This window comes from Planococcus sp. 1R117A (assembly GCF_051417975.1).
Classification (GTDB): domain Bacteria; phylum Bacillota; class Bacilli; order Bacillales_A; family Planococcaceae; genus Planococcus; species Planococcus shenhongbingii.
The window spans coordinates 1-50,894 of sequence record NZ_JBPRLO010000010.1 but is presented as its reverse complement, the minus strand read 5'-3'; the positions used below and the strand labels follow the sequence as shown (position 1 = coordinate 50,894).

Genomic DNA, 50,894 nt, shown 5'->3' with positions numbered 1-50,894 from the left:
GATGATGGCAAAGAGGCCACACCCGTTCCCATCCCGAACACGGCAGTTAAGCTCTTTTGCGCCAATGGTAGTTGGGGGTCTCCCCCTGCGAGAGTAGGACATTGCTGGGCCCTGTAAGAAGAAAAAGCCGTTGCCGGTATTCCCGGCAACGGCTTTTTTGTGTTTTCGTTAAATAAGTTTTTGATTGACGCTCATCAGATGCACAGCGTAACTTATTGCTTTCATATATACTAAACATAACGAAAAAAAACGTAAGGATGAAAATCATGACGCATCGAAAACCTTTAGTAGAAGCTTTAACTGCATTTCAGCAGCCACTGCCGATTTCATTTCATGTGCCAGGCCATAAGAACGGCGAGTTATCTGGCTTGCCACAAGCAATCCGTACAGCCCTCTCTTATGACTTAACAGAAGTTACCGGTTTAGATGATCTTCATTATCCCGAAGAAGCTATTCGTGAAGCACAGAGCCTGCTGGCAGCCACTTACGGAGCGGATGAAAGCTTTTTCCTCGTTAATGGGTCGACAGTAGGCAATTTGGCAATGATACATGCCGTCTGCAAAGAAGGCGATACAGTAATTGTTCAGCGAAATTCCCATAAATCAGTTTTTCATGCACTTGAATTAGCAAAAATACGACCGGTTTATGTAGCACCTGAATGGGACGATGAATCGTTGACTGCTGTTGGAGTAGCCTTTGCAGATATTGCAGCAGCGGTGACAGCGTATCCGGAAGCAAAGGCAGTGGTTCTGACTTATCCTAATTATTACGGTATGGCAACAGCAGGATTAAAAGAAACTATCGCTCTTTGCCATTCCAAAGGCATCGCGGTATTAGTGGATGAAGCGCATGGTGCCCATTTTCAAATCGGCGAACCCTATCCTGCTTCAGCGTTGGCTTTTGGAGCGGATGTAGTGGTGCATTCAGCGCATAAAACTTTGCCAGCTATGACAATGGGGTCATTCTTACATATAAAAGGGAATTTAGTAAATGCAGAAAAAATCAAGAAGTATTTAAGAATGCTGCAATCCAGCAGCCCCTCTTATCTTATTATGGCTTCGCTGGACGATGCACGGGCATTTGTTCAAAATTATACGCAGCCGGACATGCGGCATTTTGAAGATAAAAGAGAACAGTTTGTGAAGGGGTTAAAGAGCATTCCAAAACTTGAGGTTTTTGAATCGGATGATCCTTTAAAATTGATGCTTAGAACCGAATATAATAGTGGCTTTCAACTAAAAAAAGAATTGGAAAAGGTGGGAATCCATGCAGAACTGGCAGATCCTTACCAGGTTCTGATGATTTTGCCTTTATTAAAACAGCCGCATAGCTATCCTTTTGCAGAGGTCCGCAGCCGTATAAAAGAAGCGGTGCAAGCTTTAACACAAGCACCTCGTGAAGCGGTTATAGTGAAAATGCCCATCCAACAGAATATCAGCGTTCCTGAAATCTCTTATGCGCAACTCGATATGGAAGCAAGGGAGTGGATCTCTTATACAAAAGCGTTTGGCCGGATTTCGGCTGGCATGGTGATTCCTTATCCGCCTGGCGTGCCTTTGATTGTTCCTGGTGAAAAATGGACCATGGATAAACTGGAAGGATTGATGGATTATCTGTCGACAGGGGCTCAGATTCAAGGAGACCTTCGCTTAGAAGAAAAATTAATCTGCGTACTGCCTGCAACAAATTAGTCATAATTTCTGAAAAATGGGTATGATATAGTATACGAAATTTTACAGGGGCGGGATGTGGAAATTATGTTGGATCAGGAAAAGTATGCAATTGTAGATATCGGCTCAAATACGATGCGGCTTGTCATTTACACACGCGACAAAAGTGGAAAACTGACAGAAAGTGAAAACGTCAAAGCTGTTGCCCGTTTGCGCAATTATTTGTCGGAGAATGGACATCTGGAAACTGAAGGAATCAATGTATTGATACATACTCTTCAAGGTTTCCAGGAAGTAACGAGACATCATAAATTGAAGGAAATTAGATGTGTAGCTACTGCAGCGATTCGGCAAGCTACTAATCAAGAGGAAATTTTAGAGCGTGTTGAAAAAGAAACGGATTTCTCGATGCGGATTTTGTCTGAATATGAGGAAGCAAATTACGGCTTTCTGGCAGTCGTAAATTCTACGCCTTTTGAAAATGGCATTACAGTGGATATTGGTGGAGGAAGCACGGAAATCACTTATTTTCAAAATCGGAAATTAATCTTTTTCTATAGTTTTCCGTTTGGAGCATTGTCTTTGAAACAGCAATTTATCAAAGAGGATCTTCCCACTTCGCAAGAACTAAAGACGCTTCGCAAATTTTTAAAAGAACAGTTCCAAACCTTGCCATGGCTTGCTAATAAAAAGCTGCCGCTGATTGGAATAGGGGGAAGTGCACGGAACTTAGCCCAGATCCATCAGGAATATATCGGCTACCCGGTTGCAGGTATTCACCAATATATGATGACGGCTAAAAACGTTAAAGGTGTGCAAAATCTGCTGTTGAGCATGGATTTTCCTGAAATCCAGCGCTTGGAAGGCCTGACAAGAGACCGCGCAGACATCATTATACCGGCTATTGAGGTTTTTTCTTATTTGATGGATTATATTGAAACAAATAAATTTGCTTTAAGCAGAAAAGGGCTTAGAGACGGCGTATTTTATGAAGAAATGACGAAAGAATTTGAGCTTTCCATTTTCCCGAACGTTTTGGAAGAAAGTTTTTATGAATTGGCAAGTGATTTTGACATCAATTTGAATCATGCTTCTCATGTCAGCAAGAATGCCCTGATGATTTTCAATGAACTGGAAAAGTGCAAAGTCTTTGTTCTGGATTCTAAAGACATGAAATACCTTCGTTTGGGCAGCGCGCTTTATAATCTTGGCTCCTATATTGATGCAGAAGCGAGCCATCAACATACATTTTATTTATTGGCAAACCGTACAATTGATGGGTTATTGCATAAAGATCGCATGACGGTGGCATTAATTGCCTCTTTTAAAAACCGGGAAGTTTTCAAGCGGAATACCGCGCTTTATGAAGATTGGTTTACGAAAGATGAACTGGCAAAATACAGTCTGTTCGGGGCCATTGTCAAACTTGCTTACAGTTTGAATGCAACCAAACGGAATATTATTGAAGCCATTCGAATTGAAGAGCCGACAGCAGGACAACTTGTGTTTGAAATAGAGTGCAATAGTGACTGGATGCCAGAACAATACCAGGCAGAAAAACAGAAAAAACATCTTGAAAAGCACTTGAAAAAGTCCATTGAACTGCAATTCCATGAAGAATTAGCACGGCAGCCACAGTAATCAGGTATAGAAGTGGCCGAGAATTTGAAGACAAAGGATGGCGGAGAATGTGATTACGACGAAAAAAAATACCGTTGATCTGGATAATCCTTCTTATTACAACAATAGAGAACTCAGCTGGCTTGCTTTTAACGAAAGGGTGCTGAGAGAAGCAATAGATGAACGCAATCCATTGCTGGAGCGTTTCAAATTTTTGTCGATTTTCAGTTCGAACCTCGACGAATTTTTCATGGTGCGAGTAGCGGGTCTCCAAGATCAAGTAAAAGTAGGTTTTGCAGGGCCAGAAAATAAAGCCGGCATGACTCCGAGGCAGCAATTGAAAGAAATCGGCAGTAAAACCCATCAATTAGTAGAATTGCAATATCAGACATTGCGCAATTTATTGATTCCAAAAATGAGGCATGAAGGAGTCCGGATTTTCAAAATGGCGGAATTGGCGGACCGAGAGCTTAAAGAAATAGAAACTTATTTCGATGAGCAGATTTTCCCTGTCCTTACGCCATTAGCAATTGATGCGTATCGGCCATTTCCCATGCTTTTGAATAGAAGCATCAATTTGGCAGTCCTGCTTAAAGATCAAGATGAAGAAGCAAAAAATCAATTTAAAACAGCGATTGTTCAAGTGCCGGCTGTACTCGATCGTTTTGTTTATTTGGACGCCAAGGCAGGCAAGGAGCGCTTTGTTTTATTAGAAGATGTCATTAGGCATTTTATTGGCAAGCTGTTTCAAGGCTTTACAGTGGCTTCTACATCGATTTTCCGTATCACCCGCAATGCCGACATGACAATTCATGAGGAAGGCGCCCGGGACTTATTGAAAGAGATTGAAGAAGAGCTGAGGAAGCGGAAATGGGGAGCAGCAGTCCGTCTTGAAGTGCAAAAAGAAGGCATAGATTCCGAAATGCTGGCTTATTTAACAGAAGCCTTGGAAATTAGCAAAAAAGATGTGTATGAAATTGAAGGTCCATTGGATTTAACGCTGTTTTTCAATTTTTATAAAAAAATGTCTAAAACGCATAAGAAACTTGTCTACGAAAGCCGGATTTCTCAACCGCCTCGCGACTTGTCTTCTCATGAAGACATTTTTGATAAAGTGCTTGCACAAGACGTATTTCTGCATCATCCATACGAATCCTTTGAACCGGTCGTGGATTTTATGTCAAAAGCGGCTGATGATCCGGATGTATTGGCGATTAAACAAACCCTGTACCGGGTTAGTGGGGATTCGCCGATTATTAAAGCATTAAAAAGAGCGGCTGAAAATGGCAAGCAAGTCACTGTTTTGGTGGAACTCAAAGCGCGTTTCGATGAAGAGAACAATGTCCAATGGGCAAAAGAGCTGGAGCAAGCTGGGTGCCATGTGATTTATGGGATGACCCATCTTAAAACTCATAGCAAAATTACCTTGGTTGTACGCAAAAAGGATGGAGAAATAGCTCGTTTTGTACATCTGGGGACAGGCAATTACAACGATCAGACAGCGAAGATTTACACGGACATGAGCCTATTCACTTCTGTACGGGAATTCGGTGTAGATGCGACCAACTTTTTCAATTTTTTGAGCGGCTATACCGAAAAGCCGGAATTTCATCATTTATCCGTAGCACCGTTCAGCATCCGAAAAGACTTTCTTGAATTGATCGAAGCGGAAATCAAATCCCATAAGAAGTTTGGCAATGGCCGCATTATCGCTAAAATGAATTCTTTGACCGATAAAGAACTCATCAAGAAATTATACGAAGCGTCGATCGAGGGAGTAAAAGTTGACTTGATCGTCCGGGGAATTTGCTGCCTGCGCCCAGGGATTAAAGGCGTGAGTGAAAACATCCGTGTCAGAAGCATTGTCGGCCGCCTTTTGGAACATAGCCGAATTTATTATTTCTACCATAACGGAGAAGAAAAGACATTTTTGTCTTCAGCGGATATGATGACACGAAATATGGAAAACCGCATTGAAATTTTATTCCCTGTTTACAGCAATCGAATCAAAGCTCAAATAGAGCATGTTTTGGAGATTGCTTTAAAAGATAATATGAAGGCGCGGGAACAAGATGCAACAGGGCAGTACCGTTATGTCAAAAAGAAAGATGGAGAACCGGAAATCAATAGCCAGCTTGTGTTGTACGAAGAAGCATATCAAGTGGCAGAAGATGAGGAATAAGCTCGTCCTGCTGCCTCTTTGAGATGCTCGAAGCCGGGCTGCGTCTACCATGTTCTAAGAGGTTCATTTCCTGTATAGTTAAAGGGATTAAACATGAAGAAATCAGGTGAAGAAAAGAATGGGTTATTTGATTACGCTGGAAGGCGGAGAAGGATCCGGAAAAACCAGTATTTTAAAACGTCTGGCTTCTGCATTGGAGCAGCGGGGTCATTCAGTTGTCTGTACAAGAGAACCGGGCGGGATTGAGATTGCAGAACAAATCCGGAAAGTCATATTGGATCGTGACAATGTCAAAATGGATGCACGGACAGAAGCTTTGCTATATGCCGCAGCAAGAAGGCAGCATTTAGTCGAGAAAGTTATTCCAGCCATTGAAGCTGGAAAAGTGGTTTTGTGTGATCGGTACATAGATAGCAGTTTGGCGTATCAAGGACATGCGAGAGGCCTTGGCATAAAAGAAATCTATGCCATCAATAAGTTTGCCATAGATGAATACATGCCGGATTTAACGCTTTATTTTGATGTAGAACCCAAAGTAGGGCTTGCCCGCATTGAAAAAGATGCAGGCCGGGAAGTAAACCGTTTGGATGTGGAATCGTTAAAATTCCATGAAGCGGTGCGTGAAGGCTATCAATTGCTTGTTGGACAGTATCCAGACCGGATTCAAGTGATTGATGCTGGAAGGGATATCGAGACGGTGTTCCAGCACGCTTTCCATACAGTCACTAATTTTATAAATCCACCCAGAATTTGATAAACGCTGGGAAGATATGCAGTGTAAGCTTTTCTTCATGGTATACTTATATAGAAGAAATACAGAAAAGGAGTGAGTGCTGATGAAACTCGTCGTTGCAGTCGTGCAGGATCAAGATAGTAATCGCTTATCCAACGCGTTAACAAAAAATGATTTTCGGGCTACCAAACTTGCCAGTACTGGAGGGTTCTTGCGCTCAGGGAATACCACTTTTTTGATTGGTGTCGAGGATGGCCTCGTGCCGAAGTTGATGGATTTAATCCGGGATAATTGCCGTTCACGTGAACAAATGGTTGCCCCTGTCTCACCAATGGGCGGCAATGCAGATTCTTATATTCCATATCCAGTTGAAGTGGAAGTAGGAGGCGCGACAATTTTTGTCTTGCCAATTGAACAGTTCCATCATTTTTAAACATCCCTTAAGACGCAAAACGCGTTAAGTAATATATGTTAGATGAGATACCCGTGCTCCCACTGGAACACGGGGTTTTTTACAAAGGCTGAATGAAGGTGAAAATATGCAAAAGACAATCGAAGAGTTTCAGGAAATGCAGCCGGTTGTGATGAAAAGACTGCAAGGTGCCTATGCAAAAGATCGGTTGGCACATGCTTATTTATTTGAAGGGCCAGCCGGTTCCGGATTAACGGAAGTGACCCATTTTTTTGTAAAGCTTCTGCTTTGCGAAGCTCCTATAGAAAATGTTCCATGTGAAACATGCCATAGCTGCCATCTCTATAATACAGGCAACCACCCAAGCATCGTCTTTATTGAGCCGGATGGACAAAACATCAAAATCGATCAGATTCGTGAATTGATTTTCAATATGAATAAAACGGGCTTTAGTACCGGCCGTAAAATATATGTAATTCAAGATGCAGACCGAATGAATAATGCCTCGGCTAATGCGTTATTGAAATTTTTAGAGGAACCCGAAATGAACGTTACCGCCATTTTGTTGACGGAACGACTCAATGCCATCATGACGACAATCCGGTCGCGTTGCCAGATTGTATCGTTTCAGCCGCTGTCGCGGCCGAAAATGATGGAGCAGTTGCTTAGCGGTGGCATGACTGCTTCAATGGCTTCGACTGTTAGCATGGTGACGCAAAATACCGAAGAGGCGGTGCGCTTAAGTTCGGATGAAGCTTTTATCCAACAGCGCAAAATTGTGTTAAAATTAATGGAAGCCATTAACAGCAATGTCCACGAGGCTCTTTTATTGCTGCAATCTGAATGGCTTCCAGTATTTAAAGAAAAAGAGGATACCGAAAGAGGGCTCGACATGTTATTATTTGCATATCGGGACATCGCTTCGGTAAAAGCGGGTCTTGAAACTGCGCGAACATATCCAGATATGGAAGAAACATGGAAGCAGTTGGCGCTTCAGCGTTCGTTTCCAGTATTATCTAAGCAATTGCAGGCGATTTTACAAGCCAAACAGCAATTGCCGCGCAATATGAATCGAACGCTGCTCATGGAGCAGTTAATGCTGAACCTGCGGGAGGGATAAGCAATTGTATAATGTCATTGGTGTCCGCTTTAAAAAGGCGGGTAAAATATATTATTTTGACCCAGGAGAATTTGCGATTGAAAAAGACGATTATGTCATCGTAGAAACTGCAAGGGGTATAGAATACGGCAAAGTTGTTGTGCCGGTAAAAACGGTTGAGGAAAATGATGTTGTGCTGCCATTGAAACAAGTGGTACGCGTAGCGACTGACCGGGACCGCCAGCAAGTAGAAGAAAATCGCTTGGAAGCAGGACGTGCTTTCGAAATGGGCACGCAAAAAATCGAAGAGCATCGCTTGGAGATGAAATTAGTGGATGTGGAATATACATTTGACCGCAATAAAGTCATCTTTTATTTCACAGCGGAAGGGCGCGTCGATTTCCGCAATTTGGTTAAGGATTTGGCTTCTATTTTCCGGACTCGCATTGAACTTCGGCAAATTGGAGTAAGAGATGAAGCGAAAATGCTGGGCGGTATTGGCCCTTGCGGCCGGATGCTTTGTTGCTCAACATTCCTGGGCGACTTTGAGCCGGTATCGATTAAAATGGCAAAAGATCAAAATCTGTCTCTGAATCCATCGAAAATTTCCGGGTTATGCGGACGTTTGATGTGCTGCCTGAAATACGAGAACGACGAATATGAAACTGCTAAAAAAGAAATGCCGGATGTTGGTGCCCGTGTAACAACTCCAGACGGGGAAGGCCGCGTTGTTGGCATGAATATTTTAGAGCGTGTGTTAAAAATTCGCTTAGCTGAGCAAGAACAGACATTAGAATACTCATTAAGTGAGATAATGGGCCAAGGAACGAGAGCGTGAGGTGGTTTTTAAGTGAAAGAGAAGAACTTTTTAGACACGGTCATGGATTTTGAACAGCAATTGGAGTCGATGCAAGAGCAGTTTCGTGAATTGAAAGCGGTAGTGGCCCATACGATGGAAGAACATCATGCCCTGCAGCTTGAAAATCATCATTTGCGGGCACGTTTGGATGAACTTCATAAAGCGGTTCCGGAAACAGCAGTTGTGGATCCGGTGAAACTGAAAAAAGCAGCTATGGATATCGGGGAAGGCTACGATAACTTGGCACGTTTATACCATGAAGGTTACCATGTATGTCATGTTCATTTTGGCAGTTCACGAAAAGGCGATGATTGCCTGTTTTGCCTGTCGTTTTTAAACAAGCAAAACTGAAAGAAAGCGGAAGCGCCTGTTCAGCTCTGATAAGTATAAGACAGACCAGTGAAGTGGCGTTCTTTGCTACATAACTGGGTTGCTTATGACCGGAGAAACGGGCTCTTGCAGCTAGACAACAATAAAAAAAGGCTCCGACACTTTTTGTGGCGGCAGCCTTTTATTATGTATAAGGAGGTGGAAAGATGTTATTGGATGACGAAAGACTGGATTATTTATTGGCGGAAGATTTGCGGATCATCCAAAGTCCATCCGTGTTCTCATTCTCGCTGGATGCGGTACTTCTTGCCCGGTTTGCCTATGTGCCGTTAAAACGCGGAAAAATCGTGGACTTATGTACGGGCAATGGAGCCATTCCGTTGTTCTTAAGCGCCAGAACGGAATCTTCCATCATTGGGGTAGAACTTCAGGAACGGCTTGCCTACATGGCACGCAGAAGCGTGGAATATAACGGTTTGCACCAGCAAATCAGCATTATTGAAGGCGATGTAAAGGAAATCCCGGCTCAGCTTGGAATTGAGAAATTCGATGTAGTGACCTGTAATCCTCCTTATTTTCCTGCGCATGAAATGAGTGATAAAAACCTCAGTGAACATATGGCAATTGCCCGCCACGAACTCTATTTAACCCTGGATGAATCTGTCGAGGCCGCCAGCAAGCTTCTGAAACAAGGCGGGAAAGCAGCGTTTGTGCATCGCTCTGGACGCCTCATTGATATCATCACAGCCATGCGTGCGAATCGGCTGGAGCCGAAAAGGGTTCGTTTGGTTTACCCAAAAGCCGGCAAGGAAGCGAATACACTGTTAATCGAAGGCATAAAAGATGGCAAGCCGGATTTGAAAATCCTGCCACCGCTGATTGTTTATGGAGAGAACGGGGAATATACAGAAGAAGTGAGAGAATTGCTTTATGGAAACGAATAAGCATTATTTTTATGTGCTTGAATGTGCCGACGGTTCCTACTATGCCGGTTATACCAATGACCTGCAGAAACGGCTAGAAGCTCATAACAGTGGAAAGGGCGCGAAATATACGCGAGCCAAAGGTCCGGTCAAAATCATTCACCATGAAAGTTTTGATGCAAAGCCCGCAGCAATGAAAGCGGAATACGCCTTCAAGCAATTATCGAAACCGCAAAAAATCCGCTATATTGCTGAAGGAAAGGAAGATGGCAAATGAAGTCCCAGAAAAGTTTTGTGGAAAACAAAGCGACACTGTATTTAGTAGCAACGCCGATCGGCAATTTGGAAGACATGACCGTAAGAGCCATCCGCATTTTAAAAGAAGTGGACATCATTGCAGCGGAAGACACCCGCAATACGAAAAATTTATGCAATTACTTCGATATCCAAACCAAACTCGTCAGCTATCATGAGCATAATCAAGACAGCGGCGGCTATAAAATTCTTTCTTATTTGCATGAAGGAAAGTCGGTGGCATTGGTTAGTGATGCCGGTATGCCATGCATTTCAGATCCAGGAGAAGACATCGTGCAGCGTGTAGTGGAAGAAGACTTTCCGGTAGTGCCAGTTCCTGGCGCCAATGCCGCGCTTAGTGCATTGATCGCTTCCGGCATCACTCCGCAGCCTTTCCTTTTTTACGGTTTTTTATCACGCCATAAAAAAGAGCGCCATGCTGAACTGGAGACACTGAGCCAAAAAGAAGAAACGTTGATTTTTTACGAAGCACCTCATAGATTAAAAGACAGTTTAAAAAGCGTGCAAAAAACTTTCGGCAATGAACGGAAAATTACGTTAGCCCGTGAAATCACAAAGAAATTTGAAGAGTTTTTACGCGGCACCATTGAAGAGGCTGTAGAGTGGGCAGAAGAGAATACTATTCGAGGAGAATTTTGCATTATTATAGAAGGAAACGCTTCTCCTGATATCGTTGAACAAGAGAAATGGTGGGAGCATTTATCGATTGCAGCCCATGTAGATGAACTGATGGAGAAGAAGCAATTGACTTCTAAAGAAGCAATTAAAGAAGTGTCGCAGGAACGCCATCTATCAAAACGGGATGTCTATCAGGCATATCATATATAAAAAACCGGAGCGCTGGAACCGCTCCGGTTTTTTACTGTCTTGACTTATTTTTTTAAGTTGTTTTGAATTTCTTTTACTAGCATTTCTGCGCCTTCTGGGCTTAGAATCAGCTTACCGCCAACCAACTGCATGTTGTCATCGGAAACTTCTCCTGTCACAGCACAAGTCATATTAGGTAAATATTTTTTTAGAATAATTTTATCGTCGTCAACGTAAATTTCCAAAGCATCTTTTTCTGCGATTCCTAAAGTACGGCGCAATTCAATTGGAATTACCACTCGGCCTAGTTCATCAACTTTACGTACAATACCTGTCGATTTCATAATAATAATCTCCCTTCAAATTTGTCGGATGTTTTTCGTCAAAATTCGACATTTACCACTTCCTGTCATAAATCATACCAAGTACTGGCAATTTGGTCAATATAAAACTATCGAAATTATAATAAATTTTTACATTATAGGGCATAAAATTGATGTTTAAAGTTATTTTTATTGTTAATCTGCCAGACTAAGGAGATATGAAAAAAACCGAGTCTTTTTTTCAATATTTACGCTACTTCGCCAATGTCGAAAAAGGCCTTGGAATTGAAAGATTGTACAATAGTGGCGACTTCGTTAAAATAAGAACTATACAAAGAAACTGGAGGAATTTTTCGTGACTGCTAACAACAATACTTTTTACCTGACAACACCGATTTATTATCCAAGCGGAAAATTCCATATTGGAACTGCTTATACCACGGTGGCTTCGGATGCTATGGTTCGTTACAAACGTTTGCGCGGTTTTGACGTTCGGTTCTTGACTGGCATGGATGAGCATGGCCAGAAAATAGAAGAAAAAGCTCAAGAAGCTGGAAAAGCTCCTCAGCAATATGTGGATGAAATGGCTGACGCTGCTAAAAAGGTATGGTCCACTATGGACATTACTTACGATGATTTTATCCGAACTACTGAAGATCGCCATAAAAAAGGCGTCGAGAAGATTTTTAAAACGTTTTTGGACAATGGCGATATTTACAAAGGACAATACGAAGGCTGGTATTGTACGCCGTGCGAGTCTTTTTATACAGAAGGACAGTTAGTGGACGGCAATTGCCCGGATTGCGGCCGGCCAGTCCATAAAGTTAAAGAAGAGTCCTACTTCTTTAATATGAAGAAATATGCGGACCGCCTACTTGATTATTATGAGAACCATGTTGAATTTATTGAACCTGAATCCCGCAAAAATGAAATGATCAATAACTTTATCAAACCGGGTCTTGAAGATTTATCCGTTTCAAGAACGTCATTTGACTGGGGAATTCCGGTTCCTGGAGATCCCAAACATGTAATCTATGTATGGGTGGATGCTTTATCAAATTATATTACTTCGCTTGGCTACGGTTCAGATGACGAGTCAGCATTTAATAAATACTGGCCGGCCGATGTCCATGTAGTCGGCAAAGACATTGTCCGTTTCCATACCATTTATTGGCCGATTTTCTTGATGGCTTTGGAGTTGCCATTGCCGAAGAAAGTTTTCGCCCACGGTTTTATCATGATGAAAGACGGCAAAATGTCGAAATCAAAAGGCAATGTGGTTTATCCGGAAATGCTGGTAGAGCGCTACGGGCTCGATGCGACCCGTTATTTCTTGCTGCGTGAGCTTCCATTTGGTTCAGATGGCGTCTTCTCGCCTGAATCGTTTGTAGAACGCACCAATTTTGATTTGGCCAATGACTTAGGCAACTTATTGAACCGTACCATATCGATGATCAATAAATACTTTGACGGACAAGTTCCGCAAGTGAAAGGGCTAGAAACGGAGTTTGATGCGACACTTCAGCAAGTAGCCAAACATACAGTGGAAGTTTATGAGCAGCATATGGAAAAAATGCAATTCAGCATTGTGCTAAGTGAAGTATGGGCATTGATTTCACGCACCAATAAATATATCGATGAAACACAGCCATGGGTATTGGCAAAAGATGAAGACGCTGTTGGCAAACTCGCTTCGGTTATGGCTCATTTAGCTGAAAGCCTGCGGATGACCGCCGTCATGCTTCAGCCATTCTTGCCGAATGCACCAAAGCAGATTATCGAACAACTGGGCTTGTCTGAAGAATTTTTGGCATGGGAAACATTGCAGGAATTCGGTAAGATTCCAGAAGGCATTAAAGTGGTATCAAAAGGAACACCGATTTTCCCGCGTCTTGAAGTAGAACCGGAAGTTGCCTATATCCGCGAGCAAATGCGGGGAACTGATGCCCCAGCAGAAACAGAAGAGCTGGTGGAAGAGATGATTGAAGAAGTACCCGATGTCCCGGAGATCACAATCGATGAATTCATGAAAGTGGATCTGCGGGTAGCGACGGTAACTGCCAGCGAAGCAGTTCCAAAAACTTCGAAATTGCTGAAACTGCAGCTGGATTTAGGCTATGAGCAGCGCCAAGTGGTTTCTGGAATTGCAGAGCATTATAAACCAGAAGATTTAGTCGGCAAAAAAGTAGTAGTCGTGGCCAATTTGAAACCGGTTAAGCTGCGCGGCGAGCTTTCTCAAGGGATGATTTTGGCCGGGGAGAAAAACGGATATTTGACTTTAGCGGCAGTGGACGAGAAATTACCAAATGGCGCTCAAATTAAATAAAGAGAAATAATTATCCATAATCGTTCATTCCATAGATTGAAAAAGGATGATTTGATTTTAAAAGGACCTGTAAGAAATTACAGGTCCTTTTTCATTTTGTATTTTATTGGTTGAAGGTGCCAATAAATGGATTGAATTGTTATACAAATAACATGTTTTGTTATACAACTGTAATATTGGTGTGAAGAAAGAAACGAAGGAAACGATTAGAATAAGGTGTAATGTGAGGAGAATGCCTGATGTTCATAGATACCCACGTGCATTTAAATGCAGACCAGTATGATGAAGATTTAAATGAAGTAATCGACAGAGCTTTAGAAAACAATGTTACAAAAATGGTTGTCATTGGGTTCGATCGGAAAACGATTGAACGTGCTATCGAGCTTGCCGAGAAACATGATTTTATATATGCCGTAGTTGGATGGCATCCAGTAGATGCCATTGATTGCACAGAAGAAGACTTAAAGTGGATTGAAGAGTTGGCGGCTCATGAAAAAGTGGTGGGAATTGGAGAAACCGGTTTGGACTATTACTGGGACAAATCTCCAAAAGAAGTGCAGCAAGAAGTATTCCGCAAACAAATTCGACTGGCCAAAAAAGTCAAATTGCCGATTATTATCCATAATCGGGATGCGACGTCGGATGTGCTGCGCATACTAAAAGAAGAAGAAGCACATGAAGTTGGCGGCGTGATGCATTGCTTCGGCGGCAGTGTAGAAACGGCACGTGAAAGCATTGCCATGAACTTCATGATTTCCCTTGGCGGACCAGTCACTTTTAAAAATGCCAAAAAGCCAAAAGAAGTTGCAGCAGAAATTCCCCTCGATCATTTAATGATTGAAACGGATGCACCGTACCTGGCTCCACATCCTTATCGCGGAAAACGGAATGAACCAGCCTATGTCCCTCTTGTCGCAGCAGAGATTGCCCGCTTGAAAGGCATCTCCGTAGAAGAAGTTGCCCGAATTACGACACGGAACGCAGAACAGTTTTTCAACCTAACAGAGCAAGGGTCAAAATAAGAAAAGCCCGTTTAAGTTGACACAAGGAAATCGAGTCTATACAATCACTCAAGTGAAAGAGGAGGAGTTATTTTTGACAGAACAAGAAAAAAATAGCAAGTCAGTTAATTTATATAAAGGAAAATCTTTACTTGTTGCAATTGCTACTGTATTGATGTTTGCTGCTGTTTTGACGTTCGCTATTTACGAAGGAACGAAAAACACGGTGAAGATGACGGCAAACGGCGAAACAACAGAAGTTAAGACGCACGCTGATACAGTAGGGGCGTTTTTAGAAGAACAACAAATACAAGTGGCTAAAGATGATTATTTAAGCCAATCTGCAGATAGCGCTATTAAAGAAGATACTGCACTTGAATGGGATCAGGCAGAGCAATATAAAGTATCGGTTGATGGCAAAGAAACAGCTGCCTGGACTACAGCCAATACAGTAAAAGATATTTTAGCGAAAGCGAATGTTGAAGTTACAGAACATGATAAAGTGACACCTGCATTAAATGAAGAAGTAGATGAGGATACAGCGATTTCTGTTGAAAAAGCATATGAGGTAACTCTGGTAGATGGCTTGGAAGAGAAAAAAGTATGGTCCACTTCGACTACGGTCGCTGACTTTTTAAAACAGAACAAAATTACGCTAGGCGAACTTGACCGGGTTGAAAACGGAATGGATGAAAAAGTTGTTCCGAATTCCAAAGTCCAAGTGGTTCGTGTAGAAAAGGTCACCGATGTAGTGGAGGATTCTGTGAAATTTGCAGCAGAAACGAAAAAAGATTCTAAGCTTTTAAAAGGGCAGGAAAAACTTGTCCAAAAAGGCCAGAATGGTGTCGTTTCTAAAACTTATGAAGTTGTGAAAGAAAACGGCAAAGAAGTAAAACGCGATCTTAAGAGTAAAAAAACGGTTAAAGAACCGACAAAACAAGTTACAGCAGTTGGGACAAAAGTAGTTGTGGCCAGCGTTTCACGTGGTGCCACTGCTAAAGCTCCTGAGAAAAAAGCTTCGACAGCACCGGTTCAACAAGCTTCAGCTGCGCCAGTTCAGAAAGCGGCCGCACCTAAAGCAGCACCGGCCAAAAAAGCTGAACCTTCAAGAAAAGCAGCTGCTGCTTCAACTAAAGCGGCCGCGCCAAGTAGCGGCAAAGAGTTCTATGTATCCGCTACAGCGTATACAGCAAGCTGCGCGGGCTGTTCAGGCATTACTGCTACTGGCATTAACTTAATGGCGAATCCAGGCCTTAAAGTCATCGCGGTAGACCCGAATGTCATTCCGCTTGGCTCTAAAGTTTACGTAGAAGGATATGGTTATGCGGTTGCCGGAGATACGGGCGGAGCAATCAAAGGAAACAAGATTGATTTGTTTATGGCCAATCATTCAGATGCTGTCGCATTTGGACGCCAGCAGCTAAAAGTTACAGTCCTTAACTAATAGAGATAGCGGTATCAGCAAAGGCTTTCTTGGGAGTTCCCGGGAAAGCCTTTTACTTATGTGCCCGGCTGCGTGTAGAATAAAGAGAAACTTTACTCACGGATGCTTTTATATGTTGTGAGTAGTAGCTTGGCTAAACGGAACTTTAAAGCTGCATCTTTTGCTTGGAAAGCAACAGCCGTTAAAGCGGGAGAAAACAAGAAGTGCTGGAAATGAGGAACCAAAAGTGAAAATCAAAGAAATAATCATAGTTGAAGGAAAAGACGATACAGTAGCAGTCAAACGTGCTATAAATGCAGATACGCTAGAGACAAACGGTTCTGCAATTTCGAAAGAAACGCTGGTGCGCATTGCCCATGCCCAGCAAAAGCGGGGAGTCATCGTTTTTACAGACCCTGATTATCCTGGACAGCGAATCCGTGCTATTATTGAAGAACATGTGCCGGGCGTAAAGCATGCCTTTTTAGCAAAAGAAAAGACCATTGCGAAAAACGGCAAAGGGCTTGGGATAGAACATGCCAAAGATGAAGATATCCGAGAAGCATTATCGGCTGTGTATACGCCGCGTCAAACAGAAGATGCGGTTGAAATTACCATGGAGGATTTGATGGACGCAGCATTAGTAGCGCACCCTCAAGCTAAAATGCGCCGAATCCGCTTAGGAGCTTTGCTCCAAATAGGCTATACCAATGGAAAACAGCTTCAAAAAAGGCTTCATATGTTTGGGATCTCCAAAACTCAATTTATCGAAGCTGTACAAGCGTTAAACCAGGAGGAACTTTCATGATTAAAGATATTGCTACACCCATACGCACTCAGGAAATCATGGCGAAACATGGCCTGACTGTAAAGAAAAGTCTCGGCCAAAATTTCCTGATTGATCCAAATATTCTCCGGAAAATTGTCGGCAAGGCAAAGCTGACAAAAGAGTCAGCTGTTATTGAAATTGGACCCGGAATCGGAGCTTTGACAGAACATTTGGCTCGTGAAGCAGGCAAAGTACTGGCGTTTGAAATTGATCAGCGTCTTCTGCCGGTGTTGAAAGACACTTTATCTCCATACGACAATATCTCCATTATTCATTCAGATATCTTAAAAGCTGATGTTCAGACAGCCATTGAGGAAGAACTTGCCGGATATGAAGACATCATGGTGGTAGCAAATTTGCCTTATTATGTCACAACACCGATTATTATGAAGCTGCTTCTTGAAAAACTGCCGATTCGAGGTTTAGTGGTTATGCTCCAAAAAGAAGTAGCGGAGCGCATCACCGCAAAGCCTGGCACAAAAGCCTATGGATCGTTGTCGATTGCTATCCAGTATTACACCGAAGCAGAAATGGCCCTGACTGTGCCGAAGACCGTCTTCATGCCACAGCCAAATGTTGATTCCGCTGTTATTCGGATGATCAAACGCCCGGAGCCGCAAGTAAAAGTAATTGATGAAGATTTCTTTTTCACGGTAACTAGAGGATCGTTTGTTCAGCGCCGGAAAACCATCCTAAACAATTTACAGTCGGCGATGCCTCTTGGCAAAGAAAAAAAAGAGCTGATTTTAAAAGCATTGGAAGAAGCAGAAATTGAACCATCACGCCGAGGAGAAACACTTTCTATAAAAGAATTCGGTTTGCTGGCCGATAAATTACATGCTTATTTCGGGTAATATTTAACATTATGTTACAATTTTAAACTGTTTTTTGATCAATCCTGGTATTTCGAATAAAAAAATATTGACAGTAGCTATATAACGCTGATAAAATTAGGAATTTACTTGACCGGAGGGTCAAATTCTGGTAGACTTTGTCTATAGTGAGGTGTAGACAAGATGCCCAAAACTTTGGCGGATATTAAAAAGTCGTTAGACCTGCATTTAGGAAAGCGATTGATTTTAAAGGCAAATGGAGGACGTAAGAAAACGGTCGAACGCGCCGGAATCTTACGAGAAACGTATCACTCGGTGTTCGTAATTGAACTTGATCAAGATGAGCATTCATTTGAACGCGTGTCTTACAGCTACGCAGACATTCTAACAGAAGCAGTAGAAATTATTGTGCATGAAGGAACAGAAGAAGCACTTTTTGTTAAATAATGAACGGCATTTATATTATTTTAGAACTCACAGCCCGTTGGCTTAACGGACTGTGAGTTTTTTTGTTTATTTGCGCCATTTTTCCCGTAGCGCCCTGCGTGTGTTAAAATAGTCTTCATCAGAATATAAAAAGGAGGCAGTGGGATGCTCTACGTGAAGGCGCCTGCCAAAATCAATTTAACGTTAGATGTTTTACATAAGCGCCCCGATAACTATCATGAGATTGAAATGATCATGACGACAGTCGACTTGGCTGATCGGATCGGGTTGAAAGCAACGGAAAGCGGAATCTATATTGAATCCGCTGATCGCTTTGTTCCGAATGATTCCCGCAACTTAGCTTACCAGGCAGCTCAGTTGATAAAAGAAACATACGGCATTAAATCGGGAGTCATTATTTCCTTGGACAAACAAATTCCGGTTGCGGCTGGACTGGCAGGAGGGAGCAGCGATGCAGCTGCCACTTTAAAAGGATTAAACCAATTATGGCAATTGAATTTGTCGCTCGATGAACTGGCTGAACTGGGTGCGAAAATCGGTTCGGATGTATCTTTTTGTGTCTATGGCGGCACAGCACTTGCAAAAGGACGCGGGGAAATTATCCAGGAGCTGCCCGTTCCGCCTAATTGCTGGGTGATTCTGGCCAAACCGACCATCGGTGTTTCCACAGCGGAAGTTTACGGTGCCTTTGATGTGGAAAACGCCCAGCACCCTAATACAGAAGAAATGATTGAAGCGCTCGCTAAAGGTGATTACAATGCCATGTGCGCTAATTTAGGCAATGCTTTGGAAAGTGTGACGTTGAATCTGTATCCGGAAGTAGCCCAGATCAAAGACCAGATGAAGAAATTTGGAGCAGATGCGGTGTTGATGAGCGGAAGCGGTCCAACAGTTTTTGGGTTAGTCCAGCAAGAAGCCCGGATCCCGCGTATTTACAATGGATTAAGAGGATTCTGCGCGGAAGTTTATGCAGTGCGTTTGATTGGAGAACGAGAGTCACTTGCTTAAATACGTACATTTATGGTAAATTTTCTATAAATCATTCGTGTTTAGGAGAGGGTAAGATGAAGTGGAAGCGCAGTGAACGGTTAGTTGATATGACCCATTATCTTTTGGACCATCCACATAAACTAATTCCCCTTACATATTTTTCAGATCTCTATGAATCGGCCAAGTCTTCAATCAGTGAAGACTTGGGAATTGTCAAAGAGACGTTTGAAGAAAAAGGGATTGGGTTATTAATGACCGTACCGGGAGCGGCCGGCGGCGTGAAGTATATACCGAAACTTCACCAACAAGAAATTAAAGACATTATGGCTGAACTAATAAAAGAGTTAAGCCAATCAGATCGGCTTTTGCCGGGCGGGTACTTGTACATGACGGACGTCCTTGGCAATCCTGACATCATGAACCGGATCGGCAAGGTTTTTGCTACCGCTTTTGCGGATAAAAAAATTGATGTTATCATGACTGTCGCCACCAAAGGGATTCCGATTGCCCATGCCATTGCCCGCCATCTCAATGTTCCAGTCGTCATTGTCCGAAGAGACAGCAAAGTGACGGAAGGCTCGACTGTGAGCATCAACTACGTTTCTGGTTCGTCGCGTCGTATTCAGACGATGGTGCTGTCTAAGCGCAGCATGAAGAGTGGTCAACGGGTATTAATTACCGATGACTTCATGAAAGTCGGCGGTACGATGAACGGCATGAAAAATTTACTTGAAGAATTCGAATGCACACTTGCAGGAGTAGCCGTGTTAGTAGAAGCGGAGCATTCCGACGAGCGCCTCGTTGAAAAATACTTGTCACTTGTCAAATTGCATGAAGTCAGCGAAAAAGAGCGGACTATTGCGTTGGAAGAAGGAAACTACTTTACTAATGGAGGGTTTTAATATGAAATTTGTAGCAACAGACAAAGCAGCAGCAGCTATCGGACCGTATTCACAAGGTGTTATTTCTGGAGAACTGTTTTACAGTTCAGGGCAGATCCCATTGACGCCGGCAGGAGAGATGGTTGAAGGCTCAATCGTTGATCAGGCGCACCAGGTCTTCGCGAATCTCAAAGCCATTCTGGCTGAAGCAGGTTCTTCTTTGGAAAGCGTCATTAAAACAACTGTGTTCATTAAAGACATGAATGATTTTGCAGCACTGAACGAAGTCTATGCTTCTTACTTCGGTGATCATAAGCCGGCTCGTTCTACCGTAGAAGTGGCTCGTCTGCCGAAAGATGCAAAAGTGGAAATTGAAGTTATTGCAAAAATTACAGAGTAAACCAAACCATCCTTCGGGGTGGTTTTTTATTTTATATGTTGACTTAATTATCTTCACATGTCGATATTCCGCCACACAGCTCCGCTTGCCGTGGGCGAGACGGAGCGATGAGACAAGTGCCCTTCTTGGCCTATGGCAGGAGCCCTGCCCAAAGCGATCGAAGCGGTGTTTAAGATTTAATTCCATTAATTCATTTTATATAAACCATTAAGTAAATTTTCTAATAAATTATGTAATTTATGAAGGAGATTAGGGCCTAGCGGCGAATTACATATATTAGCAACATAAAAAGCATCTAAGAGGAAAGGTGGTGACACAATGGAAGTAACTGACGTAAGGCTTCGGCGTGTACAAACAGATGGCCGGATGCGGGCAATCGCTTCCATCACACTGGACAACGAGTTTGTTGTGCATGATATCCGGGTGATTGACGGCAATGAGGGATTATTCGTCGCTATGCCAAGCAAGCGGACACCTGATGGAGAATTCAGGGACATTGCACATCCAATCAATTCGGGCACACGCAACAAGCTTCAAGAAGCTATTTTAACTGCATATCACCAAAGCGAAAATGACCCGGTCTTTGAAGAAGCTGGAGTTTAAACGCGCCACCTCACGAGCCTTCTATTACAGATAGGGCTCTTTTTTTTATGGCCAATTGATAATGTCATGGTATTGTCATGCTCAGAAACCTTGAATAATCAAGGTTTTTCGGATATAGTCAATAAGGAAAAGCTAAAATATCCATTACTATAATGAAATAGATAACAGACGAATCGATTGGAGGACCGGATGACATGACGAATACATACGCAGTAGTATTAGCCGCCGGACAAGGGACGCGGATGAAGTCTAAACTTTATAAAGTGCTTCACCCTGTTTGCGGCATGCCGATGGTTGAACACGTCACCAACAACGTAGCACAGTTGGGCGTTGAAAAAATTGTGACGATTGTTGGCCATGGTGCTGAAAAAGTGCAAGAACAACTTGGATCGAAAAGCGAATATGCGCTTCAGGAAGAGCAATTGGGAACAGCGCACGCGGTACAGCAAGCTGCTTCATTGATTGAAGGGCTGCCTGGCACGACATTAGTGGTGTGCGGAGATACTCCTTTGATCCGCCCTGAAACGATGGAGGCTTTGCTTAGCCACCATGCAGAAACAAACGCAAAAGCCACTATTTTGACAGCTATTGCGGATAATCCAGCAGGTTACGGGCGGATTTTGCGCGATGAAGCTGGAAGCGTCTCAAAAATCGTTGAACAGAAAGATGCTTCTGCCGAAGAGCAAAAAGTGAAAGAAATCAACACAGGTACTTACTGTTTTGACAACCAGGCATTATTCGAAGCGTTAAAATTGGTTTCGAACAATAATGCTCAAGGCGAGTATTATTTGCCGGATGTCATTGAAATTCTGCAAAAGCAAGGAGAAACAGTGGCGGCCTATGCTACGGACAGTTTTGATGAAACACTGGGCGTCAATGACCGTGTAGCTTTAAGTGAAGCGGAACGCATCATGCGCGCACGCATCGCAGAAAAACATATGCGTGCCGGCGTTACCATTATCGATCCAGCTACAGCTTATATCAGTGCCGAAGCAGAGATTGGTGCAGATACAGTTCTTCAGCCAAATGTAATTATCGAAGGAAACACTAAAATTGGAGAAGACTGCCTCGTTTCTTCAAATAGCCATATTGAAAACAGCATCATCGGCGACCGGACGGTTATCCGTTCATCGCATGTTTATGACAGTACGGTCGGAAATGATACAGCAGTAGGACCTTTCGCACATCTGCGCCCGCAGTCGCAATTAGGCGATGAAGTGAAAATCGGCAATTTTGTTGAAGTGAAAAAATCAGCGCTTGGAAATGGCAGTAAAGTTTCGCATTTAAGCTATATCGGAGATGCAAATGTTGGCACAAACGTCAATATCGGCTGTGGCACCATAACTGTCAATTACGATGGCAAGAACAAGTTTCTCACCACGATTGAAGATGACTCGTTTATCGGGTGTAATTCAAACCTGATTGCCCCTGTTACTATTGGTAAAGGCTCATACGTAGCCGCAGGATCTACCATTTCTAAAAATGTGCCGAGCGATGCTTTAGCGATTGCACGCGCACGTCAAGAAAACAAAGAAGGCTATGTAAATAAATTAAATTCAAGAAAATAATAGGAGGCTACACACGAAATGAGTTATCAAATTGATGCAGCAACCACTAAGATGAAAATTTTCGCATTAAATTCAAACCCGGAATTGGCGGAAGAAATTGCCAAGCACGTCGGTTTACCGCTTGGAAAAAGTTCAGTTACCCACTTCAGTGATGGTGAAATCCAGATTAATATTGAAGAAAGTATCCGTGGCTGTGACGTTTTTATCGTGCAATCAACTTCCGAGCCGGTCAATGAGAATTTAATGGAACTGCTGATCATGATTGATGCAGTAAAACGTGCCTCTGCCCGTACTGTGAACGTTGTAATGCCTTATTACGGCTATGCCCGCCAAGACCGCAAAGCGCGTTCACGTGAGCCAATCACAGCTAAATTGGTAGCAAACCTTCTGGAAACAGCAGGAGCAACACGTGTCATCGCACTGGACCTGCATGCGCCTCAAATCCAAGGGTTCTTTGATATCTTAATTGACCACTTGCTGGCAGTGCCACTTCTTTCAGATTATTTCTTGAACGACAGCGGCATCGATTTGGATAATGTCATTATCGTTTCACCGGATCACGGTGGTGTAACACGTGCGCGTAAAATGGCAGACCGTTTGAAAGCGCCGATCGCTATTATTGATAAGCGCCGTCCACGTCCGAACGTAGCAGAAGTCATGAATATTGTCGGGAACGTGGAAGGGAAAACGGCTATCATCATCGATGACATCATCGATACAGCCGGCACCATTACAATCGCAGCCAGCGCATTGATTAAGAGCGGAGCAAAAGAAGTGTACGCTTGCTGTACACATCCTGTGCTTTCAGGCCCTGCAGTGGGACGGATCAACGAGTCTGTCATCAAAGAATTGATTGTGACAAATTCAATCGCTTTGCCGGAAGAAAAGAAAACTGCGAAGATCAAACAGCTTTCTGTCGCCAAATTAATGGCGGAAACGATTGTCCGCGTACATGAACAAAAATCAGTCAGTACGCTGTTTGATTAATCTGAATAAATAGTCATAAGTCCTTTATGTTTGGTTTTCTGGTAGTAGGGTAAATATCCTCTATGGACAACTAAAACTGGAGGATGAGAATATATGACGTCGAAAATATCAGTACAAAAAAGAGACAGCGCTACACCTCACTCTACATTAACGGAATTACGCAGACAGGGAATCGTGCCTGGAGTCGTTTACGGCTATCAGACAGAAACCATCCCTGTATCAGTTTCAGAAATTGATTTGATCAAAACATTGCGCGAATCCGGACGCAATGGGGTCATTAACCTTGAAGTAGAAGGAAAAACACTAAATGTCGTATTAAGTGATTTCCAACGCGATGCGTTAAAAGGCAGTTTTAAGCACGTAGACTTTTTGGCAGTCAATATGTCAGATGAGCTTGAAGTTTCCGCAGCTGTTCATCTAATCGGCGAATCTCCGGGAGAAAAAGAAGGCGGAGTCGTTAACCAGCCGAATCGTGAAGTCTTGATTAAAGTTAAACCTGCTGATATTCCCGATGCGCTTGAAGTGGATGTATCCAATCTTGCCATCGGTGACCACTTGACAGTCGGCGACATTCGCGGAACTGTTTCTTATGAAATTTTGGATGAAGATGATTTTATCCTCGTATCCGTAACCGCTCCTCGTACGCAGGATGAATTGGATGAGCTTGAAGCACCAACCGGTGAAGGCGCTCAACCAGAAGTAATCGGCGGCGAGCCAGCGAACGACCAGAAGAACGATTAAGTTAGCAAAATAAAGGGGCTGTCTCAGGACAGTCCCTATTTTTCTGTTTTCATGTACCAATATGGTAAAATAAAAAGCAGCGAAAAAGTAAAGGAAGATTCTTATGAAACTGATTATCGGCTTGGGGAATCCTGGCAAAACATATGAGCAGACACGGCACAATATCGGGTTTAAAGTGATTGATTACCTGGCATTAAAGTGGAATGCGCCTTTGACGCAAAACAAGTTTAAAGGCATGTATTCCATCATCCACCGGCCTGAAGGAAAAGTGATGCTGTTAAAGCCGCTCACTTATATGAATTTATCCGGTGAAAGCGTCGGGGCTTTGATGGACTATTACGATATAGATATTCATGACATTGTCGTCATCTATGATGATTTGGATTTGCCGACTGGCCAGCTGCGGCTCCGTCAAAAAGGCAGCGCGGGAGGCCACAATGGCATTAAGTCACTGATCCAGCATTTAGGGACTCAGCAATTCAACCGCATCCGCATTGGCATCAGCCGTCCCCCTGCAGGCATGAAAGTACCGGATTACGTGCTGTCGCGCTTTTCGGAAATCGAAATTCCGGAAGTTGCAGAAGCGGTCAAACAAAGTGCGGAAGCATGTGAGTTATGGCTGTCGAAACCGTATCTGGAAGTAATGAATAATTTTAATGGATCATAAATTTGCTTTGGCGCTAAGAGCGTTCAGGGCTTTTTTCTGTTTCTTGTATGATAAATGACACCACCTTATTTAATTTGAAGGGAGGAATCTTAATGGAACAGATTTTGCAGACGTTTTCAGAGGATTCCCATATACAGAAATTCATAGCGGATTTGAAAAAAGGCCGTGACCATCATTTGATTTCTGGACTTACTGGCAGTGCGCGGCCGGTTTTTTATCAAACCGTCTGGTCCGATTCCCGGTCGCCATTATTGGTTGTAACGCCTAACCTATTGAATGCACAGCGCATCTATGATGATTTGGTCAAACTAACGGGAGAAGATCTCGTCCATCTTTATCCGGCGGATGAACTGATAGCGGCAGATGTTTCGTTTTCAGGGCCTGAACTAAGAGCTCACCGCATCGATACGCTCAATCATATGTACAGTGTCGGAAAAGGAGTTTACATCACGCCAGTCGCAGGTATGCGAAAATTGATGCCTACTCAAGAACAATGGGAATTATCGACCTTGCGGGTAGCAGAAGGCGAAGAAATTGATACTCAACAATGGCTGTCGAAATTAGTGGCGATGGGCTATTCCCGTACGCCGATGGTAACAACGCCGGGTGAATTTGCCTTGCGTGGCGGTATCCTTGATATTTATCCATTAAATTTTGAGCATCCGGCACGTATTGAGCTTTTTGATACCGAAGTGGATTCAATTCGTCTTTTTTCAGCGGAAGATCAGCGCTCCCTCGAAAAAATGAAGTCGCTGTGCATTTTGCCGGCAACTGAATTGGTGCTGTCGAGAGGGCAAAAGCTGGATTTAGCTGACAGGCTGGAAGAGCAGCTGGCGGCTTCTTTGAAGAAAATCAAAGCGGAAGATACAAAAGAAGCTTTGCTGCAGCATATTCAGCATGACATCGATATGCTGCGCCAAGGCAATATGCCGGACCAAGTGGCCAAGTATGCGGCGCTGGTCGAATCCCAATCCGCTTTTTTAGGCGATTATTTCCCGGCCGACGGCATCGTTTTGTTCGATGAGCTCGGACGGATTCAGGAAATGACTGAAACGCTGGAACGTGAAGAAGGCGACTGGATCGTCTCGCTTCTGGAAGAAGGAAAATTTCTTCAAGAGGTCCGGTTGTCTTATGCTTTTCGGGAAGTGCTTGCTAAAACCAAGCAAAAGATGGCATTTCTGTCGCTATTCGTCCGGACTTTCCCAACCGTCCAAATTAAGAACTCCATTACTTTTTCATGCAGGCCTATGCAATCTTTCCATGGCCAGATGAATTTGTTGAAAGCGGAAGTGGAACGCTGGGAACAAGGAAAGTTCCAGGTGTTTATCGTAGCGGAAGGTGAAGAGCGGCTGCGAAAAGTCCGTTCGGTGCTGGAAGACTATGACATGGAAGCAGAAATCATTACTTCATCCACTCAGCCCCAAGGCGGCAATATGTATTTGATTGATGGTGATTTGTCTGGTGGTTTTGAAATGCCGCTGCAGCGCTTGGCCATTATTACTGACGGTGAATTATTCCAAAAGCAGGCGAAGAAAAAGACGCGTCCGCAAAAATTGACCAACGCCGAGCGGATCAAAAGTTATTCGGAGATCAAACCGGGTGATTATGTGGTCCATATCCACCACGGAATCGGGCGGTATATCGGAATCGAGACACTGGAAATCGGCGGAGTCCACAAGGATTATTTGCACATCGTCTATAAAGCGGATGATAAATTGTTCGTGCCGGTCGACCAGATTGATCTTATCCAAAAATACATTGCCTCGGAAGAAAAAGAGCCGAAGCTGCATAAAATGGGCGGCGCAGAATGGAAAAAGACACATAGGAAAGTTTCAGCTGCCGTTCAGGACATAGCGGATGATCTCATTAAACTATATGCCGAACGCGAAGCATTAAAAGGTTATGCATTTTCTGAAGAACAAGACATGCAGCGGCAGTTTGAAGCCGAATTCCCATATGAAGAGACCGTCGATCAGCTGCGCTCGATCAATGAAGTAAAGCGGGATATGGAAAAAGAACGGCCGATGGACCGCTTGATTTGCGGAGACGTAGGTTATGGCAAGACGGAAGTGGCAATTCGCGCTGCCTTTAAAGCGGTGCTAGATGGCAAGCAAGTGGCATTTTTGGTGCCGACGACGATCCTTGCACAGCAGCATTATGAAACAATGAGTGAACGTTTTAAAGATTACCCGCTAGAAGTCGGTCTCATGAGCCGTTTCCGTTCGAAAAAACAACAGACGGAAACCGTCAAGGGCTTGAAGAACGGTTCAGTTGATGTGGTGATTGGAACACACCGGATTTTATCAAAAGACATGGCTTACAAAGACTTAGGTTTGTTGATCATCGATGAAGAACAGCGTTTTGGCGTTACTCATAAGGAAAAGATCAAACAAATGAAAACAAATGTCGATGTATTGACGCTGACAGCTACTCCAATTCCGCGGACGCTCCATATGTCGATGATTGGAGTCCGCGATTTGTCCGTTATCGAAACGCCGCCGGCAAACCGATTCCCGGTGCAAAGCTATGTCATGGAATACAACGGCGCGCTTGTCCGTGAAGCAATTGAACGGGAGATGGCTCGCGGCGGCCAAGTATTTTTCTTGTACAACCGGGTGGATGACATGACCCGTAAAGTAGAAGAAATCCAAGCATTAGTGCCGGAAGCCCGAGTCGGCTATGCCCATGGACAGATGTCGGAGTCGGAACTGGAATCGGTGATCCTTGGTTTCCTTGACGGCGATTACGATGTCTTAGTGACGACGACCATCATTGAAACCGGCATCGATATTCCGAACGTCAATACGCTCATCATCCATAACGCGGACCGCATGGGCTTGTCGCAGCTTTATCAATTGCGCGGGCGCGTTGGCCGTTCAAGCCGAGTGGCATATGCTTATTTCATGTATCAGCGGGATAAAGTACTGACAGATGTCGCAGAAAAACGCTTGATGGCCATCAAGGAATTTACTGAACTTGGATCGGGCTTCAAGATTGCCATGCGCGATTTATCGATTCGCGGGGCGGGCAATCTGCTCGGTTCACAGCAGCATGGCTTTATTGATTCGGTCGGCTTCGACTTGTATTCACAGATGCTTGAACAAGCGATCGAAGAGCGGCGCACCGGCATCAAGAAAGAAGAGATTCCGGAAATTGAAATCTCGCTTAATGTTGATGCTTACATTCCAGACAGCTATATTGGCGATGGTTATCAAAAAATCCAGATGTATAAACGCGTCAAAGGCATTGAAGGTGTGGAAGAAGTGGCAGAACTGCAAGATGAATTGATCGACCGTTTCGGCGATATGCCAATTGAAACCGATCGCTTGCTGCGCATCGCGCGCATGAAAGTATGGGCACGCCAAGTCGGTGTAGAGTCCATCAAACAAAATGGCAAGGTGATTTCCATCCGGTTGTCTGAGAATGGGACATCTGCTGTCAATGGCGGAAAACTGGTGGAAGAATCAGCTGCTTTCGGACGTGCTGTCGGCTTCAGTATATCGGGCCAGCAATTAGTCATGGCCATCGATGAAAACAAAACTGGCAAACACCATCCGTTCGATGTGCTTGAAGGCATGGTGAAACTGCTGCCCGAGTCGCTCCGCGAAGAAAAAACGGTCAGTTAATCTTGAAGAGGGAATGAGTGAAGCCCGTTGAACAACGAAGGAACGATGAAGACATTCATGAAAGGCGCTGTCCTTTTGACGATGGCGGGCTTGATTGTAAAATTGCTCAGCGCCGTCTACCGGGTGCCTTATCAGAATATGGTAGGCGACCAAGGATTTTATATTTACCAGCAAGTCTATCCGTTTATCGGCATTTTCAGTACATGGACATCGTACGGCTTTGCCGTTGCGGTTTCTAAACTGATGGCCGATTCTGAAGAGCGGGATCATGGCTCTATTTTGCGGATTGCTTTCGGTTTTATTGCCGTAATATCCACATTGTTCTTTCTGGTTCTGTTTTTTGGAGCGGATTTTCTTGCCGGATGGATGGGAGACGGAAAGTTGAGCAGCTTATTGCAAGTCGGTGCCTTCGCAGTGCTGCTGATGCCGCCGCTTGCAGTTTTAAAAGGGTTTTTCCAGTCGAATAATGAAATGGCGCCGGTCGCTTATTCCCAGATAACCGAGCAGGGAATCCGGGTGACGGTCATTTTGCTCGGCACGTGGATTGTGATCTCCAGCGGTTTTTCACTGTATGCGGCAGGGCAAATGGCAATGTTTGGTGCAGTTGCCGGTGAAATAGCCGGGGTTATCCTGCTGGTCATCTTTTTCCGCAGGCGCCTTTTCAAATTCAATTCACCATCCAAGCTGCGCGTTTGGCCAGTCATTAAAAATATGACGGCCATTTCACTTAGCATCAGCATGAGCTCATTGATTTTGCTGTTTTTTCAACTGGCTGATTCTTTTACCATTTTCCGGCTATTGACGGAAAGCGGAATAGAACGAACTTTAGCGATGGAACAAAAAGGGGTTTATGACCGTGGCCAGCCACTTGTCCAGTTCGGCATTCTGATCGCCACATCACTCGCTTTGACAATTGTGCCGCTTGTTGCCCATATGTCAAAAAAAGAAAGCGGCCGTTCGGCACAGATGTATGCCGGCCTCGCTTTCCGCATTTCGTTTTTATTTGCTTTCGCAGCGGCAGCCGGCTTGACGTTCGTCATGCCTTATGTGAATGAAATGCTGTTTCAGACGCGGGATGAATCACTGACGCTGATTATTTTCAGCTGGCAGATTGTCTGGATGTCGCTGCTTCTGGTCATGACTGCGATGTTGCATGGCTTAGGAAAAGTAAAAGTGCCGGCGCTGCTTTTGACCGGCGGTTTGTTGATTAAAATACTCGGCAATTGGCTATTGGTGCCAATTTGGGATGTGACGGGAGCGGCGGTCGCCGGAAACTTGGGATTGGCTTTTATTGTTATCGGATTGCTTCAATACTTTAAAAAAGTCTGGCCGATCCGTTTTGCCCCGTCCCGTTATTATGGCTGGATCGCCGTTTCCACTGCTGCTATGGGCATTGTCGTTGCCGGCTGGGCTCTTTTTTCGGACATCGTGCTGTTTGACGGGGCAGCGAGCCGAATTTCGGCTATGCTGACTTCATTGACCGCCGTGCCGCTCGGGGCAGCTGTGTTTTTGCTGCTGATTGCAAAGAGCCGGATAATTACGGAAAAAGAGTGGTATATTATCCCGTTCGGCCGGAAATTGGCCGGCCTCCAGCTAAGAATCAGACAACAGAAAAGAGGATAAAGATGAATACCATACATGTAATCGGGCTGGGTGCAGGAGATTTGGATCAATTGCCGCTCGGCGTTTATAAAAAACTGAAACAAGCAGCTAATTTATATGTACGGACCAACGATCATCCAGTGCTAAAAGAACTGGCAGCAGAAGGTGTGGAGTTCACGTCTTTCGATGCAGTTTATGAAAAACACGATACGTTTGCACCGGTATATGCGGAAATTTCCGATACATTGGTGGCACTGGCAAATGAACAATCTGTCATTTACGCCGTGCCGGGACATCCGCTTGTTGCCGAACAGACGGTCCAAAATTTGATCAAAGCTGAAGAGGCTGGATCATGCCAGTTGTCGATTGAAGGCGGACATAGTTTTCTGGATGCCCTATTTGGCGCGCTGCGCATCGATCCGATCGAAGGCTTTCAGCTGCTTGATGGAACTGAAATGAAAAGCGATCACGTCAACATGACCCAGCATATTTTGATCGCCCAAGTATATGATTCATTTAGCGCTTCTGAAGTGAAGCTGACACTGATGGAAAAATACCCGGAAGATTACCCGGTGACGATTGTCACTGCCGCTGGTTCTGCGGACGAAGTGTTGCGTACCGTTCCGCTTTATGAGCTCGACCGTGCAGCGGAAGTCAATAATTTAACGACGGTTTATGTGCCGCCGGCAAAAGACCAGCTGGACCGTTTAAAGGAATGGCAGACGTTCCGCAGTATCGTGGCCCAGCTGAGAAGCCCTGAAGGCTGTCCTTGGGACCGTGAGCAGACACATGAGTCGCTGCGGCCTTATTTGCTGGAAGAAGCTCATGAGCTTCTCCAGGCGATTGAAGAGCAAGATGACGAAGCGATTGCCGAAGAGCTTGGGGATGTGTTGCTGCAAGTGTTCTTGCATGCACAGATTGGCCAGGATAATGGCTATTTTCAGCTTGAAGATGTCTTGTCGGCCGTGAGTTCAAAAATGATCCGCCGCCATCCGCATGTTTTTGGAGACGTAGAAGTGGATAATGCCGATGAAGTGGTGGCAAACTGGCAAGCCATCAAAGCGCAGGAAAAACCGGCAGCGGGGTCAATATTAGATGACCAAGAACGCTTCAGTTCCTCGCTGATTACATCTTATAACTACCAGAAGAAAGCTGCGAAGGTTGGTTTCAGCTGGTCGGATGCAGACGGGGCATGGGCGAAATTCCAAGAGGAGTTGCAGGAGTTTCAAGCGGAATTGGCGAAAGGTTCTACAGACCGCCAATTGGATGAACTCGGCGATTTACTGTTCACTTTAGTGAATATTGCCCGCTTCTATGAGTTGTCTCCGGAACAAGCGATGGTGCATGCTAACCGCAAATTCCAGCAGCGCTTCCGCCACGTAGAAAAATGCGTCAATGAAGGAACCGGCAATTTCAGTGATTATTCGCTCGAACAGCTTGACCAATTTTGGAATGAAGCCAAAGAAATGGCAAGAAAGGAAGACTGACTTATGCGACTTGATAAGTTCTTGAAAGTATCACGATTGATCAAACGCCGTACGCTGGCAAAAGAAGTAGCTGACCAAGGCCGCATCACCGTGAATGGCGGCAAAGCAAAAGCCAGTTCGGTCTTAAAAGAAAACGATGAACTGCAGATTCGTTTTGGCCAAAAAGTGGTAACGGTACGGGTTGACCAATTAAAAGAAAATGCAAAAAAAGAAGAAACCGCCAATATGTATACCATCTTGAAAGAAGAGAAACTGGATAAAGTAGAACCTGAATTTATCGATGACGAATCGTGAGCGTTGATAAAAACAAAAAGCTGTTCCGGAGCCTATGCTCCCGGAACAGCTTTTTCTGTATGGAATTAATTAGCCATAAGTGCAACAAGCAAGGCTTTCTGAGCGTGCAGGCGGTTTTCAGCTTCTTGGAAGACTACAGAATGAGGGCCTTCTAATATGCTGGTTGTCACTTCTTCTTCTCGATGTGCCGGCAAGCAATGCATAAAGATGTAGTTTTCGTTCGCATGCGCTGCAAGTGCTTCGTTCACTTGGAAGCCTTTAAAATGCTCCATGCGTTCAAGCGCTTCAGCTTCCTGCCCCATGCTGGCCCAGACATCCGTATAGATGACATCACAGTCTTTCACGGCTTCAACAGGGTCTGTCGTTACGTGAATGTTGGCGCCGGTATGTTGGGCGATTTCCTTGGCCAGTGCCACCATTTTAGCTTTCGGTGCATATTTGGCCGGAGCGGCGATGGAAATGTCCATACCCACTTTAGCCGCTCCAATCATCAGCGAGTTGGCCATATTGTTGGCATCTCCAATATAAGCCATTTTTTTGCCGGCCACTGTTCCAAAATGTTCCAGTATGGTGAGTAAATCGGCAAGCACCTGGCAAGGGTGGAAATCATCGGTCAGGCCGTTAATAACCGGAATGCTGCTATTGTCTGCGAGTTCTGCAACTGTCGCTTGATGGAATGTGCGGATCATGATGCCATCCAAATAACCGGACAAAACTTTCGCTGTATCGGCGATACTTTCCCCGCGCCCCATTTGGATATCACGCGTGCTCAAATGCATCGCATGCCCGCCAAGCTGAAGCATGCCCGCTTCAAAGGAAACGCGTGTGCGAGTCGAAGATTTTTCAAAAATCATGCCAAGTACTTTGCCTTCCAATAAAGGCAGGTATTTGTTTTCCGGTTTTTTCAATTCTGCCGCCAAAGACAGCAAATCCAGGATTTCCGAGGAACTGTAATCTTTTAAAGATAAAAGATGCTTTTGAACAAGCTGCGGCGCTAATGGTAAAGCTATTGTCATTTAACAAGCACTCCTTTCGTTGGTCCATGAATGGCCTTGACATGTTCTTGAAAAGCGGCAATCGTTTCTTGACGAGTCCATACATGAAGCCGGTGGATAGCCGCTTGTGCTGCTTGGATGGAATCCGGGTCCGGTGTCAAATCAATATAAGCTTTTTTATGATCAGTTTTTAACCATTGTTCAAAAGGCAGAGAGGCTTCCGTGCAGAATGTGAAACCATGCTGTTTCCAAAATACCTGGTCAATGAGCGGCAGCGAAGGCTCTGTTATAAAGATCGTGCCTCCGCCCTGCAAAGCGGCCAGTTGTTGGGAAGCTCCATCCAAGGCTTTTTGCATGGCGATGGCGGAATCCGGGCTTTGGCCGATCACTTCTCCGGTCGACATCATTTCGGGAGACAGGATAGGTGATAAGCCAGGCAATTTGATATGGGAGAACACAGGTGCTTTGACTGTATAATCCGGCTGCCCGTTGTACTGCTCTTCAATTCCTAGCTCATTGAACGGTACGCCGAGCATCAATGCAGTAGCCAGCTGGACAAGTGGGACGTCCGTTGCTTTCGAACTGATTGGCACTGTGCGGGAAGCCCGTGGATTGATTTCCATGACAAACAATTGATCTTGCTCATAAACGAATTGGATATTAAATAACCCGGTGTAATCCATATTGCGGGCGATATGCTTGGCGGTATCAGTCAATTTCTCCAATGCCTCAGCTGTCAGGGAAACAGGAGGCGTAATGGAAATGCTGTCGCCTGAATGGACGCCCGTACCTTCGATATGCTCAAAAACAGCAGACACCCAGACATTTTCACCATCCGTTAAAATATCTGCTTCCACTTCTTTGCCGGTAACGAAATGGTCCACCAGCACCGGGAAAGCCATTTTCGTATTCTCCAGCCAGTGCTGCAAATCCTGTTCATTATGCAGCACCGTCATCCCTTTGCCGCCGATGACATAAGAAGGGCGAATGAGTATAGGGTAGCCCAGCAGCTCTGCATAATGCGGAACTTCTTCCGGTTTTGCTGCTGTATAGCTTGGAATAGTCGGAAGGCCGATCGACTCCAAAAAAGAATAAAAACGATCGCGATCTTCCATTTGATCCAGCAGTTCCACCGTTGAGCCAAGAATGGTAATGCCTGCATCTTCCAATTGAGCCGCCACGTTCAACGAAGTCTGGCCGCCAAATTGAACGATCACTTGCGTAATGCCTTCGAAATCCAGCACATTCAAAATATCTTCTGCAGTCAACGGTTCAAAATACAACGCATCGGCAATTTCATAGTCGGTACTGACAGTTTCCGGATTGTTATTAATCATCACAGCTTCGTAGCCGAATTTTTGCAATGCCAGCACACTATGGACGCAGCAATAATCAAATTCAATTCCTTGGCCGATGCGGATGGGACCGGAGCCGATCACTGCTACTTTTTTGGCATTGAGCGCACGTCCATCTGAGGACCCATTCCAAGTGGAATATAAATAATTCGTTTGTGAACGGAATTCTGCTGCACAAGTATCAATCACGCGATAAGCGGGAAGCAGCCCCCAGCTTTTCCGTTGCCCCCAGACTTCGGAAACCGGGATCGACCAGAGATCAGCCAGCTGCTGATCACTAAAGCCAAGCGTTTTGGCAATCAGCAGGCGTTCTTGAGTCATATCATTCCAAGTCAGTAAATGCAGGTTATGCCATTCATCTACAATGCGTTTCAGTACAAACAAGAAATAAGGAGCAATGGCAGTCATGCTGTGCAGTTCTTCCATGCTTTTGCCACGGATCAATAACTCGAATAACACAAACAACCGGCGGTCATCTGCTTCAATTGCCAGTTTTTCTAATTGGGCTTGCGGCATGCCGGAAAGAGCAGGCAAACGGAACCCGTCAAGCGGGATATCCAGAGAACGGATGGCTTTTTGGAAAGCCGCTTCCATGCTGCGTTCAATCGCCATCACTTCTCCAGTTGCTTTCATTTGCGTTCCGAGCTTGCGGTTCGCTTTGTGGAACTGATCAAATGGCCAGCGTGGAATTTTCACTACAACATAATCCAAAGCGGGTTCAAAACTTGCAAAAGTGGTGCCAGTCACAGGATTTTTTAACTCATCGAGCGTATAGCCAATGGCCAGCTTTGCCGCGATTTTAGCAATCGGATATCCCGTTGCTTTAGAAGCAAGTGCCGAAGAACGGCTGACCCGCGGGTTTACTTCAATCAAATAATACGTTGACGTTTCGGGATGAAGGGCAAATTGCACATTGCAGGCTCCGACAATCCCTAGCGCATTGATAATGTTAATCGAAGCGGTGCGCAACATATGGTATTCCCGGTCGTTCATTGTTTGGCTTGGCGCTACTACGATGGAGTCACCTGTATGAACGCCGACCGGATCCATGTTTTCCATATTGCACACGGTAATGCACGTGCCGTTCGCATCCCGCATCACTTCATATTCAATTTCCTTATAGCCGGCGATGCTTTTCTCGACCAGGCATTGGTTAATTGGGCTGGCACTAAGCCCTTGCATGACAAGCGACAAATACGTCGCTTCGTCTTGGGCGATGCCGCCTCCGAAGCCGCCCAATGTATAAGCGGGACGGACAATCAGCGGATATCCTGCATGTGCGGCAAATGCCAATGCACTGTCTGTTGAATAAATAATGTCGCTGTCCGGAACCGGTTCACCAAGCTCGTTCATCAATGACCGGAATTGTTCGCGGTCTTCAGCTTGTTTGATTGATTTAATGTTGGTGCCGAGGAGCGATACGTTGTATTCCGCTAAAATTCCTGAATCGGACAGAGCCATCGCCAAATTCAAACCGGTCTGGCCGCCGACTGTTGCCAGCAAACCATCTGGCCGTTCTTTTTCAATGATGGCTGCAACACTGTCTACAGTGAGTGGTTCAAAATAAACTTTGTCTGAAACGGTTTTGTCCGTCATGATCGTGGCTGGGTTGTTGTTGACCAAAACGACTTGAATTCCTTCTTCTTTTAAAGCAAGGCAAGCTTGCGTGCCGGAATAATCAAATTCAGCTGCTTGGCCGATGACGATGGCACCTGAGCCAATAACCAGCACTTTTTTAATGTCCTGCTTTTTAGGCATGGATTTTCACCTTCTTTTTCTGTTGGATTACTGTAAGAAACTGATTGAACAATTCAAGGTGCTCGGCAGGTCCTGGAGCTGCCTCTGGATGAAACTGGACCGTCGTGATAGGAAGCGACGGATGCAGGAGTCCTTCGATGCTGCCATCATTGACGTTTTGGTAAAGAATGGAGAGCGGAGTTTTTTCGATACTCCCACCTTCCACTACATAGCTGTGGTTTTGGGAACTCATGGTGACTTTTTTCGTTTTCAAATTGATGACTGGATGATTGGCTCCCCTGTGTCCGTATGCAAGTTTTGTCGTCTTCGCTCCAAATGCGGAAGCCAATACTTGATGACCAAGGCAAATGCCGAATGTCGGGTACCGTTCTGCCCAATCGCGGTATGTAGGAAACAGAGGTGCAAAAGCAGCAGGATCACCAGGCCCGTTTGAGAACAATAAGCCGTCTAATTGGAGAGCATCCAAATTTTCTGTTGATGCCGTATGTGGAATAATGCTTACTTTGCAATTCCGTTTCAGCAGCTCGTCCAAAATAGAAGATTTATATTGAAAATCAACCAAGCCAATATGAATGTCACCTTCGCCTATTGCCGTTATTGCTTTTTCCGTTGCTTCAGTGGAAAAGAAATTGGTTTTCATCGGCTTCCAGAAAGCGGGGGAAGAATGGCCGGGACCGATAAACGACTGCATTGTCCCGAATTCCCGGACTGTTTGGATGACGGACCGTGTATCGATTCCGCTTAAAATAGGGATTTCGTTATCTTCCGCAAATTCCGCCAAGGTCATTGCCCCTTTTTCGACAGGGCCGTCGTATAATTCTGCCACCACAATGCCGGCCGCCTGAATTTTGTCTGATTGGACATGAGCTGCTTGAATGCCATATTGGCCAATCAAAGGATACGAAAATACAATAATTTGCCCTTTGTAAGAAGGGTCTGTTAGCACTTCTTCATAGCCGGTCATCCCGGTGAAAAATACAATCTCTCCTTGAACGCCGCTCATGCCGCCGTGCCATTCCCCTTTAAATGATTCTCCGCTCGAAAGCGATAACAATCCCGCCATAACTTCACACTCCATTCATTTATGCGTTCAAAATGTATATTTATTAATGATTTGAAAAGAAAACATTGAATTTATCTACTGAAAGATAGATTTTTAAGATAGTAACTCATATTATAAACTGCATAAAAATTAAGTCAATAGTATTTTTATTAATTTCGGCGAATAAAATCACTACGATTCTAAATGAAAGAGAGCGAAAGAATGCAAATTGCAGCAAGCCTTATTGGATTTAGGGTTTTCCCCTCAGCATGTTTTCATGTATAATGACAACAAAGTAAGCCGAAGGGGGGAAACAGGTCTTGAATTCGAAGAGAGAAAAACAGGTGGACAATAGTGAAGTCACTTCAATTCGCAATGACTATGTCCGCTCGGTGGAACAGCAGGAAAAACGCCACCAGGCACATAAGGTCCGTTTGTTCAGGAGATTAGCAGTCTTTGGAGTTCTTGTGGCCATGGTGAGCATCTGGGTCGGCACTACTATTTATGCCCAATCACAAACCATTTCAGAAAAAGAACAGCTGCGTGAAGAAGCGCTGGCGGAACTTCAGATAGTCGAAAAAGAGCAAGCGAAGCTGCAAGAACAAATTCTTTTGCTGAATGACGATGAGTATGTCGGAAAACTGGCACGCAAAGATTATTTCTTGTCTGAGGAAGGCGAGATCATTTTCACGGTTCCAGAAGACAAAGAAAAAAGCAAAGAAAACGATGAAGAAAAAGAGTAGTCAGTTGACACTCTTTTTTTGATGGTTATAATAAAAGTGGGAAGAGTCCCGCTATTACAAGCAAATGGCCCAAATTGGAGTCATCTTAATTTTTAAGGAGGAGCATTTTTTTTATGTCGATTGAAGTAGGCAGCAAGTTAGAAGGTAAAGTTACAGGTATTACAAATTTTGGAGCGTTCGTTCAGCTTCCAACTGGTGCAACTGGCCTTGTGCATATTAGTGAAGTCGCCGACAATTATGTCAAAGATATCAACGATCATCTAAAAGTAGGCGAAATGGTTGAAGTGAAAGTGATGAATGTAGAAGCTGATGGCAAAATCGGCCTTTCCATCCGTAAAGCGAAACCTCAGCCGGAAGGCGCACCCCAGCGTCCAGATCGCCCGCAGCGTCCTCGCCCAAGCAGTAACCGTTCATTCGAGCGTGCGCCTAAAGAGAACTTTGAGACAAAAATGGCGAAGTTCCTGAAGGAAAGTGAAGAAAACATGACTTCATTGAAACGTGCAACAGAATCGAAGCGCGGTGGCCGCGGCGCAAGAAGAGGATAACTTGCTAGCTGTTTCAATAGCATAGGAAAATGCTTCAGCACAGCTTAACAATTTAAATTTAGAACGCTTCTCACCTGGGAAGCGTTTTTTTTATAAAATGTTAAGAAAGTGATGATCTTTGAAAAGGAGCAAGTTCTAAACGTGTATTGAGAAGTATGCAAGTTATTCAGCCTCTTTGAACCCACCGATAAAGTCGATTGCAAAAGATCTTAAGACTGAAGTTTTTTATGCAGGCATATTCAACATAGCAGCTTCTGATTTTGAAGGAGTGTTGCCTAATGCTTATCACTACAGCCAACTCAATGGATTTTTGCATAAAAAAAAGCAGCATCCTTAAAAAGGATGCTGCTTTTAATACCTATTCATATTCATAAATGGCGGCAGAGGGGATCGAACCCCCGACCTTACGGGTATGAACCGTACGCTCTAGCCAGCTGAGCTACGCCGCCCTTGTTCAAACGAACATTTTAAATCATACTATTGAACTGATAAAGTGTCAATTACAATTTGAAAATAATTTTTAAGAAAGCATATAATTAAAAAGAAATTTTGATCAGCAGAAATTTAATCCGCAAGTTTTTACTTGGAAAATGGGAGCCCAGTTTTCTCTTAAAGCGTGATAACTGCAAGAAAAGCTAAACGAGGTGTGCAAATGAAGACGTTTCACAAGAAAATGATGGAGTATATCAAAAAGCATCGTTTGCTTGTACCGGGTGATCGGGTGCTTGCCGGATGTTCTGGGGGAATCGATTCGCTGGTTCTATTGCATTTCCTCAAAACAAATGAAGACTATCTCGGCGTTTCGGTACACGGGGTCCACGTTAACCACATGCTGCGCGGGGAAGAATCGCGGCAGGACCGCTTATTTACAGAGGAAATTTGCCGGCAATGGAAAATCCCGTGTCATAGCCAGGATATACCCATCCCTGAAATTCTAGTAGCAAAGGGCGGCAATAAACAGCAAGTTTGCAGGGAACAGCGCTATGCTTATTTCGAGGAAGTGATGTGGCAGACTGAAGCTGGAAAATTTGTTACAGCTCATCATGCAGATGACCAGCTGGAAACTATTTTAATGTCAGGAATAAGAGGAACCCTGCAGTCTGGTAGCTTTGGTATTCCGGTGCGCCGGCCATTTGGAAAGGGTGAATTGATTCGCCCTTTGCTGGCTGTGACACGGGAAGAAATTGAACAATATGCTAAGGAAAACGGCCTTGTGCATAGAGAAGACTCCAGTAATGCAGAAAAAGTTTATACGAGAAATCGTGTCCGTCAAACAATTGTTCCTTTATTAAAAATGGAAAACAATACGGTGTCGGAGCAGTTTGCCGAATTAGCTGAAACAATGCAGCAAGACCAGCAATTTTTAATGGATTTGGCAGGAGAAAAAGTCAAGCAGATAATCCGATTTGAGGAAACCGGCATCAGCTTGTCAGCTAAAAGTTTCAGCCGAGAAGCACTTGCTTTACAAAAAAGAATGGTTCTAATACTATTAAACTATCTATATAATGAACGGCAAGTGGAAATCACAAAACAGTTGGTCGAGCAAGTGCAGGAAATGATGCAAAGTTCAGCCGGCACCGTTTTTTTACATTTGCCGCAAAATTGTATGATAGTTCGCCAATACGACGCTGTTCTATTAAGCATGAAACCGATTGGTGAAGCCGCTGTAAAAAATGTTTCAATCGTTTCAAATGAATGGTCAAAGGAAATGAACGGTTTTCGATACAAAGCAGTCCCTTTATCCCAAGCTAACCTTGAAGAAAGCAGTACGTTTTGGTATTTTTCTGCATCTGAAAAGATGAAGTTGCTGGTAAGAAACCGCAAGCCGGGAGATCGCATCCAGCTGGCGGGTATGGAACGTTCAAAAAAAGTGGCGCGTTTGATGATTGATGAAAAAGTACCTGTCCCTTTAAGAAAGGATTGGCCGGTCATTGCAGCAGAGAATGATGAAGTTTTGTTTCTGCCAGGTTTGCGGCCGTCAAATTTCTTTAGTCGTATAAAACGCGATGAAGATAATTGGGTATTGATAGAACAGAAAGTTTAGATCGCAAAAAGAGGATTATAGGAGGTCCACCATGCTACAGAAAGACATTGAAGAAATATTAATCTCAGAAGAACGCCTGCAAGAGAAAGCACGGGAACTAGGAGCCATATTAACCCGTGATTACCAGGACAAATACCCGTTGGCAATTGGGGTATTGAAAGGCGCTATGCCATTTATGGGAGATTTGATGAAGCGCATGGATAGCTATGTTGAAATGGACTTTATGGATGTTTCAAGCTATGGCAATGCGACAGTTTCTTCAGGAGAAGTAAAAATTATTAAAGATTTAAATGCCAGCGTGGAAGGCCGCGATCTTCTCATTATCGAAGATATCATTGATAGTGGATTGACACTTAGTTATTTAGTGGACCTGTTTAAATACCGTAAAGCGAATTCGATCAAAATCGTTACACTTCTAGACAAGCCTTCTGGCCGAAAAGTAGATTTGAAAGCGGATTATATCGGATTTGAAGTCCCGGATGCATTTGTTGTCGGATATGGCTTGGATTATGCAGAAAAATACCGTAACTTGCCTTATATTGGAATTTTGAAACCGTCGGTGTATAGCGAAGATCAAGAATAGTCAACAGAAGTTCACAAACCGTTAATTCAGCAGGGAAGCTGAGAGCTTTTCGTTGTATGCTGAAATGTTCCTATGTTAGTATTTAGTATAGTTTTGGGAAACTTTGTGAGGAGGCTTGGAATGAATCGAATATTTCGATACACCATATTTTATTTACTGATTTTCCTAGTGATTATCGGGATTTTGGGAACGTTCAATAACAGCGCCCAACCGACTGAAAATATAGGATATGACGAGTTTTTGGGGGCATTGGAAGATGGGTCCGTTACTGATGTGACCATCCAGCCAGATGCCAATGTTTATGAAGTAACAGGTAAGCTTACCGGCTATGAAGAAGGCGAGTCATTTGTTACAAATATTCCAATGGAAAATGAAGCGTTGATCACACGGATTGATGAAATTGCGACAGATCAAAATGTCAACGTGGATTATTTGAAAGCTCCGCAGACAAGCGGCTGGGTTTCTTTCTTCACGGGGATCATTCCATTCATCATTATCTTCATCCTCTTCTTCTTCTTACTTAACCAATCACAAGGCGGCGGTGGCGGCCGAGTGATGAACTTCGGGAAAAGTAAAGCGAAGCTGTATGACGATCAAAAACATAAAGTCCGCTTCAACGATGTTGCTGGAGCAGACGAAGAGAAACAAGAACTTGTGGAAGTTGTTGATTTCTTAAAAGACCCGCGCAGATTTGCCGACATCGGCGCTCGCATTCCAAAAGGGATTTTGCTTGTTGGACCGCCGGGTACTGGTAAAACTTTGCTGGCGCGTGCAGTCGCAGGCGAAGCAGGTGTTCCATTCTTCTCTATCAGTGGTTCGGACTTTGTTGAAATGTTCGTTGGAGTCGGGGCTTCCCGAGTTCGTGATCTTTTCGAAAATGCTAAGAAAAATTCCCCTTGTATTATTTTCATCGATGAAATTGATGCGGTTGGACGTCAGCGTGGAGCTGGCCTTGGCGGAGGACATGATGAACGTGAACAGACATTGAACCAATTGCTTGTTGAAATGGATGGTTTCGGAGCTAACGAAGGCGTCATTATCATTGCAGCAACAAACCGTCCAGATATCTTGGATCCTGCCCTTCTGCGCCCTGGCCGTTTCGACCGTCAGATTACAGTTGGCCGTCCAGATGTTAAAGGTCGCGAAGAAGTATTGAAAGTGCATGCGCGCAATAAGCCGCTTGATCCGACAGTGGACATGAAAGCAATTGCCCAGCGCACACCTGGATTCTCGGGTGCAGATTTGGAAAACTTATTAAACGAAGCGGCCCTTGTGGCAGCTCGACGCAGCAAACTCAAAATCGACATGTCAGATATCGATGAAGCCACAGACCGCGTTATTGCAGGTCCTGCTAAAAAGAATCGTGTCATCTCGAAAAAAGAACGCAATATCGTGGCATTCCACGAAGCGGGTCATACCGTTATAGGCTTAGTGCTGGATGATGCAGAAACTGTGCATAAAGTAACGATTGTTCCACGCGGACAAGCTGGTGGTTATGCAGTGATGCTGCCGAAAGAAGACCGTTACTTTATGACAAAACCTGAATTGCTGGATAAAATCTCTGGCTTGCTTGGCGGACGCGTATCGGAAGACATCATTTTCGGCGAAGTATCAACTGGCGCCCACAATGACTTTCAACGTGCAACAGCAATTGCTCGTAGCATGGTTACCGAATACGGTATGAGTGACAAGATTGGGCCGATTCAGTTTGGTCAGGCACAAGGCGGAAATGTCTTCTTGGGCCGCGACTTTAACTCGGAACAAAACTATTCAGATGCTATTGCGTTCGAAATCGACCAAGAAATCCAACGCATTATCAAAGAACAGTACATCCGTACAAAAGAGATTCTCACTAAAAACAAAGATCTTCTTAACTTAATCGCAACGACATTGCTTGAAGTTGAAACATTGGATGCTGGCCAAATTCTTCACTTGAAAGAGCATGGCACACTTCCTGAACGTTCATACGAAGCGTTGAATGGCGATTTTGAAAAAGAAAGCGTTGATTTGAAGAAGGATGTAACGCCTGATGTAACAGGTGCACCGAACGATCCTTCAGCAGGTGACTTGCCGAAAGAAGGCACCGTTTCTGGACGTAGTTCTGGTCCGATTCAAGAAGAACACAAATAAGTAGTCTTAAAAAGTTGGTTGCCTGTTTCCTTTAGGAAATGGGCAGCTTTTTTTATTGTTCAACTTATTTTTTCTGCTTTTCGAAGTGCCTAAGCCGGAAATGGTCATTACGTTTTTCTTATTTCTTTGGATATATGGTATGATATTTTGGAAAAACCTGAATAAGTGAGGGGCCAATCATGATTTTAGTAATGGATGTCGGAAACACCAATATTATTTTGGGGATTTATGGCCAAGATCGACTTTTGTATCACTGGCGGCTGGAAACGGATCGCCATAAAACTGAAGATGAATTTGGTATGCAGGTTAAGGCGCTGTTAAACGATGCCGATTTAAGCTTTGCCTCGATAAATGGCATTATCATGTCATCTGTTGTTCCGCCTATAATGTATGCATTGGAACAGATGTGCCAAAAATACTTTCATGTAAAACCGTTGATTGTAGGACCGGGAGTTAAAACGGGGCTGAATATCAAATATGAAAATCCCCGCGAAGTGGGGGCAGACCGCATTGTCAATGCAGTCGCTGCAATCCATGAATACGGAGCACCATTGATTATTGTGGATTTCGGCACAGCGACTACATATTGTTACATCGATGAGCATCGGCAATACATGGGTGGTGCCATTGCTCCTGGAATAAATATTTCGACGGAAGCTTTGTACACCCGGGCCTCAAAGCTGCCGCGAATTGAGATTGCACGGCCTTCTAGTGTTGTGGGGAAAAATACTATATCCGCTATGCAGTCCGGCATTATCTATGGTTATGTAGGGCAGGCTGAAGGCATCGTGTCACGTATGAAGGCCCAGAGCAGGCAAAAACCGACAGTCATTGCAACGGGTGGAATGGCTGCATTAATCGCCAATGAATCATCAATGATTGATAAAGTAGACCCGTTTCTAACTTTAAAGGGGCTTTATTTAATTTATAAACGCAATCAAGCGTAAAGAGAGGAACGATGGACGTGGGAGATTATTTAGTGCGAGGACTCGGCTTTAATGGCAGTGTCCGCGCTTTTGCAGTAGATACAACACAAACTGTAGCCGAAGCGCAAACCCGCCATATGACATGGCCGACTGCTTCTGCAGCATTAGGAAGAGCCATGACTGGCGGCGTTATGATGGGCGCAATGTTAAAAGGGGACAACAAAGTGACTATTAAGGTGGACGGTGGCGGTCCTGTTGGCACCATATTGGTGGACAGCAATGCCAGAGGCGGAGTGCGGGGATACGTTACGAATCCGCATGTTCATTTTGATTTAAATGAAAAAGGCAAGCTGGATGTGCGTCGCGCTGTAGGAACTGAAGGAATGTTTTCGGTTGTTAAAGATTTAGGGCTCCGCGATAACTTCACTGGTCAAACGCCTATCGTCTCAGGGGAAATTGCTGAAGATTTTACGTATTACCTGGCAATCTCTGAACAAGTGCCTTCTTCGGTAGGACTCGGTGTATTAGTAGACACAGATAATTCCATTCTGGCCGCTGGTGGTTTTATTGTTCAATTAATGCCCGACACGGATGACGAAACCATTTCGAAAATTGAAGAACGCCTTTCCCATATAGAGCCGGTTTCAAAAATGATTCAACGCGGCTTGTCGCCTGAAGAAATCCTGGAAGAAGTGCTTGGAAAAGGAAATGTGAAGATTTTAGATACAATGCCGGTGAAATTTGAATGCAATTGCTCGAAAGAACGGTTTGCCAATGGGATTCTTGGGTTAGGGCAACAGGAAATTCAGGAAATGATTAAAGAGGATGGGATGGCGGAAGCGCAATGCCATTTCTGTTTGGAAACCTACCGCTATTCTAAAGAGGAGTTAAAATCGTTCATCGATGAACTCCAACAATAATCGCAAACGTCCCACTCCAGCACCGGCAAATGTGGGACGCCCTAAAAGAAAACTTAAGTCAGGTCCGCTGCTGTTTCTAATCTTTCTATTGCTAATTGGAAACCTTCTGTGGTTGATAGCATGGCTGATTCCAAATAGTCCAGAAAGCAGCGAAGAAGTAGCTTCGGTCAGCGGCAAAGCCATCACACGAGGAGAGTGGATGGCTGCTATGGAAGAACAGCATGGCCGCGATATGCTACTTGAACTGGTCAATCAAGAAGTAATGGAAACTGCGGCGAAAGAATACGATATTAAAGTAAGTGAAAAAGAAATAGAGTTGGAGCTGGCTATGCTTCGCTCGGTGCAGGATGATACAGAAACAACTTTGTATGCGGCCGATCCTAAGCGGTTGAAAGATAAAGTAAAAGCACAATTGATTTTGGAAAAAGTTCTTACTAAAGATATTGTCATTGAAGAAAGCAAGATCGAAGAGTTTTATAAACAAAACCAGGCGCTTTATGACATCAAAGATGCTTACCGGACACGCATGATTATAGTGGGCTCGGACAAAGAAGCGAAAGATGCGATTGCAGAGCTGGAAAATGGTTCTTCATTTGAAGCGCTGGCACGTGAACGTTCCCTTGATACAACCACCGGAAGTTTAGGCGGCGACATCGGTTATGTTTCTGCTGATCAATCTTCTATAGATCCAGCTATTGCGAAAGCAGCAGCTTCTCTTGACATAAATGATTGGTCTGCTCCTCTGACACTGAAGGATGGGCGGAAGGCGATCATTTCGGTTACAGAAAAAGCGGGTGGGCAAAAATTTTCATTTGAAGAAGTGAAAGGCCATATTAGCCGGGAGCTTGCACTTGAGCAGTTGCCGCAGTCGGTAACCCCGGAAGCTTTTTGGAAAGAATTCGATGCCGAATGGTTTTATAGTGAATAAAAGCAAAAGACATTTCCTTTGGAAATGTCTTTTTTTAAACAATTCATACAATTTGACAAGCTTTAAAGAACACTGATACCATGAAGAGAGCATAATACAGATAAAATTACTAGGGATTAGGAGTGTTGAAGAATGGCGCGTATTGGAAATTCCGTAATTGATTTGATAGGGCAAACACCTATTGTAAAGTTGAACCGTATGACCGGTGCTGAAGATGCTGAAGTTTATTTGAAATTGGAATACTTTAACCCTGGTAGCAGTGTAAAGGACCGTATTGCTTTAGCGATGGTCGAAGCTGCGGAAAAAGCGGGGGATTTAAAGGAAGGCGACACCATTATCGAACCGACTAGCGGAAATACTGGAATCGGGCTCGCTATGATTGCAGCTGCAAAAGGCTATAAATCAGTCCTTGTTATGCCGGAAACAATGAGTACAGAACGCCGCAATTTGCTGCGTGCATACGGGGCAGAACTTGTATTGACTCCGGGGCCCGACGGAATGAACGGACCGAACGGCGCCATCAAAACCGCTGAGAAATTAGCTTCTGAAAACGGCTGGTTCATGCCGCAGCAGTTTAAAAATGAAGCGAATCCAGAAGTGCACCGTTTAACTACAGGACCTGAAATCGTAGAAGCAATGGGAGATCAACTGGATGCTTTTATTTCTGGGATTGGTACGGGAGGCACAATTACAGGAGCCGGACAAGTGCTGAAAGAAAAATATCCGGATATCCATATTGTCGCTGTGGAACCGACCGACTCCCCAGTGCTTTCTGGAGGAAAGCCAGGGCCTCATAAAATTCAAGGAATTGGCGCTGGATTTGTTCCGGAAATCTTAAATACGGAAATTTACAATGAAATTATTCAAGTGACCAATGATCAATCTTTCGAAACAGCCCGCAAAGCGGCGCGAGAAGAAGGGGTTTTAGGCGGCATTTCATCAGGAGCGGCTATTTATGCTGCATTACAAGTAGCGAAACGCCTTGGAAAAGGCAAAAAAGTATTAGCGATTATCCCTTCAAACGGAGAGCGCTACCTCAGCACACCACTTTATCAGTTTGAAGAAAACAACTAAATGGAATTTTAAAGAGTATGCCTTGTGCATACTCTTTTATTGTGGCAAGAAACCAGTAATACGCGTTAAGATAAAGGCAGTCTAATTATGAAGCTGCACTATTTCCCGGGAAATAGTTTGTTAGCATCCAGAACAAAGAACGGAGAGTGTACTTGATGAAAATCAACTTTAATGAAAAAACATGGATAATGGGTATCTTGAATGTCACGCCGGATTCTTTCTCGGATGGAGGGAGCTATACAACTATCAAGCAGGCAGTGGCTCATGCCAAGAAAATGGTTGCAGATGGAGCAAATATCATCGATGTAGGCGGTGAATCAACTCGTCCAGGCTATACGTTAATTTCCGATCAAGAAGAAATCGCGCGGATTGTTCCTGTGATAAAGGCGCTAGTGGAAGAAGTGGATGCCTTGATTTCAATTGATACATATAAAGCAGCTGTTGCTGAAGCAGCGGTTGAAGCGGGTGCGCATATTATTAATGATATTTGGGGAGCGAAGTACGAGCCTGAGATTGCTAAAGTAGCAGCTAAATGGAATGTTCCCATTATCTTGATGCACAACCGTAACGATACGTCATACACTGATTTCTGGGAAGATGTTAAGCGGGATATGAATGACAGTATTCAAATCGCATTAAATGCAGGCGTTAGCCGTGAACAAATCTGGTTAGATCCGGGTATTGGCTTTGGGAAAACAACTTCTCATAATATCGAGATGATGCAGCACTTAGATCAATTTGTGGCGCTCGGTTATCCGGTCCTCCTTGGCACTTCGAGAAAGTCGTTAATCGGCAAAGTCCTTGATGTCCCGGTCAACGAACGATTGGAAGGGTCTCTTGCGACTGTGTGTTACGGAGTGGAAAAAGGCTGCCATCTTGTCCGTGTTCACGATGTGAAAGAAACAAGCCGCGCTGTCCGTATGATGGACATCTTAACTGGCAAGCAAATTTATAAAGGGGTGGAGTAATGGATTTTATTCATGTAAATGATATGGAGTTCTACGGTTACCACGGGGTATTTCCGGAAGAAACAAAATTAGGCCAGCGCTTCCGTATGACTGTTTCACTCGCGGTCGATTTGAAGATTGCTGGAGAAACGGATGACTTGAAGCACACTGTCCATTATGGAGAAGTCTATGAAGCGTGTAAGGCAATCGTGGAAGGAGAACCGAAAAAACTAGTGGAAGCAGTCGCTGAAGAAGTAACTGCGCGCCTCTTAACTCAATTTCCGCTTGTGAAAGGTGTCCGGGTGCAATTAATCAAACCGGATCCGCCAATCCCTGGCCATTACAAGTCGGTTGCCATCGAACTGACGCGAGGAGAATTTGCATGAACGAAAGTTATTTGTCGCTGGGATCCAATATGGGAAATCGTTTGGAAATGCTGAAGCAAGCTGTCCGGATACTGGCAGAACACCCGTCGATAGAAGTAGCAACAATTTCTTCCTTATACGAAACGGAACCTGTGGGATTTACCGAGCAGGATCCATTCCTCAATATGGTTGTCCATGTCCGTACTCCATTCTCTGCACTTGAATTATTGGATGTATGCCAGGAGATAGAACAGCAACTGCATCGCGAACGACTGATAAGATGGGGTCCCCGGACAATAGATCTTGACATTTTGTTGTATAATCAAGACAATATGGAAACCGAGAGACTAATTGTTCCGCATCCACGGATGCATGAGCGTGCTTTTGTTCTCATTCCGTTATTGGAAGTGAATCCGTCACTAAAAGGTTTTAATCTTCCGGATCCACAAGGTGTCCAGCTTTGGAAAACCTACGACGGAGTCGACACATTTTTGCGACAGAATTGATTTAACGGGAAGCTGTGAGCAGTGCAGTTTAATTAGATAGACAAGCTGTCACAAATTTGTGGCAGCTTTTTTATGTAGAGCCAACAGAAATTGTGTACAATAGAGAAATACATGAACGAGAATGGTTTTTATAGATAAAGGAGTGTAGGACATGTCAGAAGAGTTAAATGATCAAATATTGGTGAGACGTCAAAAGATGCAAGCTTTCCGTGATCAAGGAATAGATCCATTTGGCGCTCGTTTCGAACGAACTCATTCTTCAGAAGAAATTATCAACCAATATGGAGACTTATCAAAAGAAGAGCTTGAAGAAAATCCTCATGAAGTTGTAATTGCTGGCCGTATTATGACGAAACGAGGAAAAGGGAAAGCTGGATTTGCGCACGTACAAGATTTAAAAGGGCAAATTCAAATTTACGTTCGTAAAGATGCAATTGGTGACGAAGCTTATGAGTTTTACAACACCGTGGATTTAGGAGATATTCTTGGAGTAAGAGGGACTGTCTTCAAAACCAATGTAGGCGAATTGTCGGTTAAAGCGAAAGAAGTAGCATTTTTAACTAAAGCTCTTCGGCCGTTGCCTGAAAAATTCCATGGCTTAAAAGATATTGAACAGCGCTACCGTCAGCGTTATTTGGATTTGATTACGAGCGAGTCTAGCAAAGAAACGTTCATTCTTCGTAGCCGTATCATTCAATCAATGCGCCGCTACTTGGATAACCAGGGATTCTTAGAAGTTGAAACGCCAATGTTGCATTCAATTGCAGGGGGAGCGGCAGCGCGTCCTTTCGTTACTCATCATAATGCTCTTGATATGGAGTTATATATCCGTATTGCAATTGAACTCCATCTGAAGAGATTAATTGTCGGCGGCTTAGAGAAAGTATATGAAATTGGGCGCGTGTTCCGCAACGAAGGAATTTCAACTCGGCATAATCCCGAATTCACCATGCTTGAACTGTATGAAGCTTATGCAGACTATAACGACATTATGGCTTTAACAGAAAATTTGATTGCACATGTTGCCCAGGAAGTCTTTGGTACAACTACTGTTCAATATGGAGAAGATGAAATCAATTTAGCCCCAGGCTGGAGACGTCTTCATATGGCAGATGCAGTAAAAGAGTACACAGGTGTAGATTTCTGGCAGCAGCTTACAAAAGAACAAGCACAAGCGTTAGCCAAAGAACATAACGTTGAAATTAAACCTACTATGGAAACAGGACATATTTTAAATGAATTTTTCGAGCAAAAAGTAGAAGAGGAATTAGTGCAGCCTACCTTTGTTTACGGACACCCTGTAGAAATTTCTCCTTTGGCAAAGAAAAATCCAGAGGATGAACGTTTTACTGATCGCTTTGAGTTGTTTATTGTACGCCGGGAACATGCGAATGCTTTCACAGAGTTAAATGATCCGATTGATCAGCGACAGCGCTTTGAAGCACAACTTGTCGAGAAAGCTGAAGGTAATGATGAAGCTCATGAAATGGATGATGACTTTATTGAAGCATTAGAATATGGAATGCCTCCTACGGGTGGTCTTGGAATCGGCATTGACCGCTTGATAATGCTATTAACTAATTCTGCTTCCATCAGAGACGTTCTTTTATTCCCTCAAATGCGTCCGCGTGATTAATTACATGTTAGTGGTGTAGAAGGATCTTTCGGCTCAAAACTAATCCAGTTTTGAGCCGATTAAATTTTTATTAATAAACTGTTGCACATCTTACGAAGTGATGATATAGTAGTTGATGTCGTGTTTTTCGAAAGTAAAACGGACGAAAGAAAAATAAAATTTGTTATTGACTTCCGAATGGAAAGTTGGTAATATTGAAAAGTCGCCAATGAGCGCGGCGTTAACAAAATGAAAACCTGAACCTTGAAAACTGAATGCAAAACGTCAACAAATCGCAACGGCCGCGCAAAACGGCCCGCGCAACAACTTACTGATCAAGCGTGCTAGATCAAGCGACTCGCGCATCCTTCGGGATGGCGAGACGCCAGCAGAACATTGAGCAATCAATTTCTTCTATAATGGAGAGTTTGATCCTGGCT

General features: G+C 44.1%; 46 protein-coding genes, 1 tRNA gene and 1 rRNA gene. 43 read left to right on the top strand and 5 right to left on the bottom strand.

Annotated features, from left to right (window positions below; genetic code table 11):
* The 12 genes from rrf to rsmI all read left to right on the top strand — a co-directional run.
* A 5S ribosomal RNA gene (gene rrf / locus ACSFXN_RS19090) occupies positions 1-110 on the top strand; the annotation flags it as partial.
* Between the two features lie 156 nt (positions 111-266).
* Positions 267-1,691 carry an aminotransferase class I/II-fold pyridoxal phosphate-dependent enzyme gene (locus tag ACSFXN_RS19085; protein ID WP_437151799.1) on the top strand — a complete coding sequence of 475 codons (1,425 nt, stop codon included), beginning with the start codon at positions 267-269 and terminating at the stop codon, positions 1,689-1,691.
* 66 nt (positions 1,692-1,757) lie between these two features.
* Positions 1,758-3,311, top strand: a complete 1,554-nt coding sequence (ppx, locus tag ACSFXN_RS19080) for an exopolyphosphatase (protein WP_437151802.1) — start codon at positions 1,758-1,760, stop codon at positions 3,309-3,311.
* A 49-nt stretch (positions 3,312-3,360) separates the two neighbouring features.
* A complete protein-coding gene (locus tag ACSFXN_RS19075; RefSeq protein WP_437151798.1) occupies positions 3,361-5,472 on the top strand; it encodes an RNA degradosome polyphosphate kinase in 2,112 nt (703 codons plus the stop codon).
* A 118-nt stretch (positions 5,473-5,590) separates the two neighbouring features.
* Positions 5,591-6,226 (top strand): dTMP kinase, encoded by a 636-nt coding sequence (gene tmk / locus ACSFXN_RS19070; RefSeq protein WP_437151797.1) that lies wholly within the window; start codon positions 5,591-5,593, stop codon positions 6,224-6,226.
* A gap of 82 nt (positions 6,227-6,308) precedes the next feature.
* Entirely contained in the window at positions 6,309-6,638 is a 330-nt protein-coding gene (locus tag ACSFXN_RS19065; RefSeq protein WP_052649532.1) for a cyclic-di-AMP receptor, read from the top strand.
* Between the two features lie 106 nt (positions 6,639-6,744).
* A complete protein-coding gene (holB, locus tag ACSFXN_RS19060; protein WP_437151796.1) occupies positions 6,745-7,737 on the top strand; it encodes a DNA polymerase III subunit delta' in 993 nt (330 codons plus the stop codon).
* 4 nt (positions 7,738-7,741) lie between these two features.
* Positions 7,742-8,554 (top strand): PSP1 domain-containing protein, encoded by an 813-nt coding sequence (locus tag ACSFXN_RS19055; protein WP_300990882.1) that lies wholly within the window; start codon positions 7,742-7,744, stop codon positions 8,552-8,554.
* 12 nt (positions 8,555-8,566) lie between these two features.
* The gene (gene yabA, locus ACSFXN_RS19050) at positions 8,567-8,926 is read left to right on the top strand and encodes a DNA replication initiation control protein YabA (protein WP_300990883.1); all 360 of its coding nucleotides are present in this window, start codon (positions 8,567-8,569) and stop codon (positions 8,924-8,926) included.
* Positions 8,927-9,111: 185 nt separating this feature from the next.
* On the top strand, positions 9,112-9,849 hold the full coding sequence (locus tag ACSFXN_RS19045; protein WP_437151795.1) for a tRNA1(Val) (adenine(37)-N6)-methyltransferase: 738 nt from the start codon (positions 9,112-9,114) through the stop codon (positions 9,847-9,849).
* The gene (locus ACSFXN_RS19040; RefSeq protein ID WP_437151794.1) at positions 9,836-10,105 is read left to right on the top strand and encodes a GIY-YIG nuclease family protein; all 270 of its coding nucleotides are present in this window, start codon (positions 9,836-9,838) and stop codon (positions 10,103-10,105) included. The genes ACSFXN_RS19045 and ACSFXN_RS19040 overlap by 14 nt, the downstream gene beginning before the upstream one ends.
* The gene (gene rsmI, locus ACSFXN_RS19035; protein WP_437151793.1) at positions 10,102-10,971 is read left to right on the top strand and encodes a 16S rRNA (cytidine(1402)-2'-O)-methyltransferase; all 870 of its coding nucleotides are present in this window, start codon (positions 10,102-10,104) and stop codon (positions 10,969-10,971) included. Before ACSFXN_RS19040 ends, rsmI begins: the two co-directional genes overlap by 4 nt.
* Positions 10,972-11,015: 44 nt before the next feature.
* On the opposite strand, the gene ACSFXN_RS19030 is transcribed toward rsmI, so the two are convergent.
* Positions 11,016-11,294, bottom strand: a complete 279-nt coding sequence (locus tag ACSFXN_RS19030) for an AbrB/MazE/SpoVT family DNA-binding domain-containing protein (RefSeq protein ID WP_036802110.1) — start codon at positions 11,292-11,294, stop codon at positions 11,016-11,018.
* A gap of 334 nt (positions 11,295-11,628) precedes the next feature.
* Here ACSFXN_RS19030 and metG point away from each other — a divergent pair, with 334 nt between their 5' ends.
* The 18 genes from metG to ACSFXN_RS18940 all read left to right on the top strand — a co-directional run bounded on the left by metG (position 11,629) and on the right by ACSFXN_RS18940 (position 31,978).
* A complete protein-coding gene (gene metG / locus ACSFXN_RS19025; protein ID WP_437151792.1) occupies positions 11,629-13,599 on the top strand; it encodes a methionine--tRNA ligase in 1,971 nt (656 codons plus the stop codon).
* Between the two features lie 239 nt (positions 13,600-13,838).
* Positions 13,839-14,621 (top strand): TatD family hydrolase, encoded by a 783-nt coding sequence (locus ACSFXN_RS19020; protein WP_437151791.1) that lies wholly within the window; start codon positions 13,839-13,841, stop codon positions 14,619-14,621.
* 73 nt (positions 14,622-14,694) lie between these two features.
* Positions 14,695-16,044, top strand: coding sequence for a ubiquitin-like domain-containing protein (locus ACSFXN_RS19015; RefSeq protein WP_437151790.1), 1,350 nt, complete (start codon positions 14,695-14,697; stop codon positions 16,042-16,044).
* Positions 16,045-16,270: 226 nt separating this feature from the next.
* Positions 16,271-16,831: a ribonuclease M5 gene (gene rnmV, locus ACSFXN_RS19010; RefSeq protein WP_300990890.1), complete on the top strand. Its 561-nt coding sequence runs from the start codon at positions 16,271-16,273 to the stop codon at positions 16,829-16,831.
* Positions 16,828-17,706: a 16S rRNA (adenine(1518)-N(6)/adenine(1519)-N(6))-dimethyltransferase RsmA gene (gene rsmA, locus ACSFXN_RS19005; RefSeq protein ID WP_437151789.1), complete on the top strand. Its 879-nt coding sequence runs from the start codon at positions 16,828-16,830 to the stop codon at positions 17,704-17,706. The genes rnmV and rsmA overlap by 4 nt, the downstream gene beginning before the upstream one ends.
* Positions 17,707-17,868: 162 nt before the next feature.
* A complete protein-coding gene (gene veg / locus ACSFXN_RS19000) occupies positions 17,869-18,132 on the top strand; it encodes a biofilm formation stimulator Veg (RefSeq protein WP_300990892.1) in 264 nt (87 codons plus the stop codon).
* 144 nt (positions 18,133-18,276) lie between these two features.
* Positions 18,277-19,140 (top strand): 4-(cytidine 5'-diphospho)-2-C-methyl-D-erythritol kinase, encoded by an 864-nt coding sequence (gene ispE / locus ACSFXN_RS18995; RefSeq protein ID WP_437151788.1) that lies wholly within the window; start codon positions 18,277-18,279, stop codon positions 19,138-19,140.
* A gap of 56 nt (positions 19,141-19,196) precedes the next feature.
* Positions 19,197-20,024, top strand: coding sequence for a pur operon repressor (purR, locus tag ACSFXN_RS18990; RefSeq protein WP_437151787.1), 828 nt, complete (start codon positions 19,197-19,199; stop codon positions 20,022-20,024).
* 1 nt (position 20,025) lies between these two features.
* Entirely contained in the window at positions 20,026-20,403 is a 378-nt protein-coding gene (locus ACSFXN_RS18985) for a RidA family protein (RefSeq protein WP_437151786.1), read from the top strand.
* Between the two features lie 318 nt (positions 20,404-20,721).
* A complete protein-coding gene (gene spoVG, locus ACSFXN_RS18980) occupies positions 20,722-21,006 on the top strand; it encodes a septation regulator SpoVG (protein WP_300990896.1) in 285 nt (94 codons plus the stop codon).
* Between the two features lie 194 nt (positions 21,007-21,200).
* Positions 21,201-22,574, top strand: a complete 1,374-nt coding sequence (gene glmU, locus ACSFXN_RS18975) for a bifunctional UDP-N-acetylglucosamine diphosphorylase/glucosamine-1-phosphate N-acetyltransferase GlmU (RefSeq protein ID WP_301857761.1) — start codon at positions 21,201-21,203, stop codon at positions 22,572-22,574.
* A gap of 51 nt (positions 22,575-22,625) precedes the next feature.
* On the top strand, positions 22,626-23,561 hold the full coding sequence (locus tag ACSFXN_RS18970) for a ribose-phosphate diphosphokinase (protein ID WP_437151801.1): 936 nt from the start codon (positions 22,626-22,628) through the stop codon (positions 23,559-23,561).
* Positions 23,562-23,654: 93 nt separating this feature from the next.
* A complete protein-coding gene (locus tag ACSFXN_RS18965; protein WP_437151785.1) occupies positions 23,655-24,302 on the top strand; it encodes a 50S ribosomal protein L25/general stress protein Ctc in 648 nt (215 codons plus the stop codon).
* Between the two features lie 103 nt (positions 24,303-24,405).
* Entirely contained in the window at positions 24,406-24,969 is a 564-nt protein-coding gene (gene pth / locus ACSFXN_RS18960; RefSeq protein ID WP_437151784.1) for an aminoacyl-tRNA hydrolase, read from the top strand.
* 92 nt (positions 24,970-25,061) lie between these two features.
* Positions 25,062-28,595, top strand: a complete 3,534-nt coding sequence (gene mfd / locus ACSFXN_RS18955; RefSeq protein ID WP_437151783.1) for a transcription-repair coupling factor — start codon at positions 25,062-25,064, stop codon at positions 28,593-28,595.
* Positions 28,596-28,622: 27 nt separating this feature from the next.
* Positions 28,623-30,218, top strand: a complete 1,596-nt coding sequence (locus tag ACSFXN_RS18950; protein WP_437151782.1) for a putative polysaccharide biosynthesis protein — start codon at positions 28,623-28,625, stop codon at positions 30,216-30,218.
* 2 nt (positions 30,219-30,220) lie between these two features.
* Positions 30,221-31,684: a nucleoside triphosphate pyrophosphohydrolase gene (gene mazG / locus ACSFXN_RS18945; protein WP_437151781.1), complete on the top strand. Its 1,464-nt coding sequence runs from the start codon at positions 30,221-30,223 to the stop codon at positions 31,682-31,684.
* Positions 31,685-31,687: 3 nt separating this feature from the next.
* Positions 31,688-31,978: an RNA-binding S4 domain-containing protein gene (locus ACSFXN_RS18940; RefSeq protein WP_300990903.1), complete on the top strand. Its 291-nt coding sequence runs from the start codon at positions 31,688-31,690 to the stop codon at positions 31,976-31,978.
* Positions 31,979-32,043: 65 nt separating this feature from the next.
* Here the strand turns inward: ACSFXN_RS18940 and argF are convergent, their stop codons facing one another.
* From argF to ACSFXN_RS18925, 3 genes are read right to left on the bottom strand one after another with little or no spacing between them, the layout of a single operon-like run.
* Complete coding sequence (gene argF, locus ACSFXN_RS18935) at positions 32,044-32,994, bottom strand: ornithine carbamoyltransferase (RefSeq protein ID WP_437151780.1); 951 nt, start codon at positions 32,992-32,994, stop codon at positions 32,044-32,046.
* Positions 32,991-36,086: a carbamoyl phosphate synthase large subunit gene (locus ACSFXN_RS18930; RefSeq protein WP_437151779.1), complete on the bottom strand. Its 3,096-nt coding sequence runs from the start codon at positions 36,084-36,086 to the stop codon at positions 32,991-32,993. The genes argF and ACSFXN_RS18930 overlap by 4 nt, the downstream gene beginning before the upstream one ends.
* On the bottom strand, positions 36,079-37,149 hold the full coding sequence (locus tag ACSFXN_RS18925; RefSeq protein WP_437151778.1) for a carbamoyl phosphate synthase small subunit: 1,071 nt from the start codon (positions 37,147-37,149) through the stop codon (positions 36,079-36,081). The genes ACSFXN_RS18930 and ACSFXN_RS18925 overlap by 8 nt, the downstream gene beginning before the upstream one ends.
* 299 nt (positions 37,150-37,448) lie before the next feature.
* On the opposite strand from ACSFXN_RS18925, the gene ACSFXN_RS18920 reads away from it, so the two are divergent.
* The gene (locus tag ACSFXN_RS18920; protein ID WP_437151777.1) at positions 37,449-37,871 is read left to right on the top strand and encodes an FtsB family cell division protein; all 423 of its coding nucleotides are present in this window, start codon (positions 37,449-37,451) and stop codon (positions 37,869-37,871) included.
* Between the two features lie 113 nt (positions 37,872-37,984).
* Positions 37,985-38,416, top strand: a complete 432-nt coding sequence (locus ACSFXN_RS18915; protein ID WP_300990908.1) for a S1 domain-containing RNA-binding protein — start codon at positions 37,985-37,987, stop codon at positions 38,414-38,416.
* A 375-nt stretch (positions 38,417-38,791) separates the two neighbouring features.
* On the opposite strand, the gene ACSFXN_RS18910 is transcribed toward ACSFXN_RS18915, so the two are convergent.
* Positions 38,792-38,865 (bottom strand) — tRNA-Met (locus ACSFXN_RS18910).
* A gap of 203 nt (positions 38,866-39,068) precedes the next feature.
* Between ACSFXN_RS18910 and tilS the strand changes: the two genes are divergently transcribed.
* The 11 genes from tilS to lysS all read left to right on the top strand — a co-directional run bounded on the left by tilS (position 39,069) and on the right by lysS (position 50,475).
* Entirely contained in the window at positions 39,069-40,460 is a 1,392-nt protein-coding gene (tilS, locus tag ACSFXN_RS18905) for a tRNA lysidine(34) synthetase TilS (protein ID WP_437151776.1), read from the top strand.
* Positions 40,461-40,491: 31 nt separating this feature from the next.
* On the top strand, positions 40,492-41,043 hold the full coding sequence (gene hpt, locus ACSFXN_RS18900; RefSeq protein WP_300990910.1) for a hypoxanthine phosphoribosyltransferase: 552 nt from the start codon (positions 40,492-40,494) through the stop codon (positions 41,041-41,043).
* A gap of 120 nt (positions 41,044-41,163) precedes the next feature.
* Positions 41,164-43,173: an ATP-dependent zinc metalloprotease FtsH gene (gene ftsH / locus ACSFXN_RS18895; RefSeq protein WP_437151775.1), complete on the top strand. Its 2,010-nt coding sequence runs from the start codon at positions 41,164-41,166 to the stop codon at positions 43,171-43,173.
* A 179-nt stretch (positions 43,174-43,352) separates the two neighbouring features.
* Positions 43,353-44,120 carry a type III pantothenate kinase gene (locus ACSFXN_RS18890; protein ID WP_437151774.1) on the top strand — a complete coding sequence of 256 codons (768 nt, stop codon included), beginning with the start codon at positions 43,353-43,355 and terminating at the stop codon, positions 44,118-44,120.
* Between the two features lie 17 nt (positions 44,121-44,137).
* Positions 44,138-45,019, top strand: coding sequence for an Hsp33 family molecular chaperone HslO (gene hslO, locus ACSFXN_RS18885; protein WP_437151800.1), 882 nt, complete (start codon positions 44,138-44,140; stop codon positions 45,017-45,019).
* Positions 45,020-45,131: 112 nt separating this feature from the next.
* Complete coding sequence (locus tag ACSFXN_RS18880) at positions 45,132-45,947, top strand: peptidyl-prolyl cis-trans isomerase (protein WP_437151773.1); 816 nt, start codon at positions 45,132-45,134, stop codon at positions 45,945-45,947.
* A gap of 132 nt (positions 45,948-46,079) precedes the next feature.
* Positions 46,080-47,021 (top strand): cysteine synthase A, encoded by a 942-nt coding sequence (gene cysK / locus ACSFXN_RS18875; RefSeq protein ID WP_437151772.1) that lies wholly within the window; start codon positions 46,080-46,082, stop codon positions 47,019-47,021.
* Positions 47,022-47,176: 155 nt separating this feature from the next.
* Positions 47,177-47,989, top strand: coding sequence for a dihydropteroate synthase (gene folP / locus ACSFXN_RS18870; RefSeq protein ID WP_437151771.1), 813 nt, complete (start codon positions 47,177-47,179; stop codon positions 47,987-47,989).
* Positions 47,989-48,354, top strand: coding sequence for a dihydroneopterin aldolase (folB, locus tag ACSFXN_RS18865; protein WP_300990916.1), 366 nt, complete (start codon positions 47,989-47,991; stop codon positions 48,352-48,354). Before folP ends, folB begins: the two co-directional genes overlap by 1 nt.
* The gene (gene folK, locus ACSFXN_RS18860) at positions 48,351-48,839 is read left to right on the top strand and encodes a 2-amino-4-hydroxy-6-hydroxymethyldihydropteridine diphosphokinase (RefSeq protein ID WP_437151770.1); all 489 of its coding nucleotides are present in this window, start codon (positions 48,351-48,353) and stop codon (positions 48,837-48,839) included. The genes folB and folK overlap by 4 nt, the downstream gene beginning before the upstream one ends.
* A gap of 151 nt (positions 48,840-48,990) precedes the next feature.
* The gene (lysS, locus tag ACSFXN_RS18855) at positions 48,991-50,475 is read left to right on the top strand and encodes a lysine--tRNA ligase (RefSeq protein ID WP_437151769.1); all 1,485 of its coding nucleotides are present in this window, start codon (positions 48,991-48,993) and stop codon (positions 50,473-50,475) included.
* The last annotated feature ends 419 nt before the right edge of the window (positions 50,476-50,894 follow it).

Bases quoted from the DNA above. Each gene is read 5' to 3' on its own strand.
- ACSFXN_RS19085 (WP_437151799.1), top strand. From the start codon at position 267: ATGACGCATCGAAAACCTTTAGTAGAAGCTTTAACTGCATTTCAGCAG.
- ppx (WP_437151802.1), top strand. From the start codon at position 1,758: ATGTTGGATCAGGAAAAGTATGCAATTGTAGATATCGGCTCAAATACG.
- tmk (WP_437151797.1), top strand. From the start codon at position 5,591: ATGGGTTATTTGATTACGCTGGAAGGCGGAGAAGGATCCGGAAAAACC.
- ACSFXN_RS19065 (WP_052649532.1), top strand. From the start codon at position 6,309: ATGAAACTCGTCGTTGCAGTCGTGCAGGATCAAGATAGTAATCGCTTA.
- holB (WP_437151796.1), top strand. From the start codon at position 6,745: ATGCAAAAGACAATCGAAGAGTTTCAGGAAATGCAGCCGGTTGTGATG.
- ACSFXN_RS19045 (WP_437151795.1), top strand. From the start codon at position 9,112: ATGTTATTGGATGACGAAAGACTGGATTATTTATTGGCGGAAGATTTG.
- ACSFXN_RS19040 (WP_437151794.1), top strand. From the start codon at position 9,836: ATGGAAACGAATAAGCATTATTTTTATGTGCTTGAATGTGCCGACGGT.
- rsmI (WP_437151793.1), top strand. From the start codon at position 10,102: ATGAAGTCCCAGAAAAGTTTTGTGGAAAACAAAGCGACACTGTATTTA.
- ACSFXN_RS19030 (WP_036802110.1), bottom strand. From the start codon at position 11,294: ATGAAATCGACAGGTATTGTACGTAAAGTTGATGAACTAGGCCGAGTG.
- ACSFXN_RS19020 (WP_437151791.1), top strand. From the start codon at position 13,839: ATGTTCATAGATACCCACGTGCATTTAAATGCAGACCAGTATGATGAA.
- rsmA (WP_437151789.1), top strand. From the start codon at position 16,828: ATGATTAAAGATATTGCTACACCCATACGCACTCAGGAAATCATGGCG.
- veg (WP_300990892.1), top strand. From the start codon at position 17,869: ATGCCCAAAACTTTGGCGGATATTAAAAAGTCGTTAGACCTGCATTTA.
- ispE (WP_437151788.1), top strand. From the start codon at position 18,277: ATGCTCTACGTGAAGGCGCCTGCCAAAATCAATTTAACGTTAGATGTT.
- purR (WP_437151787.1), top strand. From the start codon at position 19,197: ATGAAGTGGAAGCGCAGTGAACGGTTAGTTGATATGACCCATTATCTT.
- ACSFXN_RS18985 (WP_437151786.1), top strand. From the start codon at position 20,026: ATGAAATTTGTAGCAACAGACAAAGCAGCAGCAGCTATCGGACCGTAT.
- spoVG (WP_300990896.1), top strand. From the start codon at position 20,722: ATGGAAGTAACTGACGTAAGGCTTCGGCGTGTACAAACAGATGGCCGG.
- glmU (WP_301857761.1), top strand. From the start codon at position 21,201: ATGACGAATACATACGCAGTAGTATTAGCCGCCGGACAAGGGACGCGG.
- ACSFXN_RS18970 (WP_437151801.1), top strand. From the start codon at position 22,626: ATGAAAATTTTCGCATTAAATTCAAACCCGGAATTGGCGGAAGAAATT.
- ACSFXN_RS18965 (WP_437151785.1), top strand. From the start codon at position 23,655: ATGACGTCGAAAATATCAGTACAAAAAAGAGACAGCGCTACACCTCAC.
- pth (WP_437151784.1), top strand. From the start codon at position 24,406: ATGAAACTGATTATCGGCTTGGGGAATCCTGGCAAAACATATGAGCAG.
- mfd (WP_437151783.1), top strand. From the start codon at position 25,062: ATGGAACAGATTTTGCAGACGTTTTCAGAGGATTCCCATATACAGAAA.
- mazG (WP_437151781.1), top strand. From the start codon at position 30,221: ATGAATACCATACATGTAATCGGGCTGGGTGCAGGAGATTTGGATCAA.
- ACSFXN_RS18940 (WP_300990903.1), top strand. From the start codon at position 31,688: ATGCGACTTGATAAGTTCTTGAAAGTATCACGATTGATCAAACGCCGT.
- argF (WP_437151780.1), bottom strand. From the start codon at position 32,994: ATGACAATAGCTTTACCATTAGCGCCGCAGCTTGTTCAAAAGCATCTT.
- ACSFXN_RS18930 (WP_437151779.1), bottom strand. From the start codon at position 36,086: ATGCCTAAAAAGCAGGACATTAAAAAAGTGCTGGTTATTGGCTCAGGT.
- ACSFXN_RS18925 (WP_437151778.1), bottom strand. From the start codon at position 37,149: ATGGCGGGATTGTTATCGCTTTCGAGCGGAGAATCATTTAAAGGGGAA.
- ACSFXN_RS18915 (WP_300990908.1), top strand. From the start codon at position 37,985: ATGTCGATTGAAGTAGGCAGCAAGTTAGAAGGTAAAGTTACAGGTATT.
- tilS (WP_437151776.1), top strand. From the start codon at position 39,069: ATGAAGACGTTTCACAAGAAAATGATGGAGTATATCAAAAAGCATCGT.
- hpt (WP_300990910.1), top strand. From the start codon at position 40,492: ATGCTACAGAAAGACATTGAAGAAATATTAATCTCAGAAGAACGCCTG.
- ftsH (WP_437151775.1), top strand. From the start codon at position 41,164: ATGAATCGAATATTTCGATACACCATATTTTATTTACTGATTTTCCTA.
- ACSFXN_RS18890 (WP_437151774.1), top strand. From the start codon at position 43,353: ATGATTTTAGTAATGGATGTCGGAAACACCAATATTATTTTGGGGATT.
- cysK (WP_437151772.1), top strand. From the start codon at position 46,080: ATGGCGCGTATTGGAAATTCCGTAATTGATTTGATAGGGCAAACACCT.
- folP (WP_437151771.1), top strand. From the start codon at position 47,177: ATGAAAATCAACTTTAATGAAAAAACATGGATAATGGGTATCTTGAAT.
- folB (WP_300990916.1), top strand. From the start codon at position 47,989: ATGGATTTTATTCATGTAAATGATATGGAGTTCTACGGTTACCACGGG.
- folK (WP_437151770.1), top strand. From the start codon at position 48,351: ATGAACGAAAGTTATTTGTCGCTGGGATCCAATATGGGAAATCGTTTG.
- lysS (WP_437151769.1), top strand. From the start codon at position 48,991: ATGTCAGAAGAGTTAAATGATCAAATATTGGTGAGACGTCAAAAGATG.